51 protein-coding genes and 1 tRNA gene are annotated in these 53399 nt (G+C 63.6%); 28 read left to right on the top strand and 24 right to left on the bottom strand.

The window, feature by feature from the left end; genetic code table 11:
- Positions 1–61 precede the first annotated feature (61 nt).
- Together rpmB and VGO12_RS22320 are read left to right on the top strand one after the other, a co-directional pair.
- Positions 62–352 (top strand): 50S ribosomal protein L28, encoded by a 291-nt coding sequence (gene rpmB, locus VGO12_RS22325; protein WP_034806568.1) that lies wholly within the window; start codon positions 62–64, stop codon positions 350–352.
- Positions 353–504: 152 nt separating this feature from the next.
- Positions 505–1149 (top strand): VUT family protein, encoded by a 645-nt coding sequence (locus VGO12_RS22320; RefSeq protein WP_327514926.1) that lies wholly within the window; start codon positions 505–507, stop codon positions 1147–1149.
- An 80-nt stretch (positions 1150–1229) separates the two neighbouring features.
- Here the strand turns inward: VGO12_RS22320 and VGO12_RS22315 are convergent, their stop codons facing one another.
- From VGO12_RS22315 to VGO12_RS22290, 6 genes are all read right to left on the bottom strand, one after another.
- Positions 1230–1682 carry a GNAT family N-acetyltransferase gene (locus VGO12_RS22315; protein WP_327514925.1) on the bottom strand — a complete coding sequence of 151 codons (453 nt, stop codon included), beginning with the start codon at positions 1680–1682 and terminating at the stop codon, positions 1230–1232.
- Between the two features lie 395 nt (positions 1683–2077).
- Entirely contained in the window at positions 2078–3082 is a 1005-nt protein-coding gene (locus tag VGO12_RS22310) for an esterase-like activity of phytase family protein (protein WP_327514924.1), read from the bottom strand.
- A 182-nt stretch (positions 3083–3264) separates the two neighbouring features.
- Complete coding sequence (cobT, locus tag VGO12_RS22305) at positions 3265–5181, bottom strand: cobaltochelatase subunit CobT (RefSeq protein ID WP_414650764.1); 1917 nt, start codon at positions 5179–5181, stop codon at positions 3265–3267.
- A complete protein-coding gene (locus VGO12_RS22300) occupies positions 5157–5597 on the bottom strand; it encodes a GNAT family N-acetyltransferase (protein WP_327514922.1) in 441 nt (146 codons plus the stop codon). The genes cobT and VGO12_RS22300 overlap by 25 nt, the downstream gene beginning before the upstream one ends.
- A 3-nt stretch (positions 5598–5600) precedes the next feature.
- Complete coding sequence (cobS, locus tag VGO12_RS22295) at positions 5601–6596, bottom strand: cobaltochelatase subunit CobS (RefSeq protein ID WP_043623109.1); 996 nt, start codon at positions 6594–6596, stop codon at positions 5601–5603.
- 74 nt (positions 6597–6670) lie between these two features.
- Positions 6671–7306, bottom strand: a complete 636-nt coding sequence (locus VGO12_RS22290; protein WP_034806549.1) for a J domain-containing protein — start codon at positions 7304–7306, stop codon at positions 6671–6673.
- Positions 7307–7455: 149 nt separating this feature from the next.
- On the opposite strand from VGO12_RS22290, the gene VGO12_RS22285 reads away from it, so the two are divergent.
- Complete coding sequence (locus VGO12_RS22285; RefSeq protein ID WP_327514921.1) at positions 7456–7737, top strand: BolA family transcriptional regulator; 282 nt, start codon at positions 7456–7458, stop codon at positions 7735–7737.
- A gap of 4 nt (positions 7738–7741) precedes the next feature.
- On the opposite strand, the gene VGO12_RS22280 is transcribed toward VGO12_RS22285, so the two are convergent.
- The 3 genes from VGO12_RS22280 to VGO12_RS22270 are packed head-to-tail and all read right to left on the bottom strand — an operon-like array spanning position 7742 to position 10762.
- A complete protein-coding gene (locus VGO12_RS22280; RefSeq protein WP_327514920.1) occupies positions 7742–9049 on the bottom strand; it encodes an HlyC/CorC family transporter in 1308 nt (435 codons plus the stop codon).
- Positions 9046–10179, bottom strand: coding sequence for a 3-dehydroquinate synthase (gene aroB / locus VGO12_RS22275; RefSeq protein ID WP_327514919.1), 1134 nt, complete (start codon positions 10177–10179; stop codon positions 9046–9048). Before aroB ends, VGO12_RS22280 begins: the two co-directional genes overlap by 4 nt.
- Positions 10172–10762: a shikimate kinase gene (locus tag VGO12_RS22270; RefSeq protein WP_327514918.1), complete on the bottom strand. Its 591-nt coding sequence runs from the start codon at positions 10760–10762 to the stop codon at positions 10172–10174. Before VGO12_RS22270 ends, aroB begins: the two co-directional genes overlap by 8 nt.
- Before the next feature lie 230 nt (positions 10763–10992).
- Here VGO12_RS22270 and VGO12_RS22265 point away from each other — a divergent pair, with 230 nt between their 5' ends.
- The 5 genes from VGO12_RS22265 (at position 10993) to VGO12_RS22245 (ending at position 15058) form a co-directional block, all read left to right on the top strand.
- Entirely contained in the window at positions 10993–11142 is a 150-nt protein-coding gene (locus VGO12_RS22265) for a hypothetical protein (protein ID WP_104664452.1), read from the top strand.
- Positions 11139–12095, top strand: coding sequence for a site-specific tyrosine recombinase XerD (xerD, locus tag VGO12_RS22260; protein ID WP_327514917.1), 957 nt, complete (start codon positions 11139–11141; stop codon positions 12093–12095). The genes VGO12_RS22265 and xerD overlap by 4 nt, the downstream gene beginning before the upstream one ends.
- Positions 12096–12159: 64 nt before the next feature.
- Positions 12160–13113 (top strand): acetyl-CoA carboxylase carboxyltransferase subunit alpha, encoded by a 954-nt coding sequence (locus VGO12_RS22255; RefSeq protein ID WP_327514916.1) that lies wholly within the window; start codon positions 12160–12162, stop codon positions 13111–13113.
- 257 nt (positions 13114–13370) lie between these two features.
- A complete protein-coding gene (locus VGO12_RS22250) occupies positions 13371–14822 on the top strand; it encodes a murein L,D-transpeptidase family protein (RefSeq protein WP_327514915.1) in 1452 nt (483 codons plus the stop codon).
- A complete protein-coding gene (locus tag VGO12_RS22245; protein ID WP_327514914.1) occupies positions 14822–15058 on the top strand; it encodes a sulfurtransferase TusA family protein in 237 nt (78 codons plus the stop codon). The genes VGO12_RS22250 and VGO12_RS22245 overlap by 1 nt, the downstream gene beginning before the upstream one ends.
- Positions 15059–15223: 165 nt before the next feature.
- Here VGO12_RS22245 and VGO12_RS22240 read toward each other — a convergent pair whose 3' ends face one another.
- On the bottom strand, positions 15224–16393 hold the full coding sequence (locus VGO12_RS22240; protein WP_327514928.1) for a GTP-binding protein: 1170 nt from the start codon (positions 16391–16393) through the stop codon (positions 15224–15226).
- Positions 16394–16405: 12 nt separating this feature from the next.
- On the bottom strand, positions 16406–17476 hold the full coding sequence (locus VGO12_RS22235; protein ID WP_414650763.1) for a D-alanyl-D-alanine carboxypeptidase family protein: 1071 nt from the start codon (positions 17474–17476) through the stop codon (positions 16406–16408).
- A 193-nt stretch (positions 17477–17669) separates the two neighbouring features.
- On the opposite strand from VGO12_RS22235, the gene VGO12_RS22230 reads away from it, so the two are divergent.
- Together VGO12_RS22230 and VGO12_RS22225 are read left to right on the top strand one after the other, a co-directional pair.
- Positions 17670–18833 carry a M20 aminoacylase family protein gene (locus VGO12_RS22230; RefSeq protein ID WP_327514913.1) on the top strand — a complete coding sequence of 388 codons (1164 nt, stop codon included), beginning with the start codon at positions 17670–17672 and terminating at the stop codon, positions 18831–18833.
- A gap of 19 nt (positions 18834–18852) precedes the next feature.
- Positions 18853–19317, top strand: coding sequence for an Lrp/AsnC ligand binding domain-containing protein (locus VGO12_RS22225; RefSeq protein ID WP_034806518.1), 465 nt, complete (start codon positions 18853–18855; stop codon positions 19315–19317).
- 286 nt (positions 19318–19603) lie between these two features.
- Here VGO12_RS22225 and VGO12_RS22220 read toward each other — a convergent pair whose 3' ends face one another.
- Positions 19604–20650: an NAD(P)-dependent alcohol dehydrogenase gene (locus VGO12_RS22220; protein WP_327514912.1), complete on the bottom strand. Its 1047-nt coding sequence runs from the start codon at positions 20648–20650 to the stop codon at positions 19604–19606.
- Between the two features lie 218 nt (positions 20651–20868).
- Between VGO12_RS22220 and VGO12_RS22215 the strand changes: the two genes are divergently transcribed.
- Complete coding sequence (locus tag VGO12_RS22215; protein ID WP_327514911.1) at positions 20869–21807, top strand: AraC family transcriptional regulator; 939 nt, start codon at positions 20869–20871, stop codon at positions 21805–21807.
- 15 nt (positions 21808–21822) lie between these two features.
- On the opposite strand, the gene VGO12_RS22210 is transcribed toward VGO12_RS22215, so the two are convergent.
- Positions 21823–22305 (bottom strand): Lrp/AsnC family transcriptional regulator, encoded by a 483-nt coding sequence (locus tag VGO12_RS22210; protein ID WP_327514910.1) that lies wholly within the window; start codon positions 22303–22305, stop codon positions 21823–21825.
- A 78-nt stretch (positions 22306–22383) separates the two neighbouring features.
- Between VGO12_RS22210 and VGO12_RS22205 the strand changes: the two genes are divergently transcribed.
- Together VGO12_RS22205 and VGO12_RS22200 are read left to right on the top strand one after the other, a co-directional pair.
- The gene (locus tag VGO12_RS22205; RefSeq protein ID WP_327514909.1) at positions 22384–25440 is read left to right on the top strand and encodes an aminotransferase class III-fold pyridoxal phosphate-dependent enzyme; all 3057 of its coding nucleotides are present in this window, start codon (positions 22384–22386) and stop codon (positions 25438–25440) included.
- Positions 25441–25548: 108 nt separating this feature from the next.
- Positions 25549–26559 carry an amino acid ABC transporter substrate-binding protein gene (locus tag VGO12_RS22200; protein ID WP_414650762.1) on the top strand — a complete coding sequence of 337 codons (1011 nt, stop codon included), beginning with the start codon at positions 25549–25551 and terminating at the stop codon, positions 26557–26559.
- A gap of 458 nt (positions 26560–27017) precedes the next feature.
- On the opposite strand, the gene VGO12_RS22195 is transcribed toward VGO12_RS22200, so the two are convergent.
- From VGO12_RS22195 to VGO12_RS22180, 4 genes are all read right to left on the bottom strand, one after another.
- Positions 27018–27905: a branched-chain amino acid ABC transporter permease gene (locus VGO12_RS22195; RefSeq protein ID WP_327514907.1), complete on the bottom strand. Its 888-nt coding sequence runs from the start codon at positions 27903–27905 to the stop codon at positions 27018–27020.
- A 24-nt stretch (positions 27906–27929) separates the two neighbouring features.
- Entirely contained in the window at positions 27930–28667 is a 738-nt protein-coding gene (locus VGO12_RS22190; protein WP_327514906.1) for an ABC transporter ATP-binding protein, read from the bottom strand.
- An 84-nt stretch (positions 28668–28751) separates the two neighbouring features.
- On the bottom strand, positions 28752–29915 hold the full coding sequence (locus VGO12_RS22185; RefSeq protein WP_327514905.1) for an ABC transporter substrate-binding protein: 1164 nt from the start codon (positions 29913–29915) through the stop codon (positions 28752–28754).
- A gap of 21 nt (positions 29916–29936) precedes the next feature.
- Positions 29937–31817: a branched-chain amino acid ABC transporter ATP-binding protein/permease gene (locus tag VGO12_RS22180; protein WP_327514904.1), complete on the bottom strand. Its 1881-nt coding sequence runs from the start codon at positions 31815–31817 to the stop codon at positions 29937–29939.
- Between the two features lie 179 nt (positions 31818–31996).
- Between VGO12_RS22180 and VGO12_RS22175 the strand changes: the two genes are divergently transcribed.
- The 5 genes from VGO12_RS22175 to VGO12_RS22155 all read left to right on the top strand — a co-directional run bounded on the left by VGO12_RS22175 (position 31997) and on the right by VGO12_RS22155 (position 37107).
- The gene (locus VGO12_RS22175; RefSeq protein ID WP_327496094.1) at positions 31997–32860 is read left to right on the top strand and encodes a MurR/RpiR family transcriptional regulator; all 864 of its coding nucleotides are present in this window, start codon (positions 31997–31999) and stop codon (positions 32858–32860) included.
- Between the two features lie 64 nt (positions 32861–32924).
- Positions 32925–33587, top strand: coding sequence for an isochorismatase family cysteine hydrolase (locus VGO12_RS22170; RefSeq protein ID WP_327514903.1), 663 nt, complete (start codon positions 32925–32927; stop codon positions 33585–33587).
- Between the two features lie 30 nt (positions 33588–33617).
- Positions 33618–34961 (top strand): glutamine synthetase family protein, encoded by a 1344-nt coding sequence (locus tag VGO12_RS22165; RefSeq protein WP_327514902.1) that lies wholly within the window; start codon positions 33618–33620, stop codon positions 34959–34961.
- A gap of 17 nt (positions 34962–34978) precedes the next feature.
- Entirely contained in the window at positions 34979–35800 is an 822-nt protein-coding gene (locus VGO12_RS22160; protein WP_327514901.1) for an N-formylglutamate amidohydrolase, read from the top strand.
- Positions 35797–37107: an aspartate aminotransferase family protein gene (locus VGO12_RS22155; RefSeq protein WP_327514900.1), complete on the top strand. Its 1311-nt coding sequence runs from the start codon at positions 35797–35799 to the stop codon at positions 37105–37107. The genes VGO12_RS22160 and VGO12_RS22155 overlap by 4 nt, the downstream gene beginning before the upstream one ends.
- Positions 37108–37137: 30 nt before the next feature.
- Here VGO12_RS22155 and VGO12_RS22150 read toward each other — a convergent pair whose 3' ends face one another.
- A complete protein-coding gene (locus VGO12_RS22150) occupies positions 37138–40062 on the bottom strand; it encodes an aminotransferase (RefSeq protein WP_327514899.1) in 2925 nt (974 codons plus the stop codon).
- A 115-nt stretch (positions 40063–40177) separates the two neighbouring features.
- Positions 40178–40921 (bottom strand): histidine utilization repressor, encoded by a 744-nt coding sequence (hutC, locus tag VGO12_RS22145; RefSeq protein WP_327514898.1) that lies wholly within the window; start codon positions 40919–40921, stop codon positions 40178–40180.
- A gap of 135 nt (positions 40922–41056) precedes the next feature.
- Here hutC and hutF point away from each other — a divergent pair, with 135 nt between their 5' ends.
- The 6 genes from hutF to VGO12_RS22115 all read left to right on the top strand — a co-directional run bounded on the left by hutF (position 41057) and on the right by VGO12_RS22115 (position 47369).
- Positions 41057–42433, top strand: coding sequence for a formimidoylglutamate deiminase (hutF, locus tag VGO12_RS22140; protein ID WP_327514897.1), 1377 nt, complete (start codon positions 41057–41059; stop codon positions 42431–42433).
- A 35-nt stretch (positions 42434–42468) separates the two neighbouring features.
- Positions 42469–43503: an ABC transporter substrate-binding protein gene (locus VGO12_RS22135; RefSeq protein ID WP_327514896.1), complete on the top strand. Its 1035-nt coding sequence runs from the start codon at positions 42469–42471 to the stop codon at positions 43501–43503.
- A gap of 136 nt (positions 43504–43639) precedes the next feature.
- Positions 43640–44497, top strand: a complete 858-nt coding sequence (locus VGO12_RS22130; protein WP_327514895.1) for a proline/glycine betaine ABC transporter permease — start codon at positions 43640–43642, stop codon at positions 44495–44497.
- On the top strand, positions 44490–45317 hold the full coding sequence (locus VGO12_RS22125; protein ID WP_327514894.1) for a betaine/proline/choline family ABC transporter ATP-binding protein: 828 nt from the start codon (positions 44490–44492) through the stop codon (positions 45315–45317). The genes VGO12_RS22130 and VGO12_RS22125 overlap by 8 nt, the downstream gene beginning before the upstream one ends.
- Entirely contained in the window at positions 45310–46791 is a 1482-nt protein-coding gene (locus VGO12_RS22120; RefSeq protein WP_327514893.1) for a histidine ammonia-lyase, read from the top strand. The genes VGO12_RS22125 and VGO12_RS22120 overlap by 8 nt, the downstream gene beginning before the upstream one ends.
- The gene (locus tag VGO12_RS22115) at positions 46788–47369 is read left to right on the top strand and encodes a HutD family protein (protein ID WP_327514892.1); all 582 of its coding nucleotides are present in this window, start codon (positions 46788–46790) and stop codon (positions 47367–47369) included. Before VGO12_RS22120 ends, VGO12_RS22115 begins: the two co-directional genes overlap by 4 nt.
- A gap of 19 nt (positions 47370–47388) precedes the next feature.
- Here VGO12_RS22115 and VGO12_RS22110 read toward each other — a convergent pair whose 3' ends face one another.
- On the bottom strand, positions 47389–47829 hold the full coding sequence (locus tag VGO12_RS22110; RefSeq protein ID WP_327514891.1) for an acetyltransferase: 441 nt from the start codon (positions 47827–47829) through the stop codon (positions 47389–47391).
- A gap of 307 nt (positions 47830–48136) precedes the next feature.
- On the opposite strand from VGO12_RS22110, the gene VGO12_RS22105 reads away from it, so the two are divergent.
- Both VGO12_RS22105 and VGO12_RS22100 read left to right on the top strand, forming a co-directional pair.
- Positions 48137–48295, top strand: coding sequence for a hypothetical protein (locus tag VGO12_RS22105; RefSeq protein ID WP_327514890.1), 159 nt, complete (start codon positions 48137–48139; stop codon positions 48293–48295).
- Positions 48296–48383: 88 nt separating this feature from the next.
- Positions 48384–48875 (top strand): hypothetical protein, encoded by a 492-nt coding sequence (locus VGO12_RS22100; RefSeq protein WP_327514889.1) that lies wholly within the window; start codon positions 48384–48386, stop codon positions 48873–48875.
- A gap of 164 nt (positions 48876–49039) precedes the next feature.
- Here VGO12_RS22100 and VGO12_RS22095 read toward each other — a convergent pair.
- The 3 genes from VGO12_RS22095 to VGO12_RS22085 all read right to left on the bottom strand — a co-directional run bounded on the left by VGO12_RS22095 (position 49040) and on the right by VGO12_RS22085 (position 51373).
- A tRNA-Met gene (locus VGO12_RS22095) sits at positions 49040–49116 on the bottom strand.
- Positions 49117–49251: 135 nt separating this feature from the next.
- Positions 49252–50505, bottom strand: a complete 1254-nt coding sequence (gene mnmA, locus VGO12_RS22090; RefSeq protein WP_327514888.1) for a tRNA 2-thiouridine(34) synthase MnmA — start codon at positions 50503–50505, stop codon at positions 49252–49254.
- Between the two features lie 118 nt (positions 50506–50623).
- Positions 50624–51373: a helix-turn-helix transcriptional regulator gene (locus tag VGO12_RS22085; protein WP_327514887.1), complete on the bottom strand. Its 750-nt coding sequence runs from the start codon at positions 51371–51373 to the stop codon at positions 50624–50626.
- Between the two features lie 479 nt (positions 51374–51852).
- Between VGO12_RS22085 and VGO12_RS22080 the strand changes: the two genes are divergently transcribed.
- Positions 51853–52128, top strand: a complete 276-nt coding sequence (locus VGO12_RS22080) for a DUF1153 domain-containing protein (protein WP_003527546.1) — start codon at positions 51853–51855, stop codon at positions 52126–52128.
- A gap of 191 nt (positions 52129–52319) precedes the next feature.
- On the top strand, positions 52320–52601 hold the full coding sequence (locus tag VGO12_RS22075) for a GNAT family N-acetyltransferase (RefSeq protein WP_327514886.1): 282 nt from the start codon (positions 52320–52322) through the stop codon (positions 52599–52601).
- Positions 52602–52856: 255 nt separating this feature from the next.
- On the opposite strand, the gene VGO12_RS22070 is transcribed toward VGO12_RS22075, so the two are convergent.
- A complete protein-coding gene (locus tag VGO12_RS22070; RefSeq protein ID WP_057254717.1) occupies positions 52857–53207 on the bottom strand; it encodes a flagellar export protein FliJ in 351 nt (116 codons plus the stop codon).
- Between the last annotated feature and the right edge of the window lie 192 nt (positions 53208–53399).

Here is a 53399-nt window from a genome sequence, read left to right as displayed (position 1 = left end):
GCGGCCTGGGCTCTGGGCCCGCTACCGCATTGTCCGGCGGCGATAAAGAAATAGGTGTACCATGTCCCGTAGTTGCGAATTGACCGGCAAGGGCGTCCAGTCGGGCAACAATGTAAGCCACGCCAACAACAAGACCAAGCGCCGGTTCCTGCCGAACCTGTGCAACGTCACGCTGATTTCCGATGCTCTCGGCCAGCGCTACCGCCTGCGCGTTTCCGCAGCTGCTCTCCGCTCGGTTGAACACCGTGGCGGCCTCGACGCCTTCCTGCTGAAGTCGGACGAGAACGAGCTGAGCATGCGCGCTCGCCTGCTGCGTCGCCAGATCGTCAAGAAGGTTGCTGAAGCCGCCTGATCGGCGCCAGCGTCCTGTCTTTGACACGCGTTTAAAAGGCTTGCGGGTTCATCCGGCAAGCCTTTTTCTCGTGCGCATATTTTACACTCGTCGGCCGGACGTTCCGCCCGGCTCCGATTCCTCTAGCTGGTGGCATCTCCCAGGATAAAAAAATGCTGATAAACCGCACATTCTTCGTCTATGTCGCCCTCATGACCCTCGTGGTCGTGGCCTCGAACTTCCTGGTTCAATATCCGCTGCCGGGCTCGATCGCCGGCATGCAGCTGGGTGACCTGCTCACCTGGGGCGCCTTCAGCTATCCCTTCGCCTTCCTCGTGACCGACCTGACAAACCGCCAGTTCGGACCACGCATCGCCCGCCGGGTGGTGGTCGCAGGCTTCATCGTCGCAGTTCTCCTGTCTTTCGTCGCCGCCACGCCGCGCATCGCGATTGCGTCCGGCTCGGCCTTCCTGTTTGGCCAGTTGCTGGACATCTCGGTGTTCAACAGGCTGCGCCGCCAGAGCTGGTGGCACGCGCCGCTCGCAGGCTCGCTGATCGGCTCGGCGCTCGACACCGCGCTGTTCTTCTCATTCGCCTTTGCGCCGTACTTCGTGTTCTTCGGGCCGAACGACAGCTTTGCGCTGGAGACAGCACCGCTGCTCGGCGTGCTTTCGACCGAGGCGCCGCGCTGGATTTCCTGGGCGATCGGCGACCTCAGCGTCAAGATCCTCTGCGGTCTCGTCATGCTTCTGCCCTATGGCGCGCTGATGAACCTGATCAAGCCTATGCCGCCGGCAGAAGCCAAGATTCGCGCCTGATAGCTGCGGGGCATCCCAGCCGGACTTAGAAAACGACACGGGGAAGGACGGCGACAGCCGCCCTTCCCCACTTTCGTTCGTCAACGCCGCTTCAGAAGCATCTGGGCGTTTTCAAAGGGCAGGCCCTCGTCGTCATTCGGCCGTCGGGACAGTTCTTCGAAGCCCAGGTTTGCGTAGAAGGCATGGGCCTGCGCATTGGCGGTGTAGACCTCCAGGCGAAGCTGGCCCTTCAGCTGCAGGGCGTGCGCCACCAGGAGGCGCCCGATGCCGGCGCCCTGATGGCGCGGTGACACGAACAGCCCGCCGATGAAATCGTCGAGCAGGCTGACGAACCCCGCCGGCGCACCATTGCGCGTCGCGACCCATGTCTCCGCCTTCGGCAGATACACGGTTTCGATCAGCACGCGCTGCTCGCGAAGGCGGGCCTCGCCGACAAAGGCATGCGCCGTTGTCGAGGCTTCGAACCAGATGGCCGACAAGTCTTCCATATCCGCAGCCTCATAGGCGCGGATGATCACATCCATGTTTTTCATGATTTTTCCGTTTGGTAGATATGCGTCAAGAGACGGCGCCCACCACGTGCTTGCCATGATCGTTGCCGACCAAAGGACAAGGCATGCAGCAATTCAAAACGCGACAGCGTCCGTTGCACGCCCGAAGGGACGCGCGGCGCTGTCGCAAGCGCCTATTTAAACCGCGGTTGCGGACAAATTTTCAGCCTCTGCGCATAGGTCTCCTTCAACGAACGGCTGGCCAATAGGCCCGCACGTACGGCGTGTCAAGCACCTGGGAAAGTCAACCGGGTCGCGTGGCAGACGGGGTGGCCGGTCCGGCCCAAACCTTGATGCAGCCTTGTTCCAGCCTTCACAATACGGGCTGTAAGCCGCTCATCGCTTCGCCCTGGACTGCCTTCCAGCCGCGTATCGCTTTACTGCGTCAGGGCCGTCGTCAGGCGGAACTCGAGCATCAGGTTGCGCTCGAGGATCGAGTGATTGTCATCGGAGACGACGATCACGCGGATTTCGCCATCGGGCCGGACGAGGACGTCGAGACCTTCCATGTTGTCGATCTGATAGCGCATGTCCGCCTCGAAGATCACCTCGCCGTCGACGACGGCGCCCGGCTTGATCGTGTCGCCGGCAATGCGGCGGATCTGCATGCCGAGACCGGAGCCGAACGAGAAGCGCCGCTCGAGCAGCAGCAGGTCGCCATTCGGCAGGAACGCGCCGTCAGTCGCCGCATAGGGGTCCTTGCGCACCACCGAAAAGGCCCCGCGCTGCGGGCCGTCGAGAATGCCGGCCAGCAGGTTGTCGGCCTTGTCGACGCTGCGCTCGGCAATCGCGATCATCGCGCCGGCGAGCGGGCTGTCCTTCGGCGAGACGGCAATCGTTTCGATGCCGGCATTGCTGCGGAGCTCGCTGATCGGAAATGGCAGTTCCAGGCTTCCGATCGGCGTGGAAGCGGCAAAACCCGGATCCGGATAGATGTCGATGCGGTGCGCCTGTTCGTAGCTGACGATCGCCTGTCCTTGGCGCAGCGCAAGCCCCTCGGAATCCACCTTCCACTTCGCAAGGCCGACGTCGCCATTGCGGTCGGCCATCGGCGTGGCGACGAGATCGGTGACGCCGGAAAGTCGTCCTTCGGCATCGCGGGTCACGGCGCCCGAAAGCCAATGGCCGGTGTCCATCACGGCGACGAAGGAGGTCCCATCAGGACGGAAGCGGATCGCCGACACAGCGCCGAACAGGGCGTTCGACGAGGTCATCTCCAGGCCGCCGACAAACTCCAGTGCGCCGAACCGGGTGGCGCTGGAACCAACCTCGAAATTGCTGATCTGACGGCTGCGGATCGGCAGCGTTTCGCTGGCCGCCGCGGACCATGCCGAGCTGGCCGAAGCCAGGAGAAATAGGGCGAAGAGGCCACGGCCAAGCATGGGGAGACGTACCTTCAGGGGAGAAATGCAAAAGATCTGCGTGCAGCGCTGGGAGCGCCGCCACGCATGGTAGCTTGGTAGACTGTAAAACTGTGTCCGTAAATTGACTTTGATCCGCGGACAGGTCTGCCGACCCGCGCAGGCAACCGGAAGCGGCGCGACGCCGCCACCGGATGGACCGGTTAACCGGCCCGGCGCAGGCGCGAGGAACCACGGCGCTGGCTCTCGTCCTCAAACAGCGCCGCCAGCTGCTCGGTCATGGCGCCCGCGAGCTCGTCGGCATCGACGATGGTCACGGCGCGACGGTAGTAGCGCGTCACGTCGTGGCCGATGCCGATCGCGAGCAGTTCGACAGGCGAGCGCGTCTCGATCTGCTCGATGACGGCGCGCAGGTGGCGCTCCAGATAATTGCCGGGATTGACCGACAGCGTCGAGTCGTCGACCGGCGCACCATCGGAGATCATCATCAGGATGCGGCGCTGCTCGCGTCGCGCCATCAGCCGCTCATGCGCCCAGATCAGCGCCTCGCCATCGATGTTCTCCTTGAGCAGGCCCTCGCGCATCATCAGGCCGAGATTGCGGCGCGCCCGACGCCAGGGAGCGTCGGCAGACTTGTAGACGATGTGGCGCAGGTCGTTGAGCCGGCCCGGCGCCTGCGGCTTGCCGCCGGCCAGCCACTTCTCGCGCGATTGCCCGCCTTTCCACGCCTTGGTGGTGAAGCCGAGGATCTCGACCTTGACGCCGCAGCGCTCGAGCGTGCGCGCAAGAATGTCGGCGCAGGTGGCGGCCACCGTGATCGGACGGCCGCGCATCGAGCCGGAATTGTCGATCAGCAGCGTCACGACGGTGTCGCGGAAGTTGGTGTCCTTCTCGCGCTTGAAGGAGAGCGGCTGCATCGGATCGATGATGATGCGCTGAAGCCGCGCCGAGTCGAGATAACCCTCTTCGAGATCGAACTCCCAGGAGCGGTTCTGCTGCGCCATCAGCCGGCGCTGCAGCCGGTTGGCAAGCCGCCCGACCGCGCCCTGGAGATGGGCAAGCTGCTTGTCGAGGAAGGCGCGCAGCCGGTCGAGTTCGGCTTCGTCGCAAAGCTCTTCGGACGCGATGGTCTCGTCGAACTCGCGGGTAAAGACGGTGTAGTCGACTTTTTCGTTGAAGTCGGCGAAGGGCTGGTTCGGTCGCTTGACCTCGCCAGGCGTCTCGCTGTCCTCGTCGCCCTCGTCCTGGAGATCATCGTCGGAGATTTCCGCGCCGTCCATCTCGCCTTCTTCCATCTGCTCTTCAGCAGCCTGGTTCTCGTCGGCGGGTGCGGCATCGTCGCCGGCTTCCTCGTCGCTGGCGTTCTCGTCCTGCTCCTGGCTGCGCGGCTGGTCCTCGTCGGTCTCGCTGTCCTGATCGTCCGGCTCGTTGTCGTCGTCGCCGTACTTCTCTGCGACCTCCATCGAGGTCAGCATGTCGCGCACGACGCGGGCGAAAGCCTGCTGGTCGTTGATCGCCGACGACAGGTTCTTGATATCGCCCGACGCCTTGCCTTCGATGAACTCGCGCCAGAGGTCGAGCACCTTGCCGGCCGATGCCGGCGGCTTCTCGCCAGTGAGCTTCTCGCGCACCAGGAGCGCCACGGCTTCGCCGAGCGGTGCGTCGGCCTGGCGCTCGATCGTGGCGAAGTTCGCCTTGGCGTATTTTTCCGAAAGCATGACGTTGAGGTTCTTGGCAACGCCGGCCATGCGCAGCGCGCCGATCGCCTCGACACGCGCCTGCTCCACCGCGTCGAAGATCGCGCGCGCGTCGGCACCCTGCGGCGACATGGTCGCGTGGATGCGGGCATCGTGACAGGCCTTGCGCAGCGCCATGCTGTCGCCGAGGCCACGGGTGACGCTCAGCTCCTGCAGCGTCGGGCGCTTGGAAAGTTCCGGCAGGCGGATACGCTCGCCCGTCATGCCCGGTCGCTCGTTGGCGAAAGCGACTTCAACTTCGGCATCGCCCGCGATCGATCGGATGCAGCCGGAAAGCGCCCGCTTGAACGGTTCCGCTGCATTCTCGCGCGTGGTTGGCTTTGCCTTCGAGTTCGAGCTCACGACAGTTCCTTTTTCAGCCAGAGACGATGAAAGCCCTGCGGGAAATCATCGAGTTTGCCATAAACCTCATAACCCAGCTTCTGATAGAAGCCGTCGCCCTGGAAGCTGAACGTGTCGACATAGACGTAGCGGGCGCCGCGATTTGCGGCGATCGCCTCGACACGCGCAACGAGCTCTCGCCCGCTGCCCGATCCCCTCAGCGCCTCGTCTACCCAGAGCAGTTCGATGAAGCACCAGTTCCACGCGGTGTAGGCGACGATGCCGCCTACGATCTCGTCGCTGTCGTCACGCACCGAAACGGCGAAGCGCTTGTATTTGGCACTTCCCGCCTTTTCGAGATTGAAGGCCTTGAGGCCCTTGAAGACCGCGCTTGCGGTCTTCGTGACGCTCTTTTCTTCAACGAAGCGAAGCGCGCCCGTGCCCTTCGCCTCCGCCATGGCTCAAGCGGTGGCTTCAAGCACGATGTTGGCAGCGCTTTCCTTGAGCTCGATGCCGAAGGCGCGCTGATAGTGCTCGGCGACCAGCGCCCGCTCCAGCTCGTCGCACTTGTTGAGGAAGGTCACGCGGAAGGCAAAGGCGATGTCGCCGAAGATATGCGCGTTCTCGGCCCAGGTGATGACGGTGCGCGGGCTCATGACGGTCGAAAGATCGCCGTTGATGAAGGCTGCACGGGTAAGGTCGGCAACGCGAACCATCTTGGAAACGGTCTCGCGGCCCTTGTCGGCCGTGAAGCCCTTGACCTTGGCGGCGACGATGTCGACTTCCTTGTCATGCGGCAGGTAGTTGAGCGTCGTCACGATCGACCAGCGGTCCATCTGCGCCTGGTTGATCTGCTGCGTGCCGTGGTAGAGGCCGGTGGTGTCGCCGAGGCCGACCGTGTTGGCGGTCGCAAACAGGCGGAAGGCCGGGTGCGGGCGAATGACGCGGCTCTGGTCGAGCAGCGTCAGGCGGCCGGAGGATTCCAGCACGCGCTGGATGACGAACATCACGTCCGGCCGGCCGGCATCGTACTCGTCGAAGACGAGCGCGACATTGTGCTGGTAGGCCCAGGGCAGGATGCCGTCCTTGAACTCGGTGACCTGCATGCCGTCCTTGACGACGATCGCATCCTTGCCGACGAGGTCGATACGGCTGACATGGCTGTCGAGGTTGACGCGCACGCACGGCCAGTTGAGGCGGGCGGCGACCTGCTCGATATGGGTCGACTTGCCGGTGCCGTGATAGCCCGACACCATCACGCGTCGGTTATGGGCGAAGCCTGCGAGAATGGCGAGCGTGGTTTCGCGGTCGAAGAGGTAGTCCGGATCGAGGTCCGGCACATAGGCGTCGCCCTTCGAGTAGGCAGGAACGCGCAAATCCGTATCAATGCCGAAAACCTCCCGGACGGAGATCGTCGTGTCGGGGAGGTTGGAAATGTCGAGGTCAATCTTGCTCATCATGTCTCCAGAGCGGCCACCGGACGGCACCCGCGCATTCGCCTGCAAAAGTGCTTCTGTATTAATCCGGGTTGTTAGCAGAAACCAGCCTGTTTTAACAATTGGTAGGCCTGAATAACCGCGCGAAAACGCTCTTCCGATCCTCTGTCTCCGCCATTGGCATCGGGGTGATGCTTCTTGACGAGGTCCTTGTAGGCCGCCTTGATGTCGGCAGTCGTCGCCGAAGCACCGAGACCGAGCGTCTCGAAGGCCTTCGCCTCGAGCGTCTTCAGCTTGCGCTGACGGGGCTCCGGACGACCGGATCGCGCCCGCGCCTCGCTGACGAAGCCGAAGGGATCGCGCATGCGGGCCTGCGCGCCAGCGGAGCCGGACCGCGTCTGCGACTGGGTCGGGCCGTTCTTGGCATTCTTGTTGACGCCGACCGTCCAGGTCGGCCGATGACCGGTGATCGCTTCCTTCTGGTAGCGCGCGACCTCGCTGTCGGAGAGGCCGGAGAAGAAATTGTAGCCCTTGTTGTACTCCTTCACATGCTCGAAACAGAACATGAAGTACTGGCCCTCGGCATTGCGGCCGACGGGTGCCCGATGCACGCCCTTCTGGTCGCAACCGTCCCACTGGCACACGGGCGCCGCCGGCTCCGCCTGCGGCTCCACCTTGCGCCGGGTGCGAATGCGATCGAAGTATTTTGAATCGAGTCTCATGGCGCTCATTATGGGGTTTGGCCGGGGCCACAACAAGAATTGACAAAGCGGAATGTTGCTGGCTTTGTGCGGGCATTTTGCGCCGCCGAGCCCGCGATTGCCGGGGTACTGCTGACTTGCGAGGGGGCGCCAAGCAAACAGCAAAATGGGACGGAAGAATGTCGCTCACCGACACGATCGAAAAGAAGCTGACCGAAGCCTTCCATCCCGAAAGGCTTGCGGTCATCAACGAGAGCCACATGCACGCCGGACACCAGCCCGGCTTTGATGGCGGTGGCGAATCCCATATGCGGGTGCGCATCGTGTCGAGCGCCTTTGCCGGCATGAGCCGCGTTGCCCGTCACCGCGCGATCAACGATCTGCTGAAGCCCGAACTCGACGCCGGCCTGCATGCGCTGGCGGTCGAGGTCGCCGCCCCCGGAGAGCCTACGCGCTGGTAGCCAATCAGGCCGGCGGAGCACCCTCTTCCGCCGGGCGGATGCGCAGCTTGGTGATCCGGTTCTTCACCCGTTTCATCACGATGAAACGCTTACCGTGGAAGGTGAAGGCCTGACGTTCCTCGGGAATGCTCTTGGACTCGTGGATCACGAGACCGGCAACCGTCGTCGCCTCTTCGTCCGGCAGCGACCAGTCGAGGGCCCGGTTGAGGTCGCGGATCGGCACCGAACCATCGACGACGATCGACCCGTCCGCTTCCTGGCGCACGCCCTGGATATCGAGATCGTGCTCGTCGGCGATGTCGCCGACGATCTCTTCCAGAATATCCTCCAGCGTCACCAGACCCTGAACCTGGCCATATTCGTCGACGACGATCGCCAGATGCAGCTTGCGGCGCAGGAACGCGTTCAGCTGGTCCTTGAGGTTGGTCGTATCCGGTACGAACCAGGGTTTTTGCGCGATCTTGACGATATCGAGGTTTTCCGGCTCGACATTGGGCTCGGCGAGCGCCCGAAGCAGGTCCTTGGAATGCACGACGCCGATGATGTTGTCGGTCGAGCCGCGCCACACCGGCAGCCGGGTGAACGGGCTTTCGAGAATGTCGCGAACGCAGACCTCCGGCGGTTCGTCGGCATTGATCGCCCGCATGTTGGTGCGGTGGATCATGATGTCGGAGATTTCGAGCTCGCCGAGATCGAGCACGCCGCCCAGCCGGTCGCGGTCGGCCTTGATTACCGAGCCCTCCCGGTGCAGGAAATCCACGGCGCCGCGCAGCTCCTCATGCGCCGAAAGCATCGACATGTCGGCGGCAAGATTGACGCCGAAGAGATTGAGGATGCGCCGGACGATCCCGTTGACGAGGCTGGAAACCGGCCCGACGATCGCCACGAAGGGTCGAACCAACGGCGCGACAGCGAGCGCAAAACGATCGGGCGATGCAATCGCCCAGCTCTTCGGCAGAACTTCCGAAAAGATCACGAGCAGCACCGTCAAGGCTATCGTCGCAATCGCCACGCCGCTATCGCCGAAAAGACCGATCAGCAGGCTCGTCGTCAGTGACGAAGCAAGGATGTTGACGAGACTGTTGCCGATCAGAAGCGTGCCGATCAGCCGGTCGCGCCGTTCGATCAACCGGTTGACGATGCCGGCGCGCTCCTCGCCATTGTTTTCGAGCGTATGCATGCGCGAGCGCGAAGCGGCCGTCAGCGCCGTTTCGGAGCCCGAGAAGAAGGCGGACAGCACCAGCAGGCCGAAAACCGAAAGGATCGACAGCCAGTATTCCGCCAGGAAGGCAATGAAGGCTTCGCCGGTCATTGCGGATGTTTTTCCCTCAGGAAGCTCAAGACCTCCGACGACGGCACGTCATCGGCAACGAAGGATTGCCCGATGCCGCGCGTCAGGATGAAGGTGAGCTTGCCGCCCTTGACCTTCTTGTCCTGGGCGATCGCGTCCATCAACCGTTCGGCCGGCGGCAGGGTGCCGGGGATTTCCGACATACGCGTCGGCAGGCCAACGGCCCTCAGATGCGCCTCGACACGGGTCGCGTCGTCGGTGCTCGCAAGGTTCATGCGCGTCGAGAACTGGTGCGCCAGAACCATACCGATCGAGACGCCCTCGCCGTGCACAAGGCGGGCACTGTCATATTCGGTTGCCGCTTCCAGTGCATGGCCGAAGGTATGGCCGAGATTGAGAAGCGCGCGTTGGCCGTTTTCGCGCTCGTCTGCGGCAACGACGTCCGCCTTCGCCTGGCAGCTGACGGCAATCGCCTCGATGCGAGCGCTGCCTCCGGCAAAGACCGCCTGCCAGTTCTTCTCGAGCCAGGCAAAAAACTCCGGCTTGTCGATCAACCCGTATTTCGCCACTTCCGCATAACCGGCGCGGAACTCGCGCTCGCTCAGCGTGTCGAGCACGTCGGTGTCGGCCAGCACCAGGTCCGGCTGATGGAAAACGCCGATAAGGTTCTTGCCGTGCGGCGAATTGATGCCGGTCTTGCCGCCTACGGAAGAATCGACCTGGGCGAGCAGCGACGTCGGGATCTGGATGAAGCGCGAGCCGCGGCGCACGATGCCGGCGGCAAAGCCGGTGAGATCGCCGATGACCCCGCCGCCGAGCGCAATCACAGCGTCGTTGCGTTCGATGCGGGCGCCGAGCACGGTTTCGCAGACCGGGATCAATTGCTCGAAGCTCTTGGTCTTCTCGCCGGCCGGAAGCACCAGCGACACGGCGTCGATGTCGTGGCCCTTGAAGCTCGCCATCAGCGGCTCGAGATAGAGCGGCGCAACGTTTTCGTCGGTAATGACCGCCATCTTGCGCCCTTTCAGGCGTGCAGCAATCTCCTGGCCAGCGGCCGCGATCAGCCCGGGGCCGATCAGGATATCGTAGGAACGGTCGCCGAGATCGACACGGACCTTGCGTTCGGCGGCAGGCATCGCATGGCTATTCATGGGTCTTCTTGTCCTGGTATTCGATGACGGCGTTGAGAACATCTTCCACCATCGTCTCTTTCTTCACATCGCGCGACAGCACCGTCAGGTCGGCCTGCGCATAGATCGGATAGCGCGCGTTCATCAGGTTTTCGAGCGTCTGCCTGGGGTTTTCCGTCTTCAGCAGCGGCCGGGTGTCGCGCTTGTTGACCCGCTCCCAGAGCACGTCGAGCTCGGCGTTCAGCCAGACCGTCAGGCCGCCCTTCTTGATCTGGCGGCGCGAGCGCTCGTTGATATAGGCGCCGCCGCCGGTCGAGACCACGCGCGGTCCGCTGCGCAGAAGCCGTTTCAAAACCCGCGTCTCGAGCGCGCGAAACTCTTCCTCGCCATAGCGGGCGAAGAGATCGCTGATCGTCATGCGCGAGACGCGCTCGATCTCATGGTCGGAATCGACAAAGGGAATGCCGAGCGCCTGGGCCGTCAATCGCCCGATCGCCGACTTGCCGGCGCCCATCAGGCCGATGAACACGAGATTGCGTTTACCGAGCGCAAGCTTCGCCCGCTCTGTCAGCGTTGCCGAAACCGGATCGATCACGTCGTTCATTGGACTTCTTGTTCCCCATTCCCTTCCGATATCGACAAATCGGGGAGGAGCGTCAAGTCGTCGCGCGCGTGCGCTCACGGTTCTTGAACTCCGCCGAAGTGGCGTTCATATAGATCTGGCACCCGCCATCGCGCCGCGCATTCATCCGGATGCGCGATCACCCTGGCCGTTTGAACGCCTGCATGCCTGCGCTTTCCGTTCGACGAAGGCTCCATGCAGAGGAGATTGAAATGCCGACCCTCTTCCGGTTCCTGTTCTTTTGCGCCGTCATCGCGGGCATAGTCTACGGCACGATGGTCTCGCTCGTCACCTTCGTCGAGCCGACGGAGCGCGACGTGACCGTGAAGATCCCGTCGGAGCGGGTGAACAAGACCCAATGAGCGATCTTTCCGCCGCCCATGTCGAGGCTTTCCTCGAAATGATGAGCGCCGAGCGCGGTGCAGCAGTCAACACGCTGCAATCCTACGAGCGCGACCTGGAGGATGCGTCCTCGCATCTGCGCACGCGTGGAACAGCACTGACGGCGGCGAACCCGGACGACCTTCGCGCCTATCTCGCCCATCTCGCCGGTCAGGGTTTCAAGCCGTCGTCGCAGGCACGGCGCCTGTCGGCGCTGCGGCAATTCTACAAGTTCCTCTATGCCGAAGGTTTGCGCGGTGACGATCCGACCGGCATCCTCGATGCGCCGAAAAAGGGACGCAGCCTGCCGAAGACGCTGAGCGTCGAGGACGTCTCGCGCCTGATCGGACAGGCCGAGAGCGAGGCGAAAGCAGGCGGCGACGACCACCTGACGAAACTGCGCATGCATGCGCTGATCGAACTTCTCTATGCGACCGGCATGCGTGTCAGCGAACTTGTCTCGCTTCCGGCTAGCGTGCTGCAACAGAACGGCCGGTTCCTGGTGATCCGCGGAAAGGGCAACAAGGACCGGCTCGTTCCGCTCTCCCACGCCGCCATCCGCGCCATGCGCGACTATGGCGCGGCCCTTGCCGTGGAAGTCGCCAAGGAGGAGGCCGGCAGTCGCGACAGCCCGTGGCTCTTTCCCTCCTCTGGCAAGCAGGGCTTTCTGCCGCGCCAAGTCTTTGCCAGGGACCTGAAGTCGCTGGCCGCGCGCGCCGGCGTCAGGGTCGCCACCATCTCCCCGCACGTGCTGCGTCACGCCTTCGCGAGCCACCTGCTTGCCAATGGCGCCGACCTTCGCGCGGTGCAGGAACTGCTCGGCCACTCGGACATTTCAACGACACAAATCTATACGCATGTGCTGGAAGAACGGCTGCACAACCTCGTGCAAAACCATCACCCTCTTGCCAAACAGGCGAAAAAACAGGATTAGGACCGCCGGGCAGGCTGGTTTCGGCCCGCAGACCCTTGTCGCAAAATGATCGGAAACGCATCTCATGCACAACTATCTCGATTTCGAAAAACCCATCTCCGACCTCGAAGGCAAGATTCTTGAACTCAAGAAGCTGGCCGGCGAAGACGAGAGCGTGAACACTTCGGATGAGATCGAGCGCCTGGAGACGCGCGTGCGCGACGCGATGGCCGAGATCTATTCCAAGCTGACGCCCTGGCAGAAGACCCAGGTCGCCCGTCACCCCTCGCGCCCACACTTTCTCGACTATGCGGCCGAACTCTTCACCGAGTTCACGCCGCTCGCCGGCGACCGCAATTTCGCCAACGACGACGCCATCCAGGCCGGCCTTGCGCGTTTCCGCGGCATGCCGGTCGCCGTCCTCGGCCAGGAAAAGGGCAACGACACCAAGTCGCGCATCAAGCACAATTTCGGCAGCCCGCGACCGGAAGGCTACCGCAAGGCCATCCGCGTCATGGAGATGGCCGATCGTTTCGGCCTGCCGCTGATCACGCTCGTCGACACCGCAGGCGCCTATCCGGGTGTCAACGCCGAAGAGCGCGGCCAGGCGGAAGCCATCGCCCGCTCGACCGAGACCTGCCTCAACGTGCGCGTGCCGATCGTCACCGTGGTCATCGGCGAAGGCGGTTCGGGCGGCGCGATCGCGATCGCCACCGGCAACCGCGTCTACATGCTCGAACATGCGATCTACAGCGTCATCTCGCCGGAAGGTGCCGCCTCGATCCTGTGGCGCGATTCCACCCGCGCCAAGGAGGCTGCCAGCAACATGAAGATCACCTCCGATGATCTGAAGGCCCTTGGCGTCATCGACGGCATCATCCAGGAACCGGTCGGCGGCGCCCACCGCGACCCGAACGCCGTCATCAACCGCACCGGGACAGTGATTGCCGACGCGCTGAAGGACCTCTCCGGTCGCAGCGGCGACCAGCTGCGCACCGATCGCCGGCAGAAATACCTCAATATCGGCCGCAACCTCTAAGCAGGAAATGGGACCCGGGCGAAGAACGATTGCCCGCCCCACCAGTGGCAGCGATTGCGGGAGCGGCTTTCGCAACCGGAAAGCGGACTATGGCCAAATCTTGGCCATATTCATGAGGTCATGAACAGCGTCGTCGGCAGGGCTGCCTGCAGGGTTAAGAATTCGTGAAGTATAATCGCTTAGTGATTCTCTGAGGAGCCCCTCCCCCCGTGGACTGGGCTCTTCTACTCGAGTTGGGTTTGAACGGGCCTCTGCTGATGCGTTTCTGGAATCTTTTCGCTTCCGCCGCCATTGTCGCCGCGCTTACCGGCTGTACCAACGAAGCGCTCGACGCCACGACGTCGGTCGACATCAAGTCCGTCAAAAACAAGACCGAGTACCAGGTCTCTGCTCCGATGGTCAAAAAGATGAGCGAACTTGGCATGCAGAAGCAGGCCCCGATCGCGCTGCGTATCTTCAAGGAGGAAGGCACGCTCGAGGTCTGGAAGGCCAACACGGCCAATCGCTTCCAGCTTTTGAAGACCTACAAGATCTGCGCCTGGTCGGGCAAGCTCGGCCCGAAGGTGAAGGAAGGCGACCGTCAGGCGCCGGAAGGCTTCTATCCGCTCTTCCCGCGCCAGATGAACCCGAATTCGAACTATTATCTGGCGATCAACACCGGCTACCCCAACGCCTACGACAAGGCGAACGGCCGCCAGGGCACCCACCTGATGATCCACGGCGCCTGCTCGTCGTCGGGCTGCTATTCGATGACCGACGAACAGATGATCGAGATCTTCGCGCTCGCCCGCGACAGCTTCAAGGGCGGCCAGGAGAGCGTGCAGCTTCAGGCCTTCCCCTTCCGCATGACGGCGGAAAACATGGCGCGTCACCGCGACAATCCGAACATCGACTTCTGGAAGATGCTGAAGGTAGGCTACGACCAGTTCGAAGTCACCAAGCGTCCGCCTGAAGTCAACGTCTGCGAAAAGAAATACGTCTTCAACCAGCAGGCGTCCGGTCCGTTCAATCCTGGCGGACAGTGCCCGGCCATGTCGACGCCGCCGGCATTGCAGGTCGCCATGTCGAGCTTCGAGAAGAGCTACCAAACCGACTACGACAAGGCCATGAAGAAGTATGACGGCATGGTCTGGTACGAGCCAAGCGAAGCCGAGCGCAAGGCGATCGTCGCCAAGCAGCGCGTCGGCCGCGAACTCGCCTATGCGCCGACCGGCAACTCGCTCGACGCCGGCAAGATGATGAAGGCGAGTGATCTCGAAAAGAAGATCGCCGATCAGAAGGAAGCGGAAGAGACCAAGCAGGCCGTCGAGATCCAGAAGAAGGAACTCGAAAAGGCGACCGATGGCGGCAAGCACGTGCCCGTCCCCGCCGCCAATCCCGTGCCGCAGCCGGTGATGCAGGCGGCCGTCGAGGAACCGAAGAAGTCCTTCTGGAGCCTGTTCTCGAAGAGCGAACCGGAACTGCAGATGCCGGCTCCCGTCGTCATCACGCCGGACCAACCGGCAAGCGGGCAACAGGCCGTCGTGCCGCCGCAGGCACAGGAGCCTGCAAAGACGAGCAAGCAGACACGTGCGACAGCGACCACTGCCGCAGGGCAGCAGACCGCCGCCGTTGCGACGGCGCCTGCCCCCGACGTGACGCCAGAGACGCCCGTCATCACCGAAGAGCCGCCAAAGAAGCGCCCGTTCTGGAAGATCTGGGGCAATTGATGCCGGACGAAAAAAAGATCGTCTATGACCTGAGGGGGCTTAAGTGCCCCCTTCCCGTTTTGAAGACACGCAAGCGCATGGTCGCGCTGGCGCCGGGTGCGTTGATCGAGGTCGAGACCACCGACCCCCTGGCAGCGATCGATATTCCGCATTTCTGCAACGAGGACGGCCACACGCTTGAAGCGTCCGCAGCCGCTGACGGCGGCCACCGCTTTCTCATTCGCAAGGGCTGCTGAAGGGTTGCCGCACGGACAAGCGCTTTAGCACTTTTCCTGGATCTGGCTTCAAGCGTCGGCCGCAACTTTGGACGGAAAACCGCTTCGCACTTTTCCTGGAGCTTGCTTCAAGCCTCGGCCGCAACTCCGGACGGAAAACCGCTTCGCACTTTTCCTGGAGCTTGCTTAGAACCGCATTCCCGGGATCGCGAGCGGGTTGTCCGAGAGCGCCTGCGCGTCCGGCCGGTCGATGCGCGGTTTGCCGGTAAAGGCGTCGAAGAGGTCGCGGACGAACTCTTCCGTCAGCCCCTTGGTGATCAGCACCATGCGGGTGCGCCGGTCGTTCGGGTCTGGCCAGGCGGCAAGCCGTTCCGGCGTGTGGAAGACGTTCTGCACGCCGTGCAGCACCAGCGGCCGGTCGGGCCGGTCGGCGACCGCGACGATCGCCTTCATCCGCAAGAGCTTCTCGCCATGGGCCGAGCGCAGGAGGTCGATGAACATGTCGAGCGCCATTGGCTCGATCGGCCGATCGTGCACGATGCTGAACGAGCGAATGTCGCCGCCATGCCGGTTCACGTCGTGATGATGATGGTGATGATCGTGCGCATGGCCATGGTGATGGCCATCGTGGTCATGGTCATGATGATCGTCGTGATGATGATGATCGCCGTTGTCGTGGCCCGCCTCGTCCTGCAGCCAGCGGCCGACGTCGGCGATCTTGGCGGACGGATCGTAGAGGCCGCACTCGAACAGCCGCGCGCGACCCGCCTCGTCGCTATCGCCGTCGATCAGCGGCGCACGCGGATTGAGCTCCCGGATGCGGGCCGTCAGCGCGTCGCGCATGGAGGCCTCGGCAAGCCCCCTCTTGCTGACGACGATACGGTCGGCAACAGCGACCTGCTTCAGGGCTTCATCGTGATTGGCGATCGTCTGCAGGCCGTTGACGGCATCGACGACGGTGACCACGCCATCCAGGCGAAAATTCTGCGCGATGACGGGATTGCCGATCACCGACTGCAGCACCGGCGCCGGATCGGCAAGGCCGGTGGTTTCGATGACGACGCGCTTCAGCGGCTTGATCTTGCCGGTCTGCATCCGGTCCATCAGATCGGCAAGCGTGTCGACCAGCTCGCCACGCACCGTGCAGCAGAGGCAACCGTCGGATAGCTCGATGACGCCGTCGCTGGAGGCTTCCACCAAAAGGTGATCGATCGAGACATCGCCGAATTCGTTGATGATGACGGCCGTGTCGGAAAGATCGGGATCCTTCAGGAGCCGGTTGAGCAATGTCGTCTTGCCCGCACCGAGAAAGCCGGTGAGGATCGAGACCGGCACCGCCGGCAAGGGGCTAACCATCATGAACTCCGATCAGAATGTCGGCCGCGGCACCGGGATCGGCACATTGGCAGCGTCGCCTTGCGCGGTCTCTTCGGCGACGATCTTCGGCGCCTTTTCCCCGCTGCCGGGAATGAGGCCGGCGAAGGCGAGCTTCAACGGCCGGTTGATCTCGTGGATATAGGGCGAAAGCAGTTTCTGGCGTCCCGCCTCGTCGCGGCTCTCGCTGCGCACCTTGGCGGCTGCCTTCGAGCAGATCTGCTTGCTGACGTCGGCAACCATATCACGCGTGTCGCCATAGGCGGGGATCTGCACCAGCGACGGCTTGCCGTTGCCGCTCGTCGTCAGCGCCATCTGCAACAGCCGCGCGGATTCGTCGGTGCGAGCGCCGAGGCTGTCTTCGCCGAGCACGACCGAGACGACGCTGCGGCCGTCTCGGGTGGCAGACGACACCTGGTTGAAGCCGGATGCACAGATGAAGCCCGTCTTCATGCCGTCAGCGCCTTCGAAGCGGCCGATCAGCTTGTTGTAGTTCGGATAGTCCTTCTTGCCGGTCGTAAAACCTTCGAGCGAGAAATAGGAGGCGTATTGCGGGAACTCGCGCTTGATCGTGATCGCGAGAACCGCAAGATCGCGGGCCGTCGTATACTGACCGGGACCGGGCAGCCCGTTGGGATTGATGAAGTTGGACGAGGTCATGCCGATGCGGCGCGCTTCGGTGTTCATCCGCGCGATGAAGGCGGGCTCGGACCCGCCGACCGTCTCGGCGATCGCAACGGCCACGTCGTTTGCCGATTTGACGAGCATCATCTTCAGGGCGCTGTCGAGCGTCATCGCCTGGCCGGGCTTGTAGAACATCTTGCTCGGCGGTTCGGCGGCCGCGTTCTTGGTCATGACCACGGGGCTTTCGAGCGTCAGTTGCCCGGACTTGATGGCGCGGAACGTCGTATAGGCCGTCATCAGCTTGGTCAGCGACGCCGGATACCATTTCTGGAAGATATCCTGGTGCTCGTAGACCTTCAACGAATTGACGTCGACGACCAGTCTCGGATTGGCCGCGGCCGGAAGCGCCGCAAGAAGCGTCGCGCACGTCGCTGCCGTCACTCCGAGCGCCTTCATCTTGCCACGCGTGAAAAATCCTGCTGTCACCACGATAGGACCTCGAAAATCCGCTGTTGCCTCGTCTCGTCCGGCTATTTAGCCTATATGGCGATGAGATGGCAAAGCCCATTCACGCGGGCCGCTGCCAATCCACCGCAGATACTCTAGTGATCGAACAGACCGACAGGACGAACCGATGCCGATACTCAACCGTGCCACCGAGCTCCAGAACGAAGTCGCCGAATGGCGGCGCCACCTGCACAGGAACCCGGAGCTCCTGTTCGCGGTCGAAAATACGGCATCCTTCGTCGAAAAGAAACTGAAGGAATTCGGCGTTGACGAAGTCGTGACGGGTCTCGGGCGCACCGGCGTCGTAGGCCTCATCCGCGGCAATCTCGGCGCTGGCCGCACCATCGGCCTTCGCGCCGACATGGACGCGCTGCCGATCACCGAGACCAGCGGCAAGCCCTGGGCGTCGGAAACATCAGGCAAGATGCATGCCTGCGGCCATGACGGCCACACCGCCATGCTGCTCGGCGCCGCCAAGTACCTGGCCGAGACCCGCAATTTCGCCGGCAATGTCGCGGTTATCTTCCAGCCGGCCGAAGAAGGCGGCGGTGGCGGCAACGAGATGGTCAAGGACGGCATGATGGAGCGCTTCGCGATCGCCGAGGTCTACGGCATGCACAACATGCCGGGCATGCCCGTCGGCCAGTTCGGCAGCCGCGTCGGTCCGATCATGGCCTCCACCGACGAGTTCACCATCACCATCAAGGGCCGCGGCGGCCATGCGGCCCAGCCGCACAAGACGATTGACCCGATCGTCGTTGGCACCCAGATCGTCACGGCATTGCAGACGATCGCGTCCCGCACCGTCGATCCGCTCGCCTCCGTCGTCGTCTCGGTGACCAAGTTCCACGCCGGCTTCGCCCATAACGTCATCCCGGAGGATGCGATCCTCGGCGGCACCGTGCGCACGCTGATGCCCGAGGTACGCGACATCGGCGAGGCGCGCATCCGCACGATCGCCGAGGGCGTCGCCGGCATCTACGGCGCCACGGTCGACGTCGCCTACAACCGCAACTATCCGGTAACCGTCAACCATGCCGACGAGACCGGCTATGCGCTCAAGGCGGCGGCCGAGATCGCCGGAGACACCAATGTCAAGCCGTCGCTCGACCCGATGATGGGTGGCGAGGACTTCTCCTACATGCTGAACGCCCGCCCCGGCGCCTTCGTCTTCATGGGCAATGGCGACACCGCTGGGCTGCACCATCCGGCCTATGATTTCAACGACGAAGCCATCCCGCACGGCATCTCCTACTGGGTGAAGCTCGCGGAAACGCGACTTGCCGCCTGAGGCACGGATGGGAGGCTCCATGCATCAGATCGACAAGATTGACCGTCGCATTCTCAACATTCTCCAGGCGGATGGGCGCATCACCAATCTGGAGCTTGCCGACCGCATCGGCCTGTCGCCGACGGCGACCAGCGAGCGGCTGCGCCGGCTGCTGAAGGAAGGTTATGTCTCGGGTTTCGGTGCGAGGCTCGATCCGCAGAAGCTCGGCTTCGGCCTGCTGGTGTTCATCGAGGTCATGCTCGACAAGACGACGCCCGACGTCTTCGACCAGTTCGCCGCCGCCGTCAAACAGGCGCCGGCCGTGCTCGAGTGTCACATGGTGGCCGGCGGCTTCGATTATCTGGTGAAGACCAGGTTCGAAGACATGGCCGCCTACCGCAACTTCCTCGGCCAGGTGCTCTGGACGCTGCCGGGCGTCAAGGAAACACGCACCTATGCCGTGATGGAAGAGATCAAGAACGACGGGCCGCTGCCGCTCGTTTGAAGGAGGCTTTGCTCCGCCTGGTGCGGAGGTGCCCCCCTCTGCCCGACAATGAGTGGTGGATCATCGTAGCGGTTTAATGAGCGGTAGATCATCGCCGCAGTTATAGGATAATTGCGGCATTCAGCGGACACCCTGAACCCGTGCTCGGTCCAAAGGTGGATCGGAGCATTGCCCCAAATCGATCTCCCCCCTTGTGGTGGAGATGCCCGGCAGGGCAGAGGGGGGTGTCACCACCCACCGCCCCGCCCAAGGGCGCGGCATCCCTCAATTAGATGCCGCAAACGCGTCACTCCGCCAGCGACGCCATATCGATAACGAAGCGGTAGCGCACGTCGCTCTTGACGACCCGCTCATAGGCTTCGTTGATCTGCTGGATGCGGATCGTCTCGATTTCCGAGACGATGTCGTGCTTGCCGCAGAAGTCGAGCATTTCCTGGGTTTCCTTGATCGAGCCGATCATCGAGCCGGAAATGCTGCGGCGCGCGGGGACCAACGAGAAGGCGTGCACGGGAACCGCATTTTCCGGAATGCCGACCAGCACCAGATCGCCATCGACCTTCAACAGGTTGAGGTAGGCGTTCCAGTCGATCTCGGCGGCAACCGTGCAGATGATCAGGTCGAACGTACCGGCCAGCGCCGTGAAGGTTTCCGGGTCGTTGGTGGCGTAGTAGTGGTCGGCGCCGAGCTTCAGCCCGTCTTCCTTCTTGGAAAGGGTCTGGCTGAGCACGGTGACGTCAGCCCCCATGGCGTGCGCCAGCTTGACGCCCATGTGGCCGAGGCCGCCCATGCCGACGATCGCGACCTTCTTGCCGGGACCGGCCTTCCAGTGGCGCAGAGGCGAATAGAGCGTGATGCCTGCGCAAAGAAGCGGTGCGGATGCATCGAGCGGCAGGTTTTCCGGGATCGAAAGCACGTAGCCTTCCCGAACGACGATATGGTCGGAATAGCCGCCCTGTGTCGGCGTCTTGCCGTCGGCCTCGACACCGTTATAGGTCACGATCAGGCCCGGCATGTAGTGTTCCAGGTCGAGGTCACGGGTGGCGCAGGTGGTGCAGGAATCGACGAAGCAGCCGACGCCGGCGCGGTCGCCCACCTTGAACTTCGTGACCTTCGAGCCGACCGCCGTCACGATGCCGACGATCTCGTGGCCGGGAACCATCGGGAAGGCGGAATTGCCCCATTCGTTGCGGGCCTGGTGGATGTCGGAGTGGCAGACGCCGCAATATTTGATTTCGATCACCACATCGTCGTCGGCAGGTTCCCGGCGCTCGAAGGTAAACGGTGTCAGCGGCTTCGACGCATCGGTCGCCGCATATCCTCTTGCAATGGCCATCAGTCTGTCCTCATTTTGGGAAAGGGTGCAGGCCCGGAGGGAGTCCGGCCTGACGCACTTCGGACTATGGGGGCGCAGGCACGACAAGCGTTAGAGCGATCCTGCAAAGTTTTTGCACGATCCTACAAGATTGACAGAGGGGTCCTGGAGATGGCACGTCGACGCCCTATCTGAGCGTTGCCTCACACAATGCTAAGCCGCTGGAAAGACCGTAGATTATGACAGACCTGCGACAGACTGCCCGTCCCGAGATGATCGAGGTCATTGCCCGGTTCGCCGACCGCGATGGCGACCACATGACCCGGATTTCCGGCCTGACCCTGCACCGCCACGGCGGCGATGCGCCTGTCAATTGCTCTGCCTACAGGCCCAGTCTGGCGATCATCGTGCAGGGCGCGAAACGGGTGGTGTTGGGCGACGAGACGCTGATCTACGGTGCCTCGGACTATCTGCTGACCTCGATCGACCTTCCGGTTCTCTCCCAGGTCTGCCAGGCCTCGGCTGACGAACCCTATCTCAGCATGGCCTTCACGCTCGACCCGGGCAAGATCCAGGCCCTGCTTGCCTCGCTTTCGCAGCTGCCGGCGCCGAGCGCCTCGGCGCGCGGCATGAGCGTCAGCAAGATCAGGCCCGATCTGGAGGACGCGGCCCTGCGCCTGCTTCGCCTGCTCGAGCGGCCGGACGATATCCCGGCCCTGCTGCCGCTGATCGAACAGGAAATCCTCTACCGGCTCTTGACCGGCCCACACGGCCACCGCCTCAGGCAGATGGCGACAACCGACAGCCAGCCGCATCAGGTCGGCCGCGCCGTCGCCTGGCTGAAGGAACATTATTCGCGGCCGCTCAGGATCGACGACCTCGCCAACCGCGTTTCCATGAGCGTGTCGTCGCTGCATCATCATTTCAAGGCGATTACCGCCATGAGCCCCCTGCAATACCAGAAGCAGCTTCGTCTTCAGGAAGCGCGGCGGCTGATGCTGGAGGAACTGCTCGACGCCGGTGATGCCGGCCATCAGGTCGGCTACGAGAGCCAGTCGCAGTTCAGCCGCGAATATGCGCGCCATTTCGGCGAGCCGCCGATGCGCGACATCGGCCGGGTGCGCCGCTCGCTCATCGAACGGCTGGGGCCGCAGACGGAGATGCTGAGCGAGGGTTAGAGGAACTCTGGCGACTCAGCTGCGCTCGATATCTCTTCTGAGCACGATCGACGTCGTCAGGTCCTCGACATTGTCCATCGTCGCCACCTCGTTGCGCAGTTCGTTGAGCGCATTGATCGAGCCGACCTCGACTTCGACGACGAGATCCAGCTGGCCGCTGACCGAGGACACCTTGCGCACCGACGAAAAGCCGGCAAGCCGATCAAGCACGCCGATCGATGGTGTGCGCTTCAGGGTCACCAGCAGGAAGGCCTGGATGGTGCCCTCCTCCAGTTGCCCGATATCGGCGCGATAGCCACGAATGATGCCGGCCTTTTCGAGCCGGCCGACCCTCTCGGTCGTGGCACTTCTCGACAGCCCGATCCGGCCAGCCAGCGACTTCATCGGGATGCGCGCCTCCTGCGAGAGGATGCTGAGAATAGTGCGGTCGATCGCGTCGATGTCCTGCATATCCGGTCCCCTTGATCGCGCCGACAAGATGACGGTTATTATAAACATTATGCCGGTGCAACCGGCATAATGCCGGATGCATCGCGTCGCCGCTCATGTAACTCTCGCTGATAGATGAGGGTCCCCATGAACGATATGCTGACGACGACACCTGACTTTTCGACCGATGCCGCAGCCGCACTGCTAAAAGAGCATTATGGCCTGACCGGCGCGCTGTCGCTGCTTGCGAGCGAACGCGACCAGAATTTCAAGGTCGAGACCGAAAGGGGCGGCACCTATATTCTGAAGATCATCAACGGCGCCGAACCCGTTGCCGAAAGCGATTTTCAGACGGCGCTTCTCAGCCACGTCGGCACTCATGCCGCGGATCTGCCGGTGCCGCATATCCGCCCGACGATCGACGGCGCGAGCCTCGCTTCGATCACAAGTGCGCGCGGCGTCACCCATCGCCTTCGGCTCGTCAGCTGGGTCGAGGGCCTGCCGCTCGCCGAAACGGCGCGCAGCGATGCAGCCCTGCAGTCGCTCGGGCAGATGCTCGGCCGCTTCGACGCCTCGCTCAAGGGCTTCATGCATCCGGGCGCGCTGCGCGACCTCGACTGGGACATCCGCCATGCGGGCCGCTCGGCCGATCGGCTGCATCATGTCGCGTCGGCCGACGACCGCGCCCTGCTTCAGCGCTTTCTCGCCCGCTTCGAAAAATCGGTCGCGCCGCGCCTTGCCACCCTTCGCGCCGCCGTCATTCACAACGACGCCAACGACTGGAACGTGCTGGTCGCCAAGGCCGACCACGACACCATTTCCGGCCTCATCGATTTCGGCGACGCATTGCATGCGCCCATAATCGCCGAGGTCGCGATCGCCGCCGCCTATGCCGGGCTCGACCATCCCGATCCGATCGGCGCGGCCGCTGCAATCGCCCGCGGCTTTCATCAGGAATACCCGCTGGCGGAAGAAGAGATCGACCTTCTGTTCGATCTCATCGCCATCAGGCTCGTCACCTCCGTCACCATCTCGGCGTCCCGTCGCGCCCACACCGACGACAACCCCTATCTCGCGATCAGCGAGCGTCCGGCCTGGACGCTGCTGCGCAAGCTCGACCGGATGAACCCGCGTTTCGCCACGGCGATCCTGCGGCATGCCTGCGGCTTCGAGGCAACGCCCGGCGCCCGCGATGTCATCGCCTGGATCAACGCCAACCGCAAATCGCTGAAGCCGCTGCTTGAGCGCCCCGCCGCCACCTATCCGGCGGCACTCGTGCCCTATGGCGATCCGACGCATCCGATGACGGTGAAATCCGCCGGCGAACAGCCGGATGAAGCCCAGGCGATCTGGGACGACCATTGCCGCGAGCATGGCATAACCCTCGGCATCGGCCCCTTCGCCGAAGAGCGCACCGTTTATGCCGGCGAGATGTTCGTCTCACGCTTCATCGACCACACCCGCCGCACACGCCATCTCGGCCTCGACCTGTTCATGGCATCAGGCACAAAAGTGTTCACCCCGCTTGCCGCCACCGTCGTCAGCGTCGAGATCGAGAAAGACCCGCTCGGCTACGGCTGCCTGATCGCGCTTCGTCACGAGCCCGAGGGCTGCCCGCCCTTCGTCACGCTGTGGGGCCACATGGCGCACGAAGCGCTCGACCGCATCAAGGCTGGCGACCGGCTGGAAGCCGGCGCGCTGGTCGGCGAGATGGGTGCTCCGAAGGAAAATGGCGGCTGGGCGCCGCATCTGCACCTGCAGCTTTCGACCGACACCAGCCTGACGGCGACCGAAATCCTCGGCGTCGGCGAGCCGCAGTTTCTCGACGTCTGGGCCGAGCTCTTCCCGGATGCCCGAACCTTTGGCGGCATCGCCGAGGAATTTTACGAGAAGAGGGGCCGCTCGCACGAGGAGATCGTCAGGCGTCGCAAGGAATTGCTCTTGCCGAACCTCTCGATCTCCTACGAAAAGCCGATCAAGTTCGTGCGCGGCGAAGGCGTGTGGCTGATCGACGACAGCGGGCGCGCCTATCTCGACTGCTTCAACAATGTCTGCCACATCGGCCACGCCCATCCGGCCGTCGTCGAGGCGATGGCGAGGCAAGCCGCAGTCCTCAACACCAACACCCGTTACCTGCACGACAACATCGTCGCCTATGCCGAGCGGCTGACGGCGACGCTGCCGAAGGAGTTGACCGTCGCCGGCTTCGTCAACAGCGGCTCGGAGGCCAACAGTCTCGCGCTCCGCCTGATGCGCGCCCATACCGGCCGCGAGAATGCGATTACGCTCGACTGGTCCTACCACGGCACGACGCAGGAGCTGATCGATATCAGCCCCTACAAGTTCCGCCGCAAGGGCGGCAAGGGTCCGAAGCCACATGTGCATGTGGCAACCATCCCCGACAGCTACCATGCGCCGGCGGACTGGCCGGCCGAGGAGCACGGCAAGCGTTTTGCCGAAAGCGTCGCCGAGTTGATCGCGACGATGCAAACCAAGGGCGAAGGGCCCGGCTTCTTCATCGCCGAGTCTATTCCGAGCGTCGCCGGCCAGGTGTTCCTGCCGGAAGGCTATCTGAAGGAAGTCTACCGGATGGTGCGCGAGGCCGGCGGCGTCTGCATCGCCGATGAAGTCCAGGTCGGCTTCGGCCGTGTCGGCAGCCATTGGTGGGCCTTCGAAACACAAGGGGTCGTGCCCGACATCGTCACCATGGGCAAGCCGATCGGCGACGGCCATCCGCTCGCCGCCGTCGTGACCACCCGCGAGGTTACCGACAGCTTCAACAACGGCATGGAGTACTTCAACACCTTCGGCGGCAACCCGGTCTCCTGCGCCGTCGGCCTCGCCGTGCTCGACGTCATCGAGGGACAGGATCTGCGCGGCAACGCGCTTGCGATCGGCAACTATCTGATCGACGCCTTCCGCGCCATGCAGGCGCGCTACGCGGTGATCGGCGACGTGCGCGGCATGGGCCTCTTCCTCGGCATCGAGCTCGTGACGGACCGCAAGACCAAGGCGCCGGCCACCGAATTTGCCCGGGCCGTCTCCAATGGCGCCCGCCGTCGCGGCGTGCTGATGGGCACCGAAGGCCCACATGACAACATCCTGAAAATGCGCCCGCCGATGATCTTCTCGAAGCGCGATGCCGATCATCTGATCGCCGTGCTCGAGGAGACCTTCGAAGACGTATCGAAAACACTCGGCTGAGGCCGGTGCACTAGCAGAACGCACTGAACGAATTGACCGGGATGCAGGACACGCATCCGGGCGGTGAAGACGCATGCCCAAAACATGAAAAAAGAGGAGAACAGGACAATGAAACTTGGAATTCTAGCGCTGGCGAGCGCGGCCTCCCTGGCCGGCACCGCCGCAAACGCCGGTACGCTCGACGTGATCAAGGAGCGCGGCGAGCTTCGCTGCGGCGTCAGCCAGGGCGTGCTCGGCTTTTCCGCGCCCAACGACAAGGGCGAATGGAGCGGCTTCGACATCGATTTCTGCCGCGCGGTCGCAGCCGCAGCACTCGGCAATCCCGACAAGGTGAAATATGTGCCGCTCTCGACCAAGGAGCGCTTCACGGCGTTGCAGTCGGGCGAAGCCGACCTTTTGTCGCGCCAGACCACCTGGACGCTGTCGCGCGACACCGACCTCGGCATGAGCTTCGTCGGCGTCAATTACTATGACGGCCAGGCCTTCATGATCCGCAACGACCTTGGCGTAAAGAGCGTCAAGGAGCTTTCTGGCGCCTCCGTCTGCACCGAGACCGGCACCACGACCGAGCAGAACATGGCGGACTATTTCAGCGCCAACAACATCCAGTACCAGGTGATCGCCTTTGAGAAGGCCGACCAGACGATCCAGGCCTTCAACACCGGACGCTGCGATGTCTATTCGACCGACGCCTCCGCCCTGTATGCCCAGCGCCTGACGCTCAACGACCCCGATCGTTTCGTCGTCCTGCCGGAAGTCATCTCCAAGGAGCCGCTCGGCCCCGCCGTTCGCCAGGGCGACGATCAGTGGTTCAAGATCGTGCGCTGGACGCTGTTTGCGCTGACCGAGGCCGAGGAACTCGGCATCACCAAGGAGAATGCCGCCAAGATCATCGAAAGCGGCACGACGGCGCAGAAGCGCTTCCTCGGCATCGAGAACGAAGCCGGCAAGTCGCTCGGTCTCGATCCGAAATGGGCCTATCAGGCGGTGTCCGCCGTCGGCAACTACGGCGAAGTCTTCGAGCGCCATCTCGGCAAGGACAGCCCGCTCAAGATCGACCGCGGCCTCAACAAACTCTGGAGCAATGGCGGCTTGATGTACGCTCCGCCTGCACGCTGATCCCGCGAGCAATTCCGACGGGTCTTCGTTCGGAATTGCTCGATCGAGAGAGAAGCGCCAACGAGACGCCGCGGCCCTCCCCGCGGCGTCTTCGTTTTTGGCGTTAACGAAAAGCGATTGCGTTCAGCCTGACAGGCCGAAGCGCATCTGGCCGCGGGAAGCTGACCTGTGGCCATTGGTGCCACTGCCAATGTCCAATAGCCCGGTTCACTCGCGATGGATTGGGAAATTCTGAGGGGCACCCTCACGATCTCCCTCACCCCTGTGCTTGTCACAGGGGTCCAGTCAGCCCAAGTCCTTGGACTGAAAAGAGTTTATGACCCGACGGACGTCGGGTCGCTGGATCCCCGCCACAAGGGCGAGGATGAGGAGTCCGAGGTGGGCATTGAGAGAAAATCGGTGTCCGTCAGTTGCCTGGTTCAGTAATGCAGGGCACTGCGGCGGCGGCCGCAACCTGGTCAGAGCTTGACGATCGTCTTGCGGGCAAGCAGCCCCTGCGGCGCAAACAGCAGAACGCCGATGACCAAGAGAATGGTGAAAGCGTCACGATAGCTGAGCAGGCTTTCCGGCAGATAGGCCTGCAGGAACACTTCGATGAAGCCGAGCAGGAAGCCGCCGGCGACGGCGCCCGAAAGGCTGCCGAGGCCGCCGATGATGGCGGCGATGAAGGCTTTCAGCACCGGCAGGAAACCCATCAGCGGATCGACGCTGCCGCGCTGGGCCACCCAGAGGATGCCGGCGACCCCGGCAAGCAGGCCGGAGATCGCAAAGGCGGTGGCGACCACCGCATTGGCGCGGATGCCCATCAGCCGCACGATGGCGAAATCTTCCGAAGCCGCGCGCATGGCCCGGCCAAGCACGGTGGTGCGCAGGAAGAGGTTGAGGCCGACGAGCATGATGATCGTCACCAGGATCGAGGTGCCCTGGATGAGGCCGAGATGCAGGCCGCCAATCTCGATCGTGCCGGAAAAGCTCTCGGGCATCGGCACCGGTTTCGGCCTTGCGGAAATGAAGTTCTGGAAGATCACCCGCAGGATGGCGCTGACGGCAAAGCTCGTGAGGAGCAGCGTCGTGCCGCTGGCACCGCGCACGGGCCTGAAGGCGACGCGCTCCATCAGCATGGCGAGCGCGATCGCAATCAGAAGGGCGCCGCAGACCGCAAGCGGAAACGGCAGGCCGAGCAGGAGTGCGAAGCAGAGACCGTAGCCGGCCGCCGTCATCAGTTCGCCATGGGCGAAGTTGATCAGCCCCATGATCGAGAAGACGACCGCAAGGCCGAGTGCGAGAAGCGCGTAGGTGCCGCCGAGGCTGAGCGCGTTGACGAGCTGCTGCAGGAACATGTCCATGAATTGATCCTCCACGCACTCGGCTCAGGCGCCGAGATAGGCGCCCTGGATTTCAGTTGAATTGCGAAGTTCGGCAGCGCTTCCCGAAAGCACGATCCGGCCATTGGCCATGACATAGCCGGCATCGGCGATCTCAAGCGACAGCGACACGTTCTGCTCGACCAGCAGGATCGTCAGCCCCTTTTGCCTCAAGCCCGCGATCAGGTCGAAGATCAAGTCGACGATCTGCGGCGCAAGGCCAAGCGACGGTTCGTCCAGCAACAGAAGATCCGGCGAAGACATCATCGAACGGGCGATGGCGAGCATCTGCTGTTCGCCGCCGGACAGCGAGCCGGCCTTCTGCGTCAGCCGTTCCTTGAGGATCGGGAAGCGCGACAGCATGTCCTCGCGCACCTGCGCAATCGCGCCGCGCGCTTTGTGCATGGCGCCGCCGAGAAGCAGATGTTCGTCGACCGTCAGGCTTGGAAAGATCCGCCGCCCCTCCGGCGTCAGCGTCATGCCGAGCCGGACGATCTGTTCCGGCGGCAAGCCCGATATATCCTGGCCGTTGAACGTGACGCGTCCTGCCTTCTTCGGCGCGAGACCGACAAGCGAATTCAGGGTCGAACTCTTGCCGGCGCCGTTGGCGCCGAGCAGGGTCACGATCTGTCCCTTGCCGACAGTGAGATCGACGCCCTTCAGCGCCTCGACCGCACCATAGGCGACCTTGAGGCCGCTCACTTCCAGTAGCGGCTTCGGAACGGCAATGTCACGCATCATCATCGGGGCAAAGTCCTTGCCGTGGATTGCAAGAGAGCGGTGGCAAAGGCGCTCCCCGGCAAAATCGGGGAACGCCGGATCGACCGATCAGGGTGCCGGAACGTCGGCGGCGACGGGAACGCCCTGGCTGATCAGCTGGCGGTTGCCGCTCTCAATCTGCACCAGCGATACCGAGCGCATCGGCATGCCTTGCGTGCCGGCGTAGCTGATCGGGCCGGTGACGCCCTGGACGTTTTCGAGCGAGGCGATCGCGTTGCGGATGGCGACCGGGTCGATGCTGTTGGCTTCGGTCACCGCCGCGTCGATGACCTTGCCGAGGTCGTAGCCGTTGGCGATATAGACGGTGTCCGGCTCCTGGCCGAACTTCTCCTTGTACTTCACGTTGAAGTCGGCAAGCGGGCTGCCTTCGCTGGCAAAGCCGGCCGTCGTGAAGACGACGCCGTCGACCGTGGCGCCGAGGCCGAAGGTGGTCGGTGAATCGATGCCGTCGCTGCCGAGGATCGGAATGGTGACACCGGCGCCACGCAGCTGGCGGATGAAGGCCGGGAAATCAGGCTCGTAGGCTGCGGTCATGATCACGTCGGGCGCCGGGTTCATCGCCTTGATCTTGGTGACCTCGGCGCCGAAGTCCTGCTGACCCATGCTGTAGGTGCCTTCGCCGAGCAGCTCGCCGCCCTTGGCCTTGAAGGCAACGCCGAAATATTCCGGGAGCTTGAGAGTATAAGCGCTGTCCGGCGACTTCAGGATATAGGCCTTCTTGTAGCCCTTCTCGGCGGCGTAGGTCGCAAGCACCGAGGCCTGGACGTTGTCGGCCGGATAGTTGCCGAACATGTAGTCACCGACGGCGAGCGGCATGGTCGGGGTCGTCGCGCAGAAGGAGAAGGCCGGGATCTGGGCAGCCTGGGTCACCTGGCCGGCGGCGATCGACGGATCGGCGTCGCAGGGGGTGATGACGATCTTGACGCCCTCGTCGACCAGCTCCTGCGCGACCAGCGCCGTCTGGGCCGCATCCGAGCGGGTGTCTTTTGCGACCAGTTTGATCGGGAACTTGCCGGCAGCGCCGCCGGCCGCGTTGATTTCCTCGACGGCCATTTCCAGGCCCTTCAGCGATGGCTGGTCGTAGGGCGCAAGGCCGCCGGTCTGGGCGGTTGCAAGGCCGATGACCAGGTCTTCGGCAAGGGCTGGCAGCGGCGACAGTGCGATGCCGCCGAGAATGGTGGTGAGGCACAGGGCCCTGACGTTCTTTTTCATCCGGAAAGCTCCCTCTTTTGATTATGCAGGTTTGTGAAGGCCCGGCGCACCGGACGGAATATCGGACATGACCGCGGCTTCGCCCCGCGCCTGCGCTGTCGACCGACGGCGGCCGATATAGGCCTCGATGACATCGGGATTGGCCTGGATCTCCACCGGCGTGCCGATGGCGATCTGCTGGCCCTTGTTGAGCACGACGACGACGTCGCAGAGCCGCATGATCAGCTTCAGGTCATGCTCGACCACGAGCAGGCCAAGCCGGTATTTTACGCGGATGCGGTCCAGCACGCGCATCAGTTCCTCGGTCTCGGCCGGGTTCATGCCGGCGGCCGGTTCGTCGAGCAAAAGGTAGCGCGGCTTCAGCGCCAGTGCGCGGGCGATTTCAAGCCGCCGCTGGGCGCCATAGGAAAGCGTGCCGGCCAGCCGGTCGGCAAACTCCGCAAGTCCGACCTCTGCCAGCACGGCCAGCGCGCGGGCGGCCGGATCCTCACCATTGGCCTTCAAGGCGCTTGCCGCGACCGTGACGTTTTCCAGGACCGTGAGGTTCTTGAACAGCCGGATGTTCTGGAACGTGCGGGCAAGTCCCGCCACCGGGACGGAATGAACCGGCAGGTCGGCGACGTCCTGGCCGTCGATCAGCACCCGTCCGCTCGACGGTGGCACCACCCCGGAGACGCTGTTGATCAGCGTCGACTTGCCTGCCCCGTTCGGGCCGATCAGGCCGGTGACGAGGCCGGGCTTGATATCGAAGTTGGCGTTTTCGAGCGCGACGAGACCGGCGAATTTCTTGCCGAGATTCTCGACCCTCAGCGTGCCCTGGCCGGGTGTCGAGGCCGCTGTCGTGGCCGACGCGTCGACCGGCGCGGGGCTCTTCGCCTTCAAGCCCTTGAACCAGCCGAAACGCTCGTCAAGCTCGCGCACGCCGAAGAGGCCGTCCTGGAGGCGGTACATGACAACGAGGATCGCCACGCCGATGCCGATGTCGGTGAGGCCGAAGACCGTCGGCAGTTTCAGGAAGCCGAGATCGACGCCGCCCTCGAGTTTGCGCAGCAGTTCAACGATCAGCATGATGACCGCAGCGCCGCCGACGGCACCCGAGACGGTGGTGATGCCGCCGAGGATCAGCATGGCCAGCAGCATGAAGGTCAGGTTGAAATAGAAGTCCTTGGGCGAGAAGGCGCCGAGGAAATGGGCAAGCAGCGCACCGGCGGCGCCAGCAAGCACGGCGCCGAGAACCCAGCCGAAGAAGCGGTGCAGCTTGACATTGACGCCGACGGCGGTGGACGCAATCTCGTCCTCCCGCGATGCCCGCAGCTTCAGGCCGGCGCTCGAATCCCTGTAGAGGCGCGCAATTGCCACGGCAGCGATGGCAAAGGGCAATGCCACCCAGAGATTGACCGCGCGCGGGATGCCGAAGAACGTCTGGCTGCCGCGGGTGAAATCGGTCGAGGCGACGAGCACGACGTGCACGATGACGAGGAAACCGAGCGTGGCGATCGAGGCCGAGGAGCCGCCAAGCCGCGCCACCGGAATGCCAATCAGCACGGCCACGAGCGCGACCACGACAAGCGCGATGAGAAGCGCCGGCAGGAACGGCATGCCCATGCCCGCAAGCCACTCAGGCAGGTGAGGCAGCGCCGTCTTCTGGATGATCGGGTTCAACGTCAACAGGCCGGACGCATAGGCGCCGATCGCCATGAAGCCGACGTGGCCGAAGGAGACGATGCCGGAATTGCCGGCATAGATGCCGATGCCGAGCACGGCGATGACGTTGATCATGTAGAGCGTCACCAGGCGCTCGCCGCTGCCTGGAAAGAACAGCGAGGCGACGGCGGCGGCTGCCAGAAGCGGCAGCGACGTCACAAGGATACCAACGACGGTTTCTCGCCTGACGCGAACCATCCGCATTCCCCCAGATTTTCGGCCCGCCTCATATTTTTGGCTCGAGCCCGTTCCCGAAATGAACGTTAACGCAGATCGACCAAATGTCAATCTTGTTTCAAAAAACATTCTCTGCTAGCAGTTATGTAACAAAAATTAGAAAACAGGATTCACGCCATCATTTTTGGGAGGCAGAAATCGTGGCAATCCGGGACCGACTGACAGACGGCGCCATCACCTTCACGCGCTCTGAACTGAAGATCGTCAGGCAGCTGCTGTCGAACTATCCGGCAGCGGGACTGAACACCGTTGCGCATCTGGCGGCCGCCGCCGGCGTCAGCAATCCGACAGTGGTGCGATTTGCCAACACGCTGGGCTTCGAAGGCTATCCGGAGTTCCAGAAGGCGCTGCTCAGCGAAGTGCAGGAGCGCATGAGCTCGCCGCTGTCGATGCTCGACGAGCGGCGTCCCTCGCTGGAGCAGGAGAACTTCTACCAGTACTTCCTGCGCGCCAGCATCCACGCGCTGGAATCCTCCATGCAGATGCTGCCTTCGGAGGATTTCGAAGCGGCGGTCGATGCCGCCGCCGACATGAGCGCCCGCATCCATTGCCTCGGCGGCCGCTTCAGCGGTTTTCTTGCGGGCCTGCTCTGGTCGCACATGAAGCAGCTGAGGGGCGACACCCGCTGGATCAACGGCAGCCAGGCCGACCAGGTCGACCAGCTCGTCGATCTCGGCAAGCGCGACGTGCTCTTCGTCTACGACTATCGGCGCTACCAGAACGACACCATCCGCTTTGCCCGCCAAGCCGCGACACAAGGCGCGCGCATCGTGCTCTTCACCGACCGATGGCTCTCGCCGATCGCCGATTTCGCGACGGTGACGCTGACGGCGCCGGTCGACACGGTCTCGCCCTACGACACCATGGTGCCGGCGATCGCCCAGACCGAAGCGGTGATTGCAGCGCTGACGGCCCGCCTTGCCACCCAGTCACGTGGCCGCATCGAGCGCATGGAGGAACTGCGCCGCGGCTATCAGATCACCGAGGACGCCTTCAATCCTTGAGGTCGAGGACGACCGCTGACCCTTTTCCGCCGCTTGGCGAACCGACAAACCGAGGAGAATCCGAATGAGTGCAGTTACCGTCAAGGTTGGCGACGATCTCTTGCGGCGTGACAGCGCCTATGAAGCGGGCCGAACCTCGCTGCTGTTCGTCGACATGCAGCGTATCTGGTGCGAGCCAAACCTCGACCCGACCCACCCGCAGGATGCCGACAGCTACTACCACAGGCGCCTGCGCCAGACTGTGATCCCCAACCAGGTCCGTATCCTGGGAGCGGCGCGAAAGGCCGGCTGCGAGGTGCTGCACACGATCATCGAGAGCCTGACGCTCGATGGCCGCGACCGCTCGCTCGACCACAAGCTCTCCGACATGCATGTGCCGAAGGGCTCGCCCGAGGGCCAGGTCATTCCCGAGCTTTCGCCCATCGACAACGAGATCGTGTTGCCGAAGACCTCATCGGGCGTCTTCAACTCGACCAACATCGACTACATCCTGCGCAATCTCAACACCCGCTACCTGATCATCGCCGGCGTCATCACCGACCAGTGCGTCGACATGGCGGTGCGCGATGCCGCCGACCGCGGCTACCTCGTCACCGTCGTCAACGATGCCTGCGCCACCTACAGCGAGCAGCGCCACGACGCGGCGTTGCGCGCCTACGCCGGCTATTGCTGGACGACCGACACTGAAACCGTGGTCAGCCGTCTGAACGGCCTGCGCCAGGCCTGAGCCGCAAAGAACAAGACTGGAGGGGAACTCATGACCGGAACCAACAACGGCAAAGCGGCATCTGAACTGACGGAACTCGCCACCTTCGTCACCACGGATATCGCCGGCATCACCCGTGGCCGCAGCTTTGCTGCCTCGCAAATCGACGACTATCTGCGCAAGGGCGTCGGCTGGGTGCCGGCCAACCTGGCGCTCACGCCCTTCGACCTGATCGCCGAGAACAACCCCTGGGGCTCGGCCGGCGACCTCCGGCTGATGGCCGATCCCAAAAGCAAGGCGCGTGTCACCTGCCTGCCCGACGAAACGCCGCTGCATTTCTATCACGCCGATATCACCGACCTTCAGGGCAATACCTGGGATTGCTGCGTTCGCAGCTTCCTGAAACAGACGCTGAAAGAATATGAAGAGGCCGGACTCAGGGTGATCTCGGCGGTCGAGCAGGAGTTCCAGCTTCTCGGGGTCGACTGGCCGGATGCTCCTTCCTTCGGCCTGCGCGCCCAGCGCCGCGCCGAGCCCTTCGGCTCGCTCTTGATGACAGCGCTTCAGGAAGCCGGTGCGGAACCGGAAATGTTCCTGCCGGAATACGGCAAGGACCAGTTCGAGATCACCTGCCGCCCGGCCGATGCGTTGACGGCTGCCGACCGTGGCGCCACGATCCGGGCGATCACCCGGGAGGTCGCGGCCCTCTTCGGCTGGAACGCCAGTTTCGCGCCGAAGACGGCGCCGGGCGGCGTCGGCAACGGCGTGCACCTGCATGTGAGCTTCACCGATCTTGACGGCAATCCTGTCACGTTCGATGCCGCGCGTCCCGGCAGGCTCTCCGGGGTCGCCGGCTCGTTCGCCGCCGGTGTCATCATGCATCTGCCGGCGCTGACCGCCTTCACCGCGCCTTCGGTGCTGTCCTACATGCGGCTCGTGCCGCATCACTGGAGTGCGGCCTATACCTGCCTCGGCGAAAAGAACCGCGAGGCGACGCTCCGCATCTGCCCGACGCTCGATCTGCCCGGCAGCAACCCGGCGAAACAGTTCAACATGGAGTATCGCGCGGCCGACGCCTGCGCCAGCCCGCATCTGTCGCTGGCGGTGCTTTTGAAGGCCGGGCTCGAAGGCATCCGGGCCGGGCTCGAACAGCCACCGCTGATCAACTCCGACCCCTCCGATTTCTCCGACGAGGAACAGAAGAGCCTTGGTATCCGCCGCCTGCCCACAAGTCTGCCGGAAGCGCTCGACACGCTTGTCGCCGACCCTGTCGTGACCGGCTGGTTCTCCAAGGATTTTCTCGATTGCTACGTGGCGATGAAGCGCAAGGAGATCGAGATCGTCGACGGGCTCTCGCCGGACGAACTCTGCGCCCGCTATGCGGCGGTCTACTGAATGACGGGCGGAAAACCATGACCTCGACAACGGCCATCAAGAGCCCAGAGCCCGGTGCGCGTCACGATGCGAGCGCGCCGCTGCTTTCGATCGACGAACTGCCGCCCTATGCGGTGTTCAACCCGGACGGCGCCTCGCCGATCCTGCTTCTGTGCGAGCATGCATCGAACCGGATGCCACGTGCGCTCGGCGAAATGGGGTTGCCCGATCACGAGCGCCAGCGCCACATCGCCTGGGATATCGGCGCGATGGCGCTCGCCCAACACCTGAGCCTCAGCCTCGACGCGCCGCTGTTCTTCACCAATTATTCGCGGCTGGTGATCGACTGCAACCGGCCGCTTTCCGCCCCTTCGATGATCCCCGAGATCAGCGAGGCGACGGAAATCCCCGCCAACTGCGACTTGAGCGATGCCGAACGGCAGCAGCGGATCGATACGTTGTTTACGCCATACGCCGATGCCGTCAGCCGCCGCCTCGATCGGCTCCAGGGCGAAGGCAGGCGCCCCTTCGTCGTCGGCATCCACAGCTTCACGCCCGTCTATTTCGGCAAGCCGCGTCCATGGCAGGCCGGCATCCTTTATCGCGACGCGGTCGGCTTTGCGCATGCGCTGATCCGCGAACTGGCGAGCGAAACCCAGCTGACGATCGGCGACAACGAGCCCTACAACATTCATCCGGACGAGGACTATACCGTGCCGGTTCATGCCGACGCACGTGGACTTCCGGGCGTTCTGGTGGAGGTGCGCCACGACCTGATCGACACGGATGCCGGCGTTACCGCCTGGGGCGATAGGCTCACCCGGTGCCTGGAGGCGAGCATCAGGGAGCAAGAATCGTGACCACGCTCTACGAGAGAGACAAGGCCTCGATCGCAAGCCTGCAGAAGCTGCGCTTCTTTCCGCTCGCGATCGCCGGCGGCTGCGGCGCGCGGGTGGTGCAGGAAGATGGCCGCGAGCTGATCGACCTCTCCAGCGCCTGGGGTGCGGCGAGCCTCGGCTACGGCCATCCGGCCCTCGTCGAGGCGATTTCACGCGCCGCCACAAATCCGGCAGGCGCAAGCGTGCTTTCTGCCGCCAACCGCCCGGCGGCCGAGCTCGCCGAGAAACTGCTGACGACATTCCCGGGATCGGGCGACAACAAGGTCTGGTTCGGCCATTCCGGATCCGACGCCAATGAGGCCGTCTTTCGCGCCGTAACCAAGGCGACGGGGCGGTCAGGCGTGATTGCCTTCGTCGGCGCCTATCACGGCTGCACCGTGGGTTCGATGGCCTTTTCGGGGCACAGCGTCCAGGCGGGTGCGACCAAGGCCGATGGCCTGTTGTTGCTCCCCTACCCGGATCCCTACCGCCCCTATCAGGGCGACCCGACGGGTGGCGTGATCCTCGACGCGCTGCGGGAGCGCCTCAAAGCGGCACCGGAGCACTTCGCCGCCGCCTTCATCGAACCCATTCAATCCGATGGCGGTCTGATCGTGCCGCCCGCCGGCTTCTTCCGGGCCTTTGCCGAGATCTGCCGCGAATTCGGCGTGCTCGTCGTCTGCGACGAGGTGAAGGTCGGCCTCGGCCGCAGCGGCCGGCTGCACTGCTTCGAGCATGAGGATTTTACGCCTGATATCCTGACCATCGGCAAGGGGCTCGGCGGCGGACTGCCGCTGTCGGCGGCGATCGGTCCGGCGCGCATAATGGACTGCGCCAGCGCCTTTGCCATGCAGACGCTGCACGGCAACCCGATCTGCGCCTCTGCCGGTCTTGCCGTTCTCGAAACGATCGAACGGGAAGAACTGGCGCAAGCCGCCGAAAGAAAAGGACAGCGGCTGCGCAAGGGCCTGGTTCGACTGGCCGAGCGCCATGACCTGATCGGCGACGTGCGCGGACGCGGACTTGCCTGCGGCGTCGAACTCGTCACCGACCGGCAGAGCGGCACGCCTACCTCGCGCGCTACGGCCAAGCTCGTCTACCGCGCCTACGAACTCGGTCTTGTCCTTTACTATGTCGGCATGAATTCGAACGTGCTGGAGATGACGCCGCCGCTGACGATCCGGGAAGAGGACATCGACGCCGCACTCGACATTCTCGACCGGGCTTTCGCGGACGTGATCGCTGGCCGGGTTTCCGACGAACGGCTCGCGGATTTCGCCGGCTGGTGAGCATTGCTGCGGCTCGCCGCTACGATCGGGCTACCAGCCGTCCTCCAACACCCGCGCCAGCATGTCGGCGAAAAAATCGGCGCTTTCCTTGCTCAGGCAAAGCGGCGGCTTGATCTTCAGCACGTTCAGGTGATCGCCGGTCGGCTGCATGATGACGCCGAGATCGAGCAGCCGGTCGCAGATCGCCGCGGTCTCGTCGGTTGCCGGCGCGAGGGTTTCCCGGTCGCGCACGAATTCGACACCGAGATAAAGCCCCATGCCGTGCACCGCGCCGATCAGCGGGAAGCGCTGCCCGAGCGCTTCGAGCCGCGCCTTCAGGTAGCCGCCGACCACGCGGGCGTTTTCGGGAAGCCGTTCCTCCGTCAGGATATCGAGCACGGTCTGGCCGACGACCGAGCTCACCGGACTGCCGCCGGCCGACGAGAAGAAATAGCCCTCGTTTTCCAGCGCATCGGCGATCTCGCGACGGGTGATGACGGCGCCGAGCGGGTGGCCGTTGCCCATGCCCTTGGCGACCGTGATGATATCGGGAACGACGCCCTGCTCCTCGAAGCCCCAGAAATAGTCGCCGAGCCGGCCATAGCCGACCTGCACCTCATCGGCGATGCAGATACCGCCACGGGCCCGCACCATGGCATAGACGGCGTCGAGATAGCCCTTCGGCAATGGAATGCCGCCGGCGTTGCCGTAGACGGGCTCGCAGATGAAACCGGCAAGCTTTTCGCCCGCCGCGTCCAGTGCTGCCAGCTTGGTGACGACGGAGCGGACGTAGTTGTCCCGCGTATCGTCGCCGCGGAACTCGCCGCGATAGGTGTTGGGAGCGGCGACGGGATGGACCCAGGCGGGCCGGGTCTGAAGCGCTTGCGGATTGTCGGCGATCGAGGTCGAGACCGCGTCGCTGGCAACCGTCCAGCCGTGATAGGCCTCAAGCAGGCTGACGACATTGCGCGCGCCGGAACGGGCCCAGGCGAGCCGAAGGGCGAGGTCGTTGGCCTCCGAGCCGCTGTTGACCAGGAACACCGTGTCGAGCCCGTCGGGTGCAAGGGCAGCGAGCCGGGCCGAGAATTCGGCGACCGCGGCATAGTGAAAGCGCGAATTGGTGTTGAGCAGCGACCATTGCCGGCCGACTGCGGCCGCGAGCCGCGGATGGCCATGGCCGAGAATGGTCACGTTGTTGACCATGTCGAGGTAGCTGCGACCTTCGACGTCGAAGAGATGTTCCTTGAAGCCGCGTTCGATCTGCGGTGGCTCCAGGTAATAGTTTTTTTGCGGCCTGGCGAAATGCTGCTGGCGTCGGGCAAGCAGTGCGTCCCCATGCAGTTCGGGCGCATCGCAGTCAAAGCCGAGAATGCCCGCCGGCGACGGGCATATCCGTTTCCATGCTTCGGCCTGATGCGGCATCGCAAAGAGCGGCGGAACGAGACCATGCTCGCGGCAAAGCTGGACCCGGATCAGGCCATAGGTCCGTTGCTCACCCGATACGGTGCCCAGCACCGCGCCGGCGGTAATCGTCTCGCCGGCTTCTGCCGCAAGCTCCACGCCTTCGAGAAACAGGCTCGTTTCTGCGCCTTCGAGCACCAGCAGGCCGTCCTGGCGCACGATGCGCGCGGCAAACGGGGCGACGATCTGCCCACCGGCCTCAAGGCAGATATCGACATGCAGCGCGAAGGTCGGATCCGGCCGCGCCGCGCGCAGGGTGGTCTCGGTCATCCGGTATTCGCCATAGCGCGTGGTCGCGACGCCGATCGCGTGGGCTGCGTGCTGCAGCAGCGAGACCGGCAGTCCCTGGTGCTGCCAGCGCTCCTCCGGCAGCAACGGGCTTTGGATCGACAGGTCGATGTGGCGCACGTCGGTCGGGCCGAGGCCCGCAATCAGGCTTGTTCCGGTTACCGGCACGGGCGCGGACGCAAGTCCGGCAGCGGCGAGGATGGCGTTCTCCATCAGCGCCAAGGGCACGGAGGAAGCCACCTCGAACATCTCCCGCTCATGGGCGGCATTGCCTTCGACATAGGCGTTGTCGGGCTCGCGCGACAGCTGGTGTTCGGAGCTTGCAACGATCACCGCCGCCCGCGTGACGATCAGCGGCCAGAGCGCCCTAAGCTCGGTCTCCGTCAGAGGGCAAGCGGCATGAAACGCCTTGACCGCCGGCAGTATGAACCAGGGGTCGCCATCGGCATGGTGCAGCAGCGAGGCGCAGGTGACGGCGAGCTCCGCGACCAGCCAGCCGTTCAACAGATCGCCGAAATCGATGACGCCATCCGGTATCGGCCGGCCGGCGGCATCCAGCCGGCTGACGACATTGTCGTCGGTGATGTCGTGATGGATCGCCTGGATCCGAAGGTCCGGTATCATCGGTTGCAGGCGTCGCATCGCGCCGACGACAACTTCGGCGATCCGCTTCTTCTGCTGCTGGTCCGCCATTTCGGCAAGCAGGTGCAGGATGACCGGGCCGGCGCGGCGAAGGTCCCATTGCAGTTCGCGCACCAGGCCCGGATGGTCGAAATCCGTGAGCGCCGAAGCGAGTTGCCCGGCCAGACCGCCGAGGGCAGCAACGGATTCCCGCGACAGATGCCTTCGCCGGGTCAGCGGCTCGCCCTCGAGGTAACCGAGCAGCCGGATGCGATAGGCCTGGCCGCGCACGGTCACGCTTTCGATCGCCGCGCCCTTGAGCGACGGCACGAGCGCCGGGACACGCGCCAGGGCCAGCCTTTTTGAGAGGTGCCGCAGGGCGGCATTCTGCGCCTCGAGCTCCAGCGCCTCGTATTCGGCGCGGCAGATCTTCAGCACATAACGCTGTTTTCCGGTGTCGATCCGGTAGTTGCGATCCTGCTGGCTGCCAAGTTCGCGGATCGTGCCGGAAAGCCCGAAATGCTCGGCGACAAGCATGGCCGCCTCATCGGCCGTGACATCGGGCCTTGGCAGCTCGGTGCGAAGCTTCAGCGCGTCCTCAACCATGATCTCGTCATCCTCCCATCCGGCGGCCGATCCCCCGAATCGACCGGAATGTTGTCGAGATTAGAGCGGGATGCGCAAAACCGTGCGCGCTTTCGGTGAGAAACCCGCTCGGGATCTACTGCGACATGCCTTCCAGACGATAGCGCGTGCCGGGATAGAGCAGCCGCGCAGTCGTCACGTTGCCAGCGTCCGACCAGGTGCGGCGGCGGATCATCAGGCACGGTTCGTTGCGGTCGATGCCGAGCAGCTTGCACTCCCAGAGCTGCGGCGACACCGCCTCGACGATCTGCTCGGTGCGGGTGATCGGCGCCATGGCGGTCAGATAGGCATTCGGCGTCATCGCCTGGAAGTCCTGCTCCAGATAGTGCGGGCAGATGGCCGGATTGACGAAGCGATCCTCGATCTGGATCGGCAGGCCGTTTTCCGAATGCACCATGATCGAATGGAAGACGCGGGCGCCGGTCGCAAGCCCGAGCGCGTAGCTCGTCTCCTGCGTGGCGACTTCTTCCTCCAGGAGCGTCATCAGCGACGTGTGCGTGTGGCCGCGTCCATGAATTTCGTCGGCGATGTTGCGCACTTCCAGAAGCGCCGTGCTGCCCTTGTGCGCAGCGACGAAGGACCCGACACCCTGAACGCGGGTGATGGCACCTGCGGTTGCGAGTTCCCTGAGCGCTCGGTTGGCAGTCATGCGGCTGACGCCGAAATCGGCGACGATCTCGTTTTCCGAGGGTATGCGATGATGCGCCGGCCATTCGCCGCTTTCGATACGGCTGCGGATGAACTGCTTGACCGCCTCGTAACGCGGCACCGGGCCGTCTTCGAAAGCGAGTGTCTCGTTCCGTTTTCCCAGTGCCGTCATCGACTCACGCCCGCCTTTCCGCAACGCCGAACTAATCATGCGCATTCGCTCCAGAATCTTTTCGTTCATTTCGCGCTTGCGCGCCAGCGCAAAATATCTATAGTTCCATATACAACTACGTACAGGAAAATGCACATGGCAACTTTTCCCGTCAACCGGATCTTTGCAGAACGGGCGCTCCTGCCCGGCGGCTGGGCCGAAAACGTCGCGGTAACGCTCGACGCTTCCGGCCGGATTGCAGCGATCGAAACCGGCAGCGCCCCTGCTGAAGGCGACGAGCGCGTGACAGGGCCTTTGGTGCCCGCGATCGCCAACCTGCACTCGCACGCCTTCCAGCGCGCCATGGCCGGCCTTGCCGAAGTTGCCGGCAGCGGCGATGACAGTTTCTGGACCTGGCGTGAGGAAATGTACCGCACCGTCGGGCTGGTAAGCCCCGATGACGTCGAGGCGATCGCAGCCAAGCTCTACATGGAAATGCTGAAGGGCGGTTTCGGCCATGTTGCCGAGTTCCACTACCTACACCATCAGGCGGATGGCACCCCTTATGCAGACCCGGCCGAGATGTCGCTGCGCATCCTCTCGGCCGCCCGCACCACCGGGATCGGCCTCACCCACCTGCCGGTGTTCTATGCCCACGCCAATTTCGGCGGTGTCGACCCGAACCCCGGCCAGCGGCCGTTCCTGCACGATCCCGATCGCTTCCTGGCGCTGCTGCAGCGCCTGGAGCCGCTCTGCCGCGAGCAGGGCCACACGCTGGGCTACGCCATCCACTCGTTGCGTGCGGCAACGCCTGAGGAAATGCGCACGATCCTCGACGCAGCCCCGGTTGCCGGCCCGATCCATATCCACGTCGCCGAGCAGACCAAGGAGGTCGAAGACAGCCTCGCCTGGAGCGGCCGTCGCCCGGTCGAATGGCTGCTCGACGAAATGCCGGTCGATCAGCGCTGGTGCGCGATCCACGCGACCCATCTGACGGAAAGCGAACGCCAGCGCCTCGCCCGCTCGGGCGCGGTCGCCGGCCTTTGCCCGGCCACCGAGGCCAATCTCGGCGACGGCATCTTCCCGGCGGTCGAGTTCATCGCGGAAGGCGGCGTCTTCGGCATCGGCACCGACAGCCATGTGGCGACCAGCGTCGCCGAGGAATTGCGGCTGCTCGAATACGGCCAGCGCCTGCGCGATCGACGCCGCAACCGGCTCGCAACGCGCCCAGGCGCCTCGATCGGACGTACTATCTTCGATGCAGCGCTGAAGGGCGGCGCGCAAGCCTCCGGCCAGCAAACGTCGGGAATTACGGTCGGCGCCCGCGCCGATTTTGTCGTGCTCGACGGCGACAATCCGTACATCGCCGCCGCAAGCGGCAACCAGATCCTCGACCGCTGGCTGTTTGCGCTCGGCGGCGAGAGCGTTCGCGACGTCATGGTCGCGGGCGCGTGGAAGATCCGAAACGGACGCCACGACCGGGAGGAAGAGATCGACCGCGCCTTCGCGCGGGTGCTGATGAAACTCAAGTAATCGCCAAAGCCAATATCAAAACAGGGAACAGCTTTATGTCGATCAGCAAACTGAAACTCACGCTTGCCGCCACTGGCCTCGTGCTTGCCGCCTCCACCGGCAGCGCCAGCGCATCCTATTGCGGCGACGGCAAGACCGTTACCTTCGCCGGCATCGATTGGGAGAGCGGCGCCTTCATTACCGAGGTGATGAAGACCATTCTTTCGAAGGGCTACGAATGCCAGGTGGATTCGATCCCCGGCAACTCGGTGACGCTCGAACAGGCAACCGCCAACAACGACGTGCAGATCTTCGCCGAGGAATGGCTCGGCCGCTCCGATATCTGGAACAAGGCCGTCGAAGAAAAGAAGGTCGTCGCCGTCGGCAAGACCTTCGTCGGCGCCAGCGAAGGCTGGTTCGTCCCGGAATATGTCATCAAAGGCGACGCCAGCCGCAACATCGAAGCTAAGGCACCGGATCTGAAGGCCGTCTCGCAGCTTTCCGATCCGAAGATGGTCGAACTCTTCGCCGATCCGGAAGAGCCGACCAAGGGCCGCTTCCTCAATTGCCCGTCGGGCTGGACCTGCGAAGGGGTCAGCTCCGCCAAGCTCGAGGCCTACAAGCTCGGCGAAACCTATGTGAACTTCCGCCCGGGCACGGGCACGGCGCTCGATTCCGCCATCACGTCGGCCTATCTCCAGGGCGAGCCGATCCTCTTCTACTACTGGTCGCCGACCGCGATCATGGGCAAGTTCAAGCTCGTCCAGCTGGAAGAGCCCGCCTATAGCGAAGCCTGCTGGAAGGAGCTTTCGAGCGCCAACGGCAAGCGCGAAGAGGGCTGCGCCTTCCCGTCGGTCGACGTCTCCTACGGCCTCAACAGCACCTTCGCCCAGGAAGCGCCGGAGATCGTCGCGATCCTCGAAAAGGCGACCTTCCCGCTCGACGCCGTCAACGGCAGCCTTGCCTACATGGCCGACAACAAGGTCGACGCGACGGCAGCCGCCACCGAGTTCCTGAAGACCAAGGCCGATGTCTGGGGCAAGTGGGTTTCCGATGAAGCCCGTGGCAAGATCGAAGCCAGCCTGAAGTAATCCCGCAATTGCCAGGTCCGGGCTCCGCCGCACACGTGGCGGGGCGCGGCTTGGCCTCTTGCGACCATACCCGAGGCAAGCGCCATTGGTGGCCGCAGGAGGCGGCCGCCCTTGGCCCGAGCAAGGAACGTTTCCGATGTTTCCGGATTCTCTCAATCTCTCCATTCGCGGGCCGGTGAACGATTTCATCCAGGCGCTGGTCAGCGGCTATGGCTGGGTCTTCAAGGCGATCAGCGCCGTCATCCTGAAAGCCGTTCTGTTCATCGAATGGATCCTGCGCGGCCTGCCCTGGTGGGTCGTCATCCTGATCTTCATGGCGCTCGCCTGGCAGAGCTCCAAGCGCTGGACCCTGACGATTGCCGTTGGCGTTCTCCTGTTCTTCGTCGGCGTGCTCGGCCTCTGGGACCTGACGATGCAGACCCTGGCCTTGATGCTGATGGCGACGATCGTCTCGGTCGTGATCGGCGTGCCCATGGGCATCCTCGTCGCCAAGAGCCGCGTGATGCGCAACATCACCCTGCCGGTGCTCGACGTGATGCAGACGATGCCGAGCTTCGTCTACCTGATCCCGGCGCTCATGCTCTTCGGCCTCGGCAAGGTGCCGGCGATCCTTGCCACCATCATCTACGCTGTGCCGCCGCTCATTCGCCTGACCGATCTCGGCATCCGCCAGGTCGACCATGAGGTCGTCGAAGCCGCGACCGCCTTTGGCGGCAGCCCCAACCAGATCCTCTTCGGCGTCGAGCTGCCGCTCGCCACGCCGACGATCATGGCCGGCCTCAACCAGACGATCATGATGGCGCTGTCGATGGTGGTCGTCGCCTCGATGATCGGCGCGCGCGGCCTCGGCGAGCAGGTGCTGAACGGCATCCAGACGCTCGACGTCGGCAAGGGGCTGGAAGCCGGCATCGGCATCGTCATTCTCGCGATCGTTCTCGACCGCATCACGCAAGGTTTTGGCAAGAGCCGGACGGAGGATCCCCGCAATGGCTGATATCGAGATCCGCAACGTCTACAAGATCTTCGGGCAGGACGCGAAAGCCGCGCTCGCCATGGCCAAGGAAGGGCTCAACAAGTCCGAGATCCTCGCCCGCTCCGGCTGCAGCGTCGGCCTCAACAATGTCAGCCTGACGATCGGCGCCGGCAGGATCTTCGTGATCATGGGGCTTTCCGGTTCCGGCAAGTCGACGCTGGTGCGCCACATCAACCGGCTGATCGAGCCGACGAGCGGCGAAGTGGCCTTCGACGGCAGCAACATCCTGGACCTTGATGCCAAGGCGCTGCGCACCTTCCGCATGCACCGCGTCAGCATGGTGTTCCAGAGTTTCGCGCTGATGCCGCACCGCACGGTGCTGCAGAATGTCGTCTATGGCCAACGCGTGCGCGGCCTTCCCAAGGCCGAAGCCCGCGAGATCGGCATGAAGTGGATCGAGACGGTCGGACTTGCCGGCTACGACGCCAAGTTCCCGCACCAGCTTTCCGGCGGCATGAAGCAGCGCGTTGGCCTCGCCCGGGCGCTTGCCGCCGATACCGACGTGATCCTGATGGACGAGGCCTTCTCGGCGCTCGACCCCCTGATCCGCGCCGACATGCAGGACCAGCTGCTGCAATTGCAGCAGAACCTGTCGAAGACGATCGTCTTCATCACCCACGATCTCGACGAGGCGCTGCGCATCGGCTCGGAAATCGCCATCCTCAAGGACGGCCAGGTGGTGCAGGTCGGCACGCCGGACGATATTCTCGAACGCCCGGCCAACGACTATGTTGCCCGCTTCGTGCAACGCAGACAGGGACGCCCGGAAGCCCATGACTGAGACTGTCACTCTCGACGCGCCGTTGACCTGGCAACAGGTTGCGGCAGTCGCCAACGGCGCGCACCTCACGCTGTCCGACGCCGCACGCCAGCGCATCGTCAACGCGCGCCGGATCGTCGATGCCCTGGTCGAGCGCGGCATCCGCGGCTACGGCATCAACACCGGTGTCGGCGCGCTCTGCGACGTCATCATCGACCGAGAGAACCAGCAGGCGCTGTCGCGCAACATCATCCTCAGCCACGCCTGTGGCGTCGGCGAGCCGCTTGCACGGCCTGAAGCCCGCGCGGTGATGGCGGCCCAGATCGCCAACTTCGCCCACGGTTATTCCGGCGTGCGCATCGAAACGGTCGAGGCGCTGCTTGGCCTCATCAACGCCAACCTCATCCCCGACATCCCGTCGCGCGGATCCGTCGGCTATCTCACCCATGCGGCCGCAATCGGCCTCGTGCTGATCGGCCACGGAATGGTGAACGACGGCAAGAGCAGGATCGGCGGAGCGGAAGCGCTTGCCCGCATCGGCCTTGAGCCGCTCAGGCTCGAAGCCAAGGAGGGCTTAAGCCTCGTCAACGGCACGCCCTGCGCCACCGGCCTTGCGGCCTTGGCATTGTCGCGCGCGACCCGCCTGTTCGACTGGGCGGACGCGGCCGCCGCCATGACCTATGAAAACCTCGGCAGCCAGGCCAACGCCTTTGCCGCCGGCCCGCTGGCACTTCGCCGTTCCGAGGGGCTGGACGCGGTCGGCGCAACGCTGCGCGCCTATCTCTCCGATAGCCCGATGCTCGGCGAGACCGCCGGCACCCGCACGCAGGACCCCTTGAGCCTGCGCGCGGTCCCGCATGTGCATGGCGCTGCCCGCGACGCGCTGGCGCAGGTCGCCGAGGTCGTCGACCGGGAACTTGCAAGCCTCACCGACAACCCCGCGGTTTCAGGCACGCCCGAGGCGCCGGAGGTGCATTCGCAGGCGCATGCGGTCGGTGCCGCTCTCGGCCTTGCCATGGACAGCCTTTCGGTCGCCATTGCCGAAGTTGCCGCGATTTCCGAACGCCGGATCGACCGGCTCGTCAATCCTCTGGTGAGCCGCCTGCCGGCCTTCCTTGCCGGTGACAGTGGCGTCTCCTCGGGCTTCATGATCGCGCAATACACCGCCGCCTCGCTTGCCGCCGAAAACCGGCGACTGGCAGCCCCTGCGAGCCTCGATGGCGGCATCACCTCGGCGCTTCAGGAAGACATTCTCACCCACGCGACGCCCGCCGCCTGGAAGGCGCTGTCGATCGCCGACAATCTCGAAACGATCCTTTCGATCGAAATGCTCGCCGCATCCCAGGCCTATGACCTGCAGCCGCGCGGCCGCGCCGAGCGTACCGACGCGCTCTATAGGCGCATCCGTGCCCGGATCCCGACCTACGCCGACGACCGGCCGCTGAATGGCGACTTCGCCAGGATGCGGACGATCATCGAAGAAAGCCAGCCATGAAGACCCTTCGCGCCAGCACCTACAAACGCATGCCGTGGAAGAACGGCGGCGGCGAGACCGTGGAGATCGCAGTCTTCCCGCTTACCGCCTCGCTTTCCGATTTCGACTGGCGTGTCAGCATGGCAACCGTCGCCAGCGACGGCCCGTTCTCCAGTTTCCCGGGCATCGACCGCACCCTGTCGATCCTTGAGGGCAAGGGCATGCGGCTGATGATCGAGGGTCGCGAGCCGGTGGTGATGACGGGAGCATCGGCACCGCTCCCCTTCCCCGCCGACGCCACGACCTCGGCGACGCTGGTCGACGGACCGATTGTCGATCTCAACGTCATGACGAGGCGTGGAAGGCTGGCGCACAGCGTCAAGCGTCTCGCACTGGATCACCCGCAGACGCTGGAATGCACGGCGAAGACGACGCTCGTTCTTTGCTATGGTGGTGCCGTGCGCCTGACAACGGCGGACACCACAGCGGATCTCGCCGCCGGCGACACGGCCATCCTTGAAGCCGCAGCCGACGTCACCATCGAGCCTGCGGCTTCCGCCATTCTGTTCCTGATCACCATCGACAGGCCGGCCGCCTGAACGGGCGCCTGCAGGCGGATCATCCCCGGCGCAGATGCAACAGCGGATAGGGGCGCCCGGCATCGTCGACCGGCGAGCGCGCAACCACGTCAAAGCCCAACCGCTGATAGAAGCCTGCGCCCGAAACATTCTGCTCGTTGACGTCGACCGTCAGCACCGGGTGCAAGCTCGTCGCATGGTCGACAAGCCGCCGGCCGACGCCGGCGCCCCGCGCGTCCGCATGGACGAAGAGGGAATCGATCTGCGCGTCGCTCATGCCCATGAAGCCGAGCGGCTGATCATGTTCATCGGCGGCAATCCAGAAGTCGGCAGCGGGCAGATACTGGTCGCGCACCAGCGCCTCGATCGCAGCAAAATCCTCCGGCGTCAGGAAGTCATGGGTGGCGATAACCGCGGTCCGCCAGATCTCGAAGGTGCGCGGAAAGTCAGATGGACGGGAGGGGCGAACGGAAATGGTCATGAAAAATCACTTTGAGAATATTGGCCCGACGGCAGCGCGGCCGGATCCGCGAGGGTCCCTGCGCATTGGACGGGGGATGGTGAAATCGGTCGGCCGAACGTGGCTCGGCATGCGCGGCGCACCTTAGTCAAACAGGCGCCCACCGCAAGCCGTCAACCGGTCGCATCAAGGGCGCAACGCGGTTAAGAATTGAGCAACCATATTCCATGTTCCCCGGGGAACAGCGATCTCGACGCCACACGATAGTCTCCATGTCACGATTTCTAGCGACACACGCAAGCAAACGCAGGGCTCGGAGGACAAGGACATGATCAAAACCGCTTTCGGCGTCAACGTCACCGTACTGGTCTTCTCGATCACCGTGATCGCCATCATGCATTTCGCCCTGTCCCAATATCGGGCGGCGGAACTGGCCGATATCAACCTGCCGGACTATTCGACGATCACATCGTCGATCCACCGCTAAGGCCACATTCTCGCGGGCGACGGTCACAACCCGTGCCGACCGGCTCGCTCCCCCGAGATCTCAAACGCAAAAGGCGCTGCCATCGATCATGGCCAGCGCCTTTTTTGTATCGTTCAACGGCTTCCTGTATGACCGGAGGGATTATGATAGGGAACGCCGATTGAGCGAATCGCCGCTTATCGCCGCGTTGGCACGACATGCAGGAAGGCACGAAATGACGGATCCGCAAAACGAACTGAAACTCAGCGCCTTCACCTTCCACGAACAGGCCGTCCGCGCCTCCGTCGGCGGCAAGCAACTGACGCTCGATGCCCTCGAACTCGGCGGTGAAATCCTGGTCGTGCTCACCTGGCTCGGCAACACCGAGCGCGGCCTGCGCAAGCCGGAATATGTCCTACCCTTGAGCGCGGTGGCGCATCAGGAACTCAGCAGCGATCCCGAAGCCAAGTACAGATGGACAATCAGCGCACCGCTACCGCAATCCCTATTTGACGGCAGCGCGTCGAGACCGTTCAGACGGCAGTTCGGGGTGAAGAGCGGCCCGGCGCTGACTTTGCCGCTGGAACCGACCAAGCACTGAGGAGAGCGAGGCCAAAACGGCCACCGCGCGAAACATCACAGCGTGAAGGCGATGGACTCGTTTCCGTCGCCTCGCGGTCCGAGCTTCAGGAACACAGGACAAGCCGGAACATCCATGTCTTGCGGACTTTTAGGATCGGAATCTTCGGACTGAAACGGAAAAAATGGTAGCGGAGGAGGGATTCGAACCCCCGACACAAGGATTATGATTCCTCTGCTCTAACCTACTGAGCTACTCCGCCGGGTACCGCGTCAGGGCTTCGAAGTGGAAGCCGTCTTGACTGGACGGGCGGCTTATACGGCCCGCTTCCGCCCACTGTCAACCCAAGTCTCCGGGAAAATGTGAAGTTTTCACAACGGCCCGGAAATCAAGCGCTTCAGGCGGCCGCCGGGGCCGAAAGCAGCACCTTCAACGCCGCTTCGGCGCTGGCTTCGCGTTCCGATTTGCGAATGAAACCGCCGCCATAGACGCGTGCGTCCTCGCCGACGCCGGAATAGAGCGCGCAGGCCTGGCCGGGTGCGATGCCAGCTTCGCCTTCGGCAAGCTCCACATAGATGCCCTCGTCGTCCATCGCGAGCACGGCGGGCGCCGGCTGGCGGGTGGAGCGCACCTTGGCGAAACAGTCGAAGCCGCGCGCGGCCGCGACCTCGACGTCCTCGTCGCCCAGCCAGTTAACGTCGCGCAGGTACACGCGGCGGGTTTCGAGCGCCTCCTTGGGGCCGACGATGACCCGACGCGAGCGGGCGTCGAGATAGACGACATAGAGCGGCTCGCCGGTGGCGATGCCGATGCCGCGGCGCTGGCCAATGGTGAAGTGCAGGATGCCTTCGTGGGTGCCGAGCACGCGGCCATCGAGATGCACGATCTCGCCGGAAAGGGCGGCATTCGGCTTCAGCTTCGCGACGATGTCGCTGTACTTGCCCTGCGGCACGAAACAGATGTCCTGGCTGTCGGCCTTCTGGGCGACGACGAGGCCCATTTCCTCGGCGAACTTTCGGGTTTCCGCCTTGGAGTAGCCGCCGAGCGGAAAGCGCAGATAGTCGATCTGTTCCTGGGTCGTCGCAAACAGGAAGTAGCTCTGGTCGCGCTCGGCGTCGGTCGGGCGGTAAAGCGCCCGCTGGCCGGCATAGCGCGGACTCGGGCTCGGGCGCGAGCGGATGTAGTGGCCGGTCGCCAGCGCATCGGCGCCGAGCTCCTTGGCGGTTGCCAGCAGGTCGGCGAACTTGACCGTCTGGTTGCAGGCAACGCACGGGATCGGCGTTTCGCCGGCGATATAGCTTTCGGCAAACGGATTGATCACGGTTTCGCGGAAGCGCGCTTCGTAGTCGAGCACATAGTGCGGAATGCCGAGCGTTTCGCAGACGCGGCGGGCATCGTCGATGTCCTGGCCGGCGCAGCAGGAGCCGGCACGGTGCACGGCTGCGCCATGATCATAGAGCTGCAGCGTGATGCCGAGAACATCGTAGCCCTCGCGTTTGAGCAGGCCCGCGACCACGGAACTGTCGACGCCGCCGGACATGGCGACGACGACACGCGTATCTTCGGGCTTGCGGTCAAAATCGAGACTGTTCACGGGATCCAATCCGGCCTTCGGGCGGCGAACCAGACGCCTGCCCTGTTTACGCTTCATGCGATGCTGGCCGCGGCATACATTTTGCCGTCGGCAGGCTCTCGTGGCGACATATAGAAACTTGTCGGGGCCGCGGCAAGGCCGGCAAAGCCCGGACCTGCCGGCCGTTGGGCCTTGCTCAGATCAGTTTCAGCCGCATGGCGCGGGCGATCGCCTGCATGCGGTTGACGGCGTCGAGCTTGCGGGTCGCACTCTTGAAGTAGCTGCTGACCGTATAGGTCGAGATGCCCAAGATGATGGCGATCTCGTCGCTGCTCTTGCCCGCTGCAGCCCAGCGCAGACATTCCAGTTCGCGGCTCGACAGTTTTTCGCGTGTCGCGTTGCCGGTATCGAAGGTGCGTTCCAGGCATTCAAACAGTTGCACCAGCGTCAGGTAGAGCGTGGCGCATTCGACGCCCGTGGGCGCTTCGCGCCGGCCGGACAGCATGGCGACAAAGGGGTCGCCGTTGCTCGTGTGCAAAAGCACGGCGAAATGACGCGCCATTTCCGGATGGGCGAGCAGCCGGTGCACCATCGCCTCGTTCGTCGGCCTGGAGGCCACGTCGAGCAACTCTGGCCCGCCGGTAACGGGCAGCTTGGTGAAGCGCAGCTTGTCCACGAGCATGCTCGACTGGAAGGTCTCGCAGGCATCGTATTGGCGCACCAGCTCGGACGGCCAGTTGCTGAGCACCAGCCGCTCGGAGAAGCGCTGCTGTTCGGCAAGCGGCATGCGCGCGATCATGAAATGGCCGAAGCCATAACGCGAGATCAGCCGGCGCATGAGATGCAGAAGTTCGTACTCGGTGCGAACGGCAGCCGTGTCGATGTCCGAAAACATCTCGGCCGGTTCAGCCCCGTGCATCAAGGCCGGTTCATGCGATTCCTTCATCTGCGATCACCACATCCCCTGGCGCCACCGCGCCTGGTCGAGAGAATACAAATTACGCTCCACATCACCTGAAGCACGAACTTCACCCGGCAGACGAAATAAAGCTGCCCTGACCGGCCTGACCGCGCAAGAAACGCGTCCGGTTGCGAAGAATATGACGATGCACCAAGAATGAATGCGGGAGCGCACACGGCGCTCATCCTTTATTTCGGCGTCTCGTTACCAAAAATTTTAGTTAAAGTGAAATGTGGTATTTGCATGGCTCCCATGTCAATTCTGGGAGAATCCATGGGGATCACGCCCCAGTCCACAGAGACACGCGAAATACCCCCAAGAACTGACGGGGTGCGGTGGCGCTCGAAGCGCCCTTCGGAAGTGTCTCAAATTATGAGCAAATTGTTACTTGACGCTTAGGCAAATGTTAAATGTGGCAGGCTAAGGTCACGGTCATATGGTCTTGAGTTTGTGTAGAGAGTCCCATGACCGAAATGATGCGACCACGCGTGAAATATGTCATCGGCCCCGATGGCAGCCCTCTGACGATTGCGGACCTGCCGCCGGCCAATACCCGGCGCTGGGTGATCCGCAGGAAGGCAGAGGTTGTTGCCGCCGTGCGCGGTGGCCTGTTGAGCCTTGAGGAGGCGTGCGAACGCTATACCCTCACAGTCGAGGAATTCCTGTCCTGGCAGTCCTCGATCAACGATCACGGCCTTGCCGGCCTGCGTACCACTCGCATCCAGCAGTATCGCCACTAGTATTGCCCACCTGAGGGCCATAGGTCGCGCGGCGGCTCCGGGTATACCGGGGCCGCCGCCGTCGTTTATGGCCTGGCAGCTTTGGTATTTGCGCCCTTGCGGAAACGGTCTGTGCGCTGGCGGCGCATTCCGCTCGTCGCGAAACTGCGCTAGCTTCCGCAAGACAATCAAGCTCTTGAAGGACCGCCAGCATGGACATTGCACACGAGGAAACGGGATCGCACGGACGCTACTCGACGGTCGTCGAGGGCCACACCGGCGAAATGACCTATTCGAGAACATCGCCGCAATTGATCATCGTCGATCACACCCTCGTGCCCGATGCGCTGCGCGGCAAGGGCGTCGGCCAGGCGCTCGCCAAACACGCGATCGAGGAGGCCCGCAAGGGCGGCTGGAAAATCATTCCGCTCTGCCCCTTCATGAAGGCGCAGGCCATGCGGCACCCGGAATGGCAGGACGTCATCCAGGGCTGAGGCGGTCGACGACCCTCAAGTCTGAAAATGAAAAGACCCGCCCGATGGCCGAAGCCTCGGGCGGGTCTTTTCGTTTCGTCACGATCGTACCGGATCGGGCCATGCCAGAGACATGACCGGACATCTGCTCCGAAACGGACTGCGCGCCTCTTCAGCGAACAAATCCCCCGAGCCGGAGACGGCCGAGGGGATCAACCCGTTGCCAGATCAAAGCGTTGCTGCTTTGCTGCCCCGATCAGGCACAAAGCCACAGCCCTACGCGCGAAGGCGCGTCGATGTGTCCCGCTCTTCGAGGGCCGCCGCCTTTGCGTACTCGGCCTGCACTTCTTCGAGTGCGAGCTCGGCAGCATCCTGCTGCGCCTTCAGCTCGCGAATGGAGACCTGAAGGTTGTCGGCTCGTTGACGTGCGGCCTTGGCAAAGGTGGGATAGGCAAAGTGCTGGGGATCGGAGATACCCGACTTCTTTTCCTCGAAAATAATCTGGTTTTCCAGATCCTTGGTCATCCGCTCGAACTCAGCCATCATCATCTGAAGCTGGTTCAGCTGACGCTGCTTCTCCCGGACCTGAAACTCCTTCAGGCGGACAAGGCTCTCACGTGCTTTCATACGCAATACTCCCGTGGATAACGAGACCCCGGTTACTGATTTGGCCCGCGAGCCGGCCCGAACAGGGCCGGAAACGAAAAATCTTCAGCGATATTAACAAATGCCTACCGCTGGTAACCTTTCGTTTACGGGCATCGTTAATCATAGGCGTGATGATTTAAGGCTCCGTAAATGCTGAGGCACGAAATGTGA

It is taken from the genome of Ensifer sp. (genome assembly GCF_035999135.1).
GTDB lineage: Bacteria > Pseudomonadota > Alphaproteobacteria > Rhizobiales > Rhizobiaceae > Ensifer.
Note: the sequence above shows the minus strand (reverse complement) of the source record. Positions and strands in the feature narration are given on the sequence as shown.

What these genes read in the sequence shown, in the direction of transcription:
- VGO12_RS22135 (WP_327514896.1), top strand. Translation starts at nt 42,469, where the DNA reads ATGTCGATCAGCAAACTGAAACTCACGCTTGCCGCCACTGGCCTCGTG.
- VGO12_RS22200 (WP_414650762.1), top strand. Translation starts at nt 25,549, where the DNA reads ATGAAACTTGGAATTCTAGCGCTGGCGAGCGCGGCCTCCCTGGCCGGC.
- VGO12_RS22320 (WP_327514926.1), top strand. Translation starts at nt 505, where the DNA reads ATGCTGATAAACCGCACATTCTTCGTCTATGTCGCCCTCATGACCCTC.
- VGO12_RS22105 (WP_327514890.1), top strand. Translation starts at nt 48,137, where the DNA reads ATGATCAAAACCGCTTTCGGCGTCAACGTCACCGTACTGGTCTTCTCG.
- VGO12_RS22110 (WP_327514891.1), bottom strand. Translation starts at nt 47,829, where the DNA reads ATGACCATTTCCGTTCGCCCCTCCCGTCCATCTGACTTTCCGCGCACC.
- VGO12_RS22290 (WP_034806549.1), bottom strand. Translation starts at nt 7,306, where the DNA reads ATGAGCGCCATGAGACTCGATTCAAAATACTTCGATCGCATTCGCACC.
- VGO12_RS22150 (WP_327514899.1), bottom strand. Translation starts at nt 40,062, where the DNA reads ATGGTTGAGGACGCGCTGAAGCTTCGCACCGAGCTGCCAAGGCCCGAT.
- VGO12_RS22205 (WP_327514909.1), top strand. Translation starts at nt 22,384, where the DNA reads ATGAACGATATGCTGACGACGACACCTGACTTTTCGACCGATGCCGCA.
- VGO12_RS22300 (WP_327514922.1), bottom strand. Translation starts at nt 5,597, where the DNA reads ATGGCGGAGGCGAAGGGCACGGGCGCGCTTCGCTTCGTTGAAGAAAAG.
- VGO12_RS22160 (WP_327514901.1), top strand. Translation starts at nt 34,979, where the DNA reads ATGACCTCGACAACGGCCATCAAGAGCCCAGAGCCCGGTGCGCGTCAC.
- VGO12_RS22165 (WP_327514902.1), top strand. Translation starts at nt 33,618, where the DNA reads ATGACCGGAACCAACAACGGCAAAGCGGCATCTGAACTGACGGAACTC.
- VGO12_RS22075 (WP_327514886.1), top strand. Translation starts at nt 52,320, where the DNA reads ATGGACATTGCACACGAGGAAACGGGATCGCACGGACGCTACTCGACG.
- rpmB (WP_034806568.1), top strand. Translation starts at nt 62, where the DNA reads ATGTCCCGTAGTTGCGAATTGACCGGCAAGGGCGTCCAGTCGGGCAAC.
- VGO12_RS22120 (WP_327514893.1), top strand. Translation starts at nt 45,310, where the DNA reads ATGACTGAGACTGTCACTCTCGACGCGCCGTTGACCTGGCAACAGGTT.
- VGO12_RS22115 (WP_327514892.1), top strand. Translation starts at nt 46,788, where the DNA reads ATGAAGACCCTTCGCGCCAGCACCTACAAACGCATGCCGTGGAAGAAC.
- VGO12_RS22280 (WP_327514920.1), bottom strand. Translation starts at nt 9,049, where the DNA reads ATGACCGGCGAAGCCTTCATTGCCTTCCTGGCGGAATACTGGCTGTCG.
- VGO12_RS22070 (WP_057254717.1), bottom strand. Translation starts at nt 53,207, where the DNA reads ATGAAAGCACGTGAGAGCCTTGTCCGCCTGAAGGAGTTTCAGGTCCGG.
- VGO12_RS22240 (WP_327514928.1), bottom strand. Translation starts at nt 16,393, where the DNA reads ATGGTTAGCCCCTTGCCGGCGGTGCCGGTCTCGATCCTCACCGGCTTT.
- VGO12_RS22310 (WP_327514924.1), bottom strand. Translation starts at nt 3,082, where the DNA reads ATGCTTGGCCGTGGCCTCTTCGCCCTATTTCTCCTGGCTTCGGCCAGC.
- hutC (WP_327514898.1), bottom strand. Translation starts at nt 40,921, where the DNA reads ATGACGGCACTGGGAAAACGGAACGAGACACTCGCTTTCGAAGACGGC.
- VGO12_RS22190 (WP_327514906.1), bottom strand. Translation starts at nt 28,667, where the DNA reads ATGATGATGCGTGACATTGCCGTTCCGAAGCCGCTACTGGAAGTGAGC.
- VGO12_RS22230 (WP_327514913.1), top strand. Translation starts at nt 17,670, where the DNA reads ATGCCGATACTCAACCGTGCCACCGAGCTCCAGAACGAAGTCGCCGAA.
- VGO12_RS22215 (WP_327514911.1), top strand. Translation starts at nt 20,869, where the DNA reads ATGACAGACCTGCGACAGACTGCCCGTCCCGAGATGATCGAGGTCATT.
- VGO12_RS22210 (WP_327514910.1), bottom strand. Translation starts at nt 22,305, where the DNA reads ATGTTTATAATAACCGTCATCTTGTCGGCGCGATCAAGGGGACCGGAT.
- hutF (WP_327514897.1), top strand. Translation starts at nt 41,057, where the DNA reads ATGGCAACTTTTCCCGTCAACCGGATCTTTGCAGAACGGGCGCTCCTG.
- xerD (WP_327514917.1), top strand. Translation starts at nt 11,139, where the DNA reads ATGAGCGATCTTTCCGCCGCCCATGTCGAGGCTTTCCTCGAAATGATG.
- VGO12_RS22285 (WP_327514921.1), top strand. Translation starts at nt 7,456, where the DNA reads ATGTCGCTCACCGACACGATCGAAAAGAAGCTGACCGAAGCCTTCCAT.
- VGO12_RS22245 (WP_327514914.1), top strand. Translation starts at nt 14,822, where the DNA reads ATGCCGGACGAAAAAAAGATCGTCTATGACCTGAGGGGGCTTAAGTGC.
- aroB (WP_327514919.1), bottom strand. Translation starts at nt 10,179, where the DNA reads ATGAATAGCCATGCGATGCCTGCCGCCGAACGCAAGGTCCGTGTCGAT.
- VGO12_RS22250 (WP_327514915.1), top strand. Translation starts at nt 13,371, where the DNA reads ATGCGTTTCTGGAATCTTTTCGCTTCCGCCGCCATTGTCGCCGCGCTT.
- VGO12_RS22170 (WP_327514903.1), top strand. Translation starts at nt 32,925, where the DNA reads ATGAGTGCAGTTACCGTCAAGGTTGGCGACGATCTCTTGCGGCGTGAC.
- cobS (WP_043623109.1), bottom strand. Translation starts at nt 6,596, where the DNA reads ATGAGCAAGATTGACCTCGACATTTCCAACCTCCCCGACACGACGATC.
- VGO12_RS22270 (WP_327514918.1), bottom strand. Translation starts at nt 10,762, where the DNA reads ATGAACGACGTGATCGATCCGGTTTCGGCAACGCTGACAGAGCGGGCG.
- VGO12_RS22255 (WP_327514916.1), top strand. Translation starts at nt 12,160, where the DNA reads ATGCACAACTATCTCGATTTCGAAAAACCCATCTCCGACCTCGAAGGC.
- VGO12_RS22195 (WP_327514907.1), bottom strand. Translation starts at nt 27,905, where the DNA reads ATGGACATGTTCCTGCAGCAGCTCGTCAACGCGCTCAGCCTCGGCGGC.
- mnmA (WP_327514888.1), bottom strand. Translation starts at nt 50,505, where the DNA reads ATGAAGCGTAAACAGGGCAGGCGTCTGGTTCGCCGCCCGAAGGCCGGA.
- VGO12_RS22085 (WP_327514887.1), bottom strand. Translation starts at nt 51,373, where the DNA reads ATGAAGGAATCGCATGAACCGGCCTTGATGCACGGGGCTGAACCGGCC.
- VGO12_RS22315 (WP_327514925.1), bottom strand. Translation starts at nt 1,682, where the DNA reads ATGAAAAACATGGATGTGATCATCCGCGCCTATGAGGCTGCGGATATG.
- VGO12_RS22100 (WP_327514889.1), top strand. Translation starts at nt 48,384, where the DNA reads ATGGCCAGCGCCTTTTTTGTATCGTTCAACGGCTTCCTGTATGACCGG.
- VGO12_RS22130 (WP_327514895.1), top strand. Translation starts at nt 43,640, where the DNA reads ATGTTTCCGGATTCTCTCAATCTCTCCATTCGCGGGCCGGTGAACGAT.
- VGO12_RS22225 (WP_034806518.1), top strand. Translation starts at nt 18,853, where the DNA reads ATGCATCAGATCGACAAGATTGACCGTCGCATTCTCAACATTCTCCAG.
- VGO12_RS22265 (WP_104664452.1), top strand. Translation starts at nt 10,993, where the DNA reads ATGCCGACCCTCTTCCGGTTCCTGTTCTTTTGCGCCGTCATCGCGGGC.
- VGO12_RS22180 (WP_327514904.1), bottom strand. Translation starts at nt 31,817, where the DNA reads ATGGTTCGCGTCAGGCGAGAAACCGTCGTTGGTATCCTTGTGACGTCG.
- VGO12_RS22080 (WP_003527546.1), top strand. Translation starts at nt 51,853, where the DNA reads ATGACCGAAATGATGCGACCACGCGTGAAATATGTCATCGGCCCCGAT.
- VGO12_RS22185 (WP_327514905.1), bottom strand. Translation starts at nt 29,915, where the DNA reads ATGAAAAAGAACGTCAGGGCCCTGTGCCTCACCACCATTCTCGGCGGC.
- VGO12_RS22125 (WP_327514894.1), top strand. Translation starts at nt 44,490, where the DNA reads ATGGCTGATATCGAGATCCGCAACGTCTACAAGATCTTCGGGCAGGAC.
- VGO12_RS22220 (WP_327514912.1), bottom strand. Translation starts at nt 20,650, where the DNA reads ATGGCCATTGCAAGAGGATATGCGGCGACCGATGCGTCGAAGCCGCTG.